51 protein-coding genes and 1 pseudogene (2 of these 52 cut by a window edge) are annotated in these 55,421 nt (G+C 70.8%); 23 read left to right on the forward strand and 29 right to left on the reverse strand.

All coding sequences use genetic code 11. The annotated features are described in order from the left end of the window. Together ABGB12_RS33325 and ABGB12_RS33330 are read left to right on the forward strand one after the other, a co-directional pair. Positions 1–115, forward strand: the final stretch of a protein-coding gene (locus ABGB12_RS33325; RefSeq protein WP_347684234.1) for an oxygenase MpaB family protein. It extends 899 nt beyond the left edge of the window; the window shows 115 of its 1,014 coding nt (coding positions 900–1,014); the start codon falls outside the window, past its left edge; the stop codon is at positions 113–115. Between the two features lie 171 nt (positions 116–286). Beyond that, positions 287–1,891, forward strand: a complete 1,605-nt coding sequence (locus ABGB12_RS33330) for an acyl-CoA synthetase (protein WP_347684236.1) — start codon at positions 287–289, stop codon at positions 1,889–1,891. 57 nt (positions 1,892–1,948) lie between these two features. Here the strand turns inward: ABGB12_RS33330 and ABGB12_RS33335 are convergent, their stop codons facing one another. The 3 genes from ABGB12_RS33335 to ABGB12_RS33345 all read right to left on the reverse strand — a co-directional run bounded on the left by ABGB12_RS33335 (position 1,949) and on the right by ABGB12_RS33345 (position 6,691). Beyond that, the gene (locus ABGB12_RS33335) at positions 1,949–2,758 is read right to left on the reverse strand and encodes an SWIM zinc finger family protein (RefSeq protein WP_347684238.1); all 810 of its coding nucleotides are present in this window, start codon (positions 2,756–2,758) and stop codon (positions 1,949–1,951) included. Beyond that, the gene (locus tag ABGB12_RS33340) at positions 2,755–5,709 is read right to left on the reverse strand and encodes a DEAD/DEAH box helicase (protein ID WP_347684240.1); all 2,955 of its coding nucleotides are present in this window, start codon (positions 5,707–5,709) and stop codon (positions 2,755–2,757) included. The genes ABGB12_RS33335 and ABGB12_RS33340 overlap by 4 nt, the downstream gene beginning before the upstream one ends. A gap of 67 nt (positions 5,710–5,776) precedes the next feature. Next, positions 5,777–6,691, reverse strand: a complete 915-nt coding sequence (locus tag ABGB12_RS33345; protein ID WP_347684242.1) for an SDR family NAD(P)-dependent oxidoreductase — start codon at positions 6,689–6,691, stop codon at positions 5,777–5,779. A gap of 141 nt (positions 6,692–6,832) precedes the next feature. Between ABGB12_RS33345 and ABGB12_RS33350 the strand changes: the two genes are divergently transcribed. Next, positions 6,833–7,744, forward strand: coding sequence for a helix-turn-helix transcriptional regulator (locus tag ABGB12_RS33350; RefSeq protein ID WP_347684244.1), 912 nt, complete (start codon positions 6,833–6,835; stop codon positions 7,742–7,744). Here the strand turns inward: ABGB12_RS33350 and ABGB12_RS33355 are convergent. The 3 genes from ABGB12_RS33355 to ABGB12_RS33365 all read right to left on the reverse strand — a co-directional run bounded on the left by ABGB12_RS33355 (position 7,684) and on the right by ABGB12_RS33365 (position 9,707). Then, the gene (locus ABGB12_RS33355; RefSeq protein ID WP_347684246.1) at positions 7,684–8,574 is read right to left on the reverse strand and encodes a hypothetical protein; all 891 of its coding nucleotides are present in this window, start codon (positions 8,572–8,574) and stop codon (positions 7,684–7,686) included. The two genes, ABGB12_RS33350 and ABGB12_RS33355, sit on opposite strands and share 61 nt — an antisense overlap. Then, positions 8,571–9,065, reverse strand: a complete 495-nt coding sequence (locus ABGB12_RS33360; RefSeq protein ID WP_347684248.1) for a SigE family RNA polymerase sigma factor — start codon at positions 9,063–9,065, stop codon at positions 8,571–8,573. Before ABGB12_RS33360 ends, ABGB12_RS33355 begins: the two co-directional genes overlap by 4 nt. Positions 9,066–9,173: 108 nt before the next feature. Next, positions 9,174–9,707, reverse strand: a complete 534-nt coding sequence (locus ABGB12_RS33365; RefSeq protein ID WP_347684250.1) for an AAA family ATPase — start codon at positions 9,705–9,707, stop codon at positions 9,174–9,176. A gap of 689 nt (positions 9,708–10,396) precedes the next feature. On the opposite strand from ABGB12_RS33365, the pseudogene ABGB12_RS33370 reads away from it, so the two are divergent. The 3 genes and pseudogenes from ABGB12_RS33370 to ABGB12_RS33380 all read left to right on the forward strand — a co-directional run. Then, positions 10,397–10,693, forward strand: a pseudogene (locus ABGB12_RS33370) (IS5/IS1182 family transposase); the annotation flags it as partial. Between the two features lie 162 nt (positions 10,694–10,855). Beyond that, on the forward strand, positions 10,856–11,518 hold the full coding sequence (locus ABGB12_RS33375; RefSeq protein WP_347684252.1) for a 1,4-alpha-glucan branching protein: 663 nt from the start codon (positions 10,856–10,858) through the stop codon (positions 11,516–11,518). Positions 11,519–11,757: 239 nt separating this feature from the next. Beyond that, positions 11,758–15,051, forward strand: coding sequence for a phosphotransferase (locus ABGB12_RS33380; RefSeq protein ID WP_347684254.1), 3,294 nt, complete (start codon positions 11,758–11,760; stop codon positions 15,049–15,051). A gap of 100 nt (positions 15,052–15,151) precedes the next feature. On the opposite strand, the gene ABGB12_RS33385 is transcribed toward ABGB12_RS33380, so the two are convergent. Next, a complete protein-coding gene (locus ABGB12_RS33385) occupies positions 15,152–15,592 on the reverse strand; it encodes a DUF3592 domain-containing protein (RefSeq protein WP_347684256.1) in 441 nt (146 codons plus the stop codon). 223 nt (positions 15,593–15,815) lie between these two features. On the opposite strand from ABGB12_RS33385, the gene ABGB12_RS33390 reads away from it, so the two are divergent. Further along, positions 15,816–16,538 (forward strand): cutinase family protein, encoded by a 723-nt coding sequence (locus ABGB12_RS33390; protein ID WP_347684258.1) that lies wholly within the window; start codon positions 15,816–15,818, stop codon positions 16,536–16,538. 151 nt (positions 16,539–16,689) lie between these two features. Here ABGB12_RS33390 and ABGB12_RS33395 read toward each other — a convergent pair whose 3' ends face one another. After that, a complete protein-coding gene (locus tag ABGB12_RS33395) occupies positions 16,690–17,697 on the reverse strand; it encodes a helix-turn-helix domain-containing protein (protein ID WP_347684260.1) in 1,008 nt (335 codons plus the stop codon). Between the two features lie 344 nt (positions 17,698–18,041). Between ABGB12_RS33395 and ABGB12_RS33400 the strand changes: the two genes are divergently transcribed. Then, entirely contained in the window at positions 18,042–18,728 is a 687-nt protein-coding gene (locus ABGB12_RS33400) for a hypothetical protein (RefSeq protein WP_347684262.1), read from the forward strand. A gap of 85 nt (positions 18,729–18,813) precedes the next feature. Here the strand turns inward: ABGB12_RS33400 and ABGB12_RS33405 are convergent, their stop codons facing one another. Beyond that, positions 18,814–19,314 (reverse strand): hypothetical protein, encoded by a 501-nt coding sequence (locus ABGB12_RS33405; RefSeq protein ID WP_347684263.1) that lies wholly within the window; start codon positions 19,312–19,314, stop codon positions 18,814–18,816. A 470-nt stretch (positions 19,315–19,784) separates the two neighbouring features. After that, positions 19,785–21,230 carry a cytosine permease gene (locus tag ABGB12_RS33410; RefSeq protein ID WP_347684265.1) on the reverse strand — a complete coding sequence of 482 codons (1,446 nt, stop codon included), beginning with the start codon at positions 21,228–21,230 and terminating at the stop codon, positions 19,785–19,787. 103 nt (positions 21,231–21,333) lie between these two features. On the opposite strand from ABGB12_RS33410, the gene ABGB12_RS33415 reads away from it, so the two are divergent. Continuing rightward, on the forward strand, positions 21,334–22,887 hold the full coding sequence (locus ABGB12_RS33415; RefSeq protein ID WP_347684266.1) for a helix-turn-helix domain-containing protein: 1,554 nt from the start codon (positions 21,334–21,336) through the stop codon (positions 22,885–22,887). 14 nt (positions 22,888–22,901) lie between these two features. Here ABGB12_RS33415 and ABGB12_RS33420 read toward each other — a convergent pair whose 3' ends face one another. Genes ABGB12_RS33420 through ABGB12_RS33430 form a run of 3 tightly spaced genes read right to left on the reverse strand, consistent with a single transcriptional unit; the run spans position 22,902 to position 25,544 of the window. Further along, complete coding sequence (locus ABGB12_RS33420; protein WP_347684267.1) at positions 22,902–23,768, reverse strand: polysaccharide deacetylase; 867 nt, start codon at positions 23,766–23,768, stop codon at positions 22,902–22,904. 11 nt (positions 23,769–23,779) lie between these two features. Then, the gene (locus ABGB12_RS33425) at positions 23,780–24,922 is read right to left on the reverse strand and encodes an NADH:flavin oxidoreductase (RefSeq protein WP_347684269.1); all 1,143 of its coding nucleotides are present in this window, start codon (positions 24,920–24,922) and stop codon (positions 23,780–23,782) included. A gap of 13 nt (positions 24,923–24,935) precedes the next feature. Beyond that, positions 24,936–25,544: an urea carboxylase-associated family protein gene (locus tag ABGB12_RS33430; protein WP_347684270.1), complete on the reverse strand. Its 609-nt coding sequence runs from the start codon at positions 25,542–25,544 to the stop codon at positions 24,936–24,938. A 117-nt stretch (positions 25,545–25,661) separates the two neighbouring features. Here ABGB12_RS33430 and ABGB12_RS33435 point away from each other — a divergent pair, with 117 nt between their 5' ends. From ABGB12_RS33435 to sigJ, 3 genes are all read left to right on the forward strand, one after another. Continuing rightward, on the forward strand, positions 25,662–27,005 hold the full coding sequence (locus tag ABGB12_RS33435; protein ID WP_347684272.1) for an amidase family protein: 1,344 nt from the start codon (positions 25,662–25,664) through the stop codon (positions 27,003–27,005). 156 nt (positions 27,006–27,161) lie between these two features. Then, complete coding sequence (locus ABGB12_RS33440; RefSeq protein WP_347684274.1) at positions 27,162–27,509, forward strand: DoxX family protein; 348 nt, start codon at positions 27,162–27,164, stop codon at positions 27,507–27,509. A 32-nt stretch (positions 27,510–27,541) separates the two neighbouring features. Beyond that, positions 27,542–28,426: an RNA polymerase sigma factor SigJ gene (gene sigJ / locus ABGB12_RS33445; RefSeq protein ID WP_347684276.1), complete on the forward strand. Its 885-nt coding sequence runs from the start codon at positions 27,542–27,544 to the stop codon at positions 28,424–28,426. 67 nt (positions 28,427–28,493) lie between these two features. Here the strand turns inward: sigJ and ABGB12_RS33450 are convergent, their stop codons facing one another. Beyond that, complete coding sequence (locus tag ABGB12_RS33450; RefSeq protein ID WP_347684278.1) at positions 28,494–28,964, reverse strand: MarR family transcriptional regulator; 471 nt, start codon at positions 28,962–28,964, stop codon at positions 28,494–28,496. Between the two features lie 125 nt (positions 28,965–29,089). Here ABGB12_RS33450 and ABGB12_RS33455 point away from each other — a divergent pair, with 125 nt between their 5' ends. Continuing rightward, complete coding sequence (locus ABGB12_RS33455) at positions 29,090–30,223, forward strand: SGNH/GDSL hydrolase family protein (protein WP_347684280.1); 1,134 nt, start codon at positions 29,090–29,092, stop codon at positions 30,221–30,223. Positions 30,224–30,332: 109 nt separating this feature from the next. Here the strand turns inward: ABGB12_RS33455 and ABGB12_RS33460 are convergent, their stop codons facing one another. Continuing rightward, positions 30,333–30,929 (reverse strand): TetR/AcrR family transcriptional regulator, encoded by a 597-nt coding sequence (locus ABGB12_RS33460; RefSeq protein WP_347684282.1) that lies wholly within the window; start codon positions 30,927–30,929, stop codon positions 30,333–30,335. Between the two features lie 78 nt (positions 30,930–31,007). Here ABGB12_RS33460 and ABGB12_RS33465 point away from each other — a divergent pair, with 78 nt between their 5' ends. Then, positions 31,008–31,841, forward strand: a complete 834-nt coding sequence (locus tag ABGB12_RS33465) for an NAD(P)H-binding protein (RefSeq protein ID WP_347684284.1) — start codon at positions 31,008–31,010, stop codon at positions 31,839–31,841. Positions 31,842–31,924: 83 nt separating this feature from the next. Here ABGB12_RS33465 and ABGB12_RS33470 read toward each other — a convergent pair whose 3' ends face one another. Further along, positions 31,925–32,218, reverse strand: coding sequence for an erythromycin esterase family protein (locus ABGB12_RS33470; RefSeq protein ID WP_347684286.1), 294 nt, complete (start codon positions 32,216–32,218; stop codon positions 31,925–31,927). A gap of 144 nt (positions 32,219–32,362) precedes the next feature. On the opposite strand from ABGB12_RS33470, the gene ABGB12_RS33475 reads away from it, so the two are divergent. Continuing rightward, a complete protein-coding gene (locus ABGB12_RS33475; RefSeq protein WP_347684288.1) occupies positions 32,363–32,821 on the forward strand; it encodes a VOC family protein in 459 nt (152 codons plus the stop codon). Here ABGB12_RS33475 and ABGB12_RS33480 read toward each other — a convergent pair. The 4 genes from ABGB12_RS33480 to ABGB12_RS33495 all read right to left on the reverse strand — a co-directional run bounded on the left by ABGB12_RS33480 (position 32,808) and on the right by ABGB12_RS33495 (position 37,925). Beyond that, positions 32,808–33,623, reverse strand: coding sequence for an SAM-dependent methyltransferase (locus ABGB12_RS33480; RefSeq protein ID WP_347684290.1), 816 nt, complete (start codon positions 33,621–33,623; stop codon positions 32,808–32,810). The genes ABGB12_RS33475 and ABGB12_RS33480 overlap by 14 nt on opposite strands. A 210-nt stretch (positions 33,624–33,833) precedes the next feature. Continuing rightward, positions 33,834–35,240, reverse strand: a complete 1,407-nt coding sequence (locus ABGB12_RS33485) for an aldehyde dehydrogenase family protein (protein ID WP_347684292.1) — start codon at positions 35,238–35,240, stop codon at positions 33,834–33,836. A 19-nt stretch (positions 35,241–35,259) separates the two neighbouring features. Beyond that, entirely contained in the window at positions 35,260–36,642 is a 1,383-nt protein-coding gene (locus ABGB12_RS33490; protein ID WP_347684294.1) for an FAD-dependent oxidoreductase, read from the reverse strand. Continuing rightward, the gene (locus ABGB12_RS33495) at positions 36,639–37,925 is read right to left on the reverse strand and encodes a nucleotide disphospho-sugar-binding domain-containing protein (protein WP_347684296.1); all 1,287 of its coding nucleotides are present in this window, start codon (positions 37,923–37,925) and stop codon (positions 36,639–36,641) included. Before ABGB12_RS33495 ends, ABGB12_RS33490 begins: the two co-directional genes overlap by 4 nt. Positions 37,926–38,053: 128 nt before the next feature. Between ABGB12_RS33495 and ABGB12_RS33500 the strand changes: the two genes are divergently transcribed. Further along, on the forward strand, positions 38,054–38,710 hold the full coding sequence (locus ABGB12_RS33500; protein ID WP_347684298.1) for a TetR family transcriptional regulator: 657 nt from the start codon (positions 38,054–38,056) through the stop codon (positions 38,708–38,710). A 93-nt stretch (positions 38,711–38,803) separates the two neighbouring features. After that, on the forward strand, positions 38,804–40,441 hold the full coding sequence (locus tag ABGB12_RS33505; RefSeq protein ID WP_347684300.1) for an NAD(P)/FAD-dependent oxidoreductase: 1,638 nt from the start codon (positions 38,804–38,806) through the stop codon (positions 40,439–40,441). A gap of 28 nt (positions 40,442–40,469) precedes the next feature. On the opposite strand, the gene ABGB12_RS33510 is transcribed toward ABGB12_RS33505, so the two are convergent. Both ABGB12_RS33510 and ABGB12_RS33515 read right to left on the reverse strand, forming a co-directional pair. Then, on the reverse strand, positions 40,470–41,405 hold the full coding sequence (locus tag ABGB12_RS33510; RefSeq protein ID WP_347684302.1) for an SIS domain-containing protein: 936 nt from the start codon (positions 41,403–41,405) through the stop codon (positions 40,470–40,472). After that, positions 41,402–42,412 carry a hypothetical protein gene (locus ABGB12_RS33515; RefSeq protein ID WP_347684304.1) on the reverse strand — a complete coding sequence of 337 codons (1,011 nt, stop codon included), beginning with the start codon at positions 42,410–42,412 and terminating at the stop codon, positions 41,402–41,404. The genes ABGB12_RS33510 and ABGB12_RS33515 overlap by 4 nt, the downstream gene beginning before the upstream one ends. A gap of 114 nt (positions 42,413–42,526) precedes the next feature. Here ABGB12_RS33515 and ABGB12_RS33520 point away from each other — a divergent pair, with 114 nt between their 5' ends. From ABGB12_RS33520 to ABGB12_RS33535, 4 genes are read left to right on the forward strand one after another with little or no spacing between them, the layout of a single operon-like run. After that, positions 42,527–43,621, forward strand: coding sequence for a spermidine/putrescine ABC transporter substrate-binding protein (locus ABGB12_RS33520; RefSeq protein ID WP_347684306.1), 1,095 nt, complete (start codon positions 42,527–42,529; stop codon positions 43,619–43,621). Then, positions 43,618–44,487 (forward strand): ABC transporter permease, encoded by an 870-nt coding sequence (locus ABGB12_RS33525; protein WP_347684308.1) that lies wholly within the window; start codon positions 43,618–43,620, stop codon positions 44,485–44,487. Before ABGB12_RS33520 ends, ABGB12_RS33525 begins: the two co-directional genes overlap by 4 nt. Continuing rightward, positions 44,480–45,250, forward strand: a complete 771-nt coding sequence (locus ABGB12_RS33530; RefSeq protein WP_347684310.1) for an ABC transporter permease — start codon at positions 44,480–44,482, stop codon at positions 45,248–45,250. Before ABGB12_RS33525 ends, ABGB12_RS33530 begins: the two co-directional genes overlap by 8 nt. Before the next feature lie 18 nt (positions 45,251–45,268). Beyond that, entirely contained in the window at positions 45,269–46,306 is a 1,038-nt protein-coding gene (locus ABGB12_RS33535) for an ABC transporter ATP-binding protein (protein ID WP_347684312.1), read from the forward strand. Positions 46,307–46,327: 21 nt separating this feature from the next. Here the strand turns inward: ABGB12_RS33535 and ABGB12_RS33540 are convergent, their stop codons facing one another. The 4 genes from ABGB12_RS33540 to ABGB12_RS33555 all read right to left on the reverse strand — a co-directional run bounded on the left by ABGB12_RS33540 (position 46,328) and on the right by ABGB12_RS33555 (position 50,039). Continuing rightward, the gene (locus ABGB12_RS33540) at positions 46,328–47,113 is read right to left on the reverse strand and encodes an ABC transporter permease (RefSeq protein WP_347684314.1); all 786 of its coding nucleotides are present in this window, start codon (positions 47,111–47,113) and stop codon (positions 46,328–46,330) included. Beyond that, on the reverse strand, positions 47,110–48,033 hold the full coding sequence (locus tag ABGB12_RS33545) for an ABC transporter ATP-binding protein (RefSeq protein WP_347684316.1): 924 nt from the start codon (positions 48,031–48,033) through the stop codon (positions 47,110–47,112). The genes ABGB12_RS33540 and ABGB12_RS33545 overlap by 4 nt, the downstream gene beginning before the upstream one ends. Beyond that, a complete protein-coding gene (locus tag ABGB12_RS33550; RefSeq protein ID WP_347684317.1) occupies positions 48,030–48,632 on the reverse strand; it encodes a TetR/AcrR family transcriptional regulator in 603 nt (200 codons plus the stop codon). The genes ABGB12_RS33545 and ABGB12_RS33550 overlap by 4 nt, the downstream gene beginning before the upstream one ends. 78 nt (positions 48,633–48,710) lie before the next feature. Then, positions 48,711–50,039 carry a DUF1254 domain-containing protein gene (locus tag ABGB12_RS33555; RefSeq protein ID WP_347684319.1) on the reverse strand — a complete coding sequence of 443 codons (1,329 nt, stop codon included), beginning with the start codon at positions 50,037–50,039 and terminating at the stop codon, positions 48,711–48,713. A 292-nt stretch (positions 50,040–50,331) separates the two neighbouring features. On the opposite strand from ABGB12_RS33555, the gene ABGB12_RS33560 reads away from it, so the two are divergent. Continuing rightward, a complete protein-coding gene (locus ABGB12_RS33560; protein WP_347684320.1) occupies positions 50,332–51,321 on the forward strand; it encodes a tetratricopeptide repeat protein in 990 nt (329 codons plus the stop codon). Positions 51,322–51,328: 7 nt separating this feature from the next. Here ABGB12_RS33560 and ABGB12_RS33565 read toward each other — a convergent pair whose 3' ends face one another. Then, the gene (locus ABGB12_RS33565) at positions 51,329–52,951 is read right to left on the reverse strand and encodes an AMP-binding protein (RefSeq protein ID WP_347684321.1); all 1,623 of its coding nucleotides are present in this window, start codon (positions 52,949–52,951) and stop codon (positions 51,329–51,331) included. Between the two features lie 106 nt (positions 52,952–53,057). Here ABGB12_RS33565 and ABGB12_RS33570 point away from each other — a divergent pair, with 106 nt between their 5' ends. Continuing rightward, positions 53,058–53,921 carry a LuxR C-terminal-related transcriptional regulator gene (locus tag ABGB12_RS33570; protein ID WP_347684322.1) on the forward strand — a complete coding sequence of 288 codons (864 nt, stop codon included), beginning with the start codon at positions 53,058–53,060 and terminating at the stop codon, positions 53,919–53,921. A 27-nt stretch (positions 53,922–53,948) separates the two neighbouring features. On the opposite strand, the gene ABGB12_RS33575 is transcribed toward ABGB12_RS33570, so the two are convergent. Both ABGB12_RS33575 and ABGB12_RS33580 read right to left on the reverse strand, forming a co-directional pair. After that, positions 53,949–55,319 carry an oxygenase MpaB family protein gene (locus tag ABGB12_RS33575; protein WP_347684324.1) on the reverse strand — a complete coding sequence of 457 codons (1,371 nt, stop codon included), beginning with the start codon at positions 55,317–55,319 and terminating at the stop codon, positions 53,949–53,951. 62 nt (positions 55,320–55,381) lie between these two features. Next, on the reverse strand, positions 55,382–55,421 hold the end of the coding sequence (locus tag ABGB12_RS33580) for a helix-turn-helix domain-containing protein (RefSeq protein WP_347684326.1). It continues 1,127 nt past the right edge of the window; the window shows 40 of its 1,167 coding nt (coding positions 1,128–1,167); its start codon lies off the right edge, out of view; its stop codon occupies positions 55,382–55,384.

Genomic DNA, 55,421 nt, shown 5'->3' on the forward strand with positions numbered 1-55,421 from the left:
GTTCCGCCAGGCCCAGGCCCGCGTCGCCAACGGCACCACCGCCCCGGTCGCCTCCACCGCCCCGACGGCCCCCGACCCGATGCGGACCAGAGAAGAAGCCGAAGCCATGGCCTGATTCCTCCGGCCATGTCGCGGTGGATCCCGGTGAGCGGGACCCCCGCGGCCCCGACACGCGGTCCGGACCACGATGTGACCGATCCCACTTTCCTCTCGCTCCCGGGCAGTGGGATCGGTCGATGAAGCCGTTCTTTCCGGACACCGGTGCCGCGTGACTGAGAGTGAATCCATGACGTTGAACCTCGCCGCCCTCTACGAAGCCGTCACCAGGGTCGTGCCCGACCGCCCCGCGGTCACCTGCGGCACCACGACCCGGACCTACGCCGAGCTGGACCGGCGGGCCAACCGGCTCGCCGCCCACCTGGTGAAGGCCGGCGTCGAGCCGGGCCAGCATGTGGGCGTGTACCTGCTCAACAGCGTCGAGTACGTCGAGGTGATGCTCGCCTGCTTCAAGGCGCGGGCGGTGCCGATCAACATCAACTATCGCTACGTCGAGAACGAACTGCTCTACCTGTTCGAGAACGCCCAGCTGCACGCGGTCGTGGTCGAGGCGGCGTACGCGCCCAGGGTCGCGGCCGTGGGCGATCGCACCACCCACCTGCGTCATGTGCTCACCGTCGGCGACGAGACCGAGCAGGTGACCTGGCCCGAACGGTTGACCGCCGTGCGGTATGAGGAAGCGCTGGCGGAGTGGCCGGGGGACCGCGGACCCCGCACGGACCTGTCCGAAGACGACAAATTCGTGCTGTACACGGGCGGCACCACCGGGATGCCGAAGGGCGTGGTGTGGCGGCACGAGGACTTCTTCTACGCCGCCCTGCTCGGCGGGAACCCGTACGGCGAGCCCCACACCTCCGTCGAGGAGGTGGTCGAGGCGGTCCGGGCCGGGATGCCCCTGACCTACCTCATCTCGATGCCCCTCATGCACGGCGCGGCGAGCTACACGCTGTTCATAGGACTGTTCGGCGGCGCCCACGTGGTGCTCCTGCGCACCTTCGACGCGGTGGAGGCGCTGCGCGAGATCGAAAGGCACCATGTCCAGGTCGTCGGCCTGGTCGGCGACGCGCAGGCCCGTCCGCTGGCGGACGCGCTGCGCACCCACGGGGACGAGTTCGATCTCTCTTCGCTGTTCGTCGTCGGCTCCGGTGGCGCGATCCTCTCGCCCTCCACCCAGGAGGCGCTCAAGGAGCGGCTTCCGAACATCATGGTCCGCAACAACTTCGGCGCGTCGGAGTCCGGTGCCGACGGGGTCATCGTCCTCGGCGAGGACGGCCTCATGCGGTTGCAGCCGTCCCCTGCGGTGCGGGTGGTCGACGACAACCGCGAGGACGTGGTGCCCGGCAGCGGGCAGATGGGCTACCTGGCCCGCAGAGGGCACGTGCCGGTCGCCTACTTCAACGACCCGGAGAAGACACGGGAGACGTTCCCGGTGATCGACGGCGTGCGCTGGGCGGTGCTGGGCGACCTGGCCGAGGTCGAGGCCGACGGCACCATCGTGGTGCACGGCCGCGGCTCGGGATGCATCAACTCCGGCGGCGAGAAGATCTTCCCCGAGGAGGTCGAGCAGACGATCATGGGGCATCCCGCCGTCATGGACGTGCTCGTCGCCGGCGTGCCCGACGAGCGGTTCGGCCACCGGGCCGGCGCCGTGGTGCAGCTGCGCCCCGGGCACGAAGGGCTCGACCCCGAGGAGCTGCGCCTGCACTGCCGTTCGGCGCTCGCCGGATACAAGGTGCCGGCGACGATCGAGTTCGTGGAGCACGTCCAGCGTTCGCCCAGCGGCAAGGCCGACTACCGGTGGGCCAAGCGCGTCCTGGCTCCCGAGGCGAGCTGAGTGAACGCGGGCAGGGCCGTCCCCGCGGGGGACGGCCCTCCTGCCGCCGCGTGAGGGCTAGGCAGGATCGGCTTCGGCGAGCGTTTCGTAGCTCGGGGCGAGGAGGTCGGTGAGGCGCGTGCCCCGGATCCGGAGGGGCTGGTCGCCGAGGAGTCTCAGCATGAGGCCGGACGGCCCGGGCTCGCGGTCCGGGTGTTCCCGTAGGCGGGTGAGGCTGACGCCGGTGGTCCAGAACGTCTCGAAGGAGTCCTCGAGGGGCTGGTCGGTGACGTCGAAGAGGGCGGTGGCGGGTCTGTCCGCGGGGGCGTTCGCGCGCAGGGCCGACAGGAGCCGTTCGCGGGTCCGGCCGTTCCAGGCCAGGACGAGGAACGGATCGTCGTCGAAGGCCTCGGCCAGGAGGTAGAGGGTCGCGGCGACGTGTTTGCAGGGGTCGCCCCAGTCGGGGCAGGAGCACACGAAATCGATGTCGGACCTGGTGGTGGGGAACAACGGGGTGTCGTGGTCGTCGAAGAGCTCCTCGATCTCCGGGGGCATCTCGCCGGCGAGCAGCTTCGCGCGGAAGATCGCCTGGCCGGCGAGGGCCTCCTCGATCTCGGCCCAGGTGTCCTCGGGGATCGGGTGGATGGTGACGCTCACCTTGTAGGGGCGGGAACGTGAGCCCTGGACCAGGGAGGTGACCTTGTAGGGGAGGATCTGGAGGTCGCGTACCTGCCCTTTGCGGGCGTAGGTGCGGCCGCGGGCCAGCCGTCCGCTGTCGGCGATCTCCTCCATGACGTCGATGAACCGGCGCGACCACCACCGTTCGCCGATCGACCCGCGGGATTTCCTGGCCTTCAGCCCGCCTTCGACGCGGGGGGAGGGGCTCATGCCGGCGCCGCCGACAGCTCGAAGATCTCGCGGAGCTCACCGGTGGACAGTTCGGTCAGCCATTCCTCGCCGGTGCCGATGATGCGTTCCGAGAGCGCCCTCTTGCGTTCGATCATCGTGTCGATCTTCTCCTCCAGGGTGCCCGTGCAGACGAACTTGCGGACCTGCACGTTCTTGGACTGGCCGATGCGGAACGCGCGGTCGGTGGCCTGGTTCTCCACGGCGGGGTTCCACCACCGGTCGAAGTGGATGACGTGGTTGGCCTCGGTGAGGTTGAGGCCGGTACCGGCTGCTTTGAGGGACAACAGGAAGACGGAGGGTTCCGGATCGGTGGAGAACCGTTCGACGAGGGCCTCGCGTTCGGCGCGGCGGGTGCCGCCGTGCAGCCAGAGCACGGGCCGTCCCAGGCGGGCCTGCAGGTAGGGCTGGAGCTGGGTGCCGAACTCGGCGTACTGGGTGAAGACCAGTGCTTTGTCTCCTTCGTCCAGCAGTTCGGCCAGGAGTTCCTCGAGCCGGGTGAGCTTGCCCGAGCGTCCGGCCAGGCGGGAGTTGTCCTTGAGCAGGTGGGCGGGATGGTTGCAGGCCTGCTTCAGCCTGGTCATGGCGGCCAGCACCAGGCCGCGCCGCTCGATTCCCTCGCTGGCCTCGATCCGGGCCAGCATGTCCTCGACGACGGCCTGGTAGAGGGAGGCCTGCTCGGGCGTCAGCGGGCAGTAGACATTCATCTCCATCTTGTCGGGAAGATCCGAGATGATCGTCTTGTCAGTTTTAAGGCGGCGGAGTACGAACGGCCGGGTGGCGCGCTTCAGCGCGGCGGCCGCGTCCGGGTCGCCGTCCCGTTCGATCGGGACCGCGAAACGGCGCCTGAAGTCGGCCCGTGTGCCGAGCAGGCCCGGCGAGGCGAACTCCATCAGCGACCAGAGCTCGCCGAGGTGGTTCTCGACCGGTGTCCCGGTGAGCGCGATCCTGGCGTCGGCCGGGATCGACCGGACCGCCTTCGCCTGCCGGGTCTGCGAGTTCTTGATCGTCTGGGCTTCGTCGCACAGGACGCGGGCCCAGGTCGTCCCGGCCAGGAGCTCCTGGTCGCGCAACGCCGTCCCGTAGGTGGTGATGACCAGGTCGGCGTCCGGAACGGAGTCCTTGTCGCGTTCGGCGCCGTGATGGACGTGGACGCGCAGGCCGGGGGCGAACCTGGCGGCCTCCCGCTGCCAGTTGCCGACCAGCGTCATCGGGCAGATCACCAGGTTCGGCCTGATCTCAGGCCGGGCCAGCATCAGGGCCAGCGCCTGGGCGGTCTTGCCCAGACCCATGTCGTCGGCGAGGATCGCGCCGAGCCCCAGACCGCCCAGGAAGTCCAGCCAGGCCAGGCCCCGTTCCTGGTAGGGGCGCAGGACCCCGTGGAACCCGTCCGGCGTCGGGAGCGGTGCGAGCCTGCGCTCGGCCTCTCCGGACAGCAGGTCGCCGAGCCGCCCGTCCGCGTCGACCTCCAGCAGCGGCAGGTCCGCGACGCCACCGGCCACCACCTCCTGGACGACCTGGGCGGCGGCCATCCGCCCGGTGACGTCCCCGGATTTCAGGAACTTCAGGGCGGCCGCCAGCTGACGGTCGTCGAGCTCGACCCAGGTGCCGCGCAGCCGGACCAGCGGGATCTTCCGCCGGGCCAGTTCGGCGAGCTCCTCGGCCTCGATCACGGTGTCGCCGACGGCCAGGTCCCAGCGGAAGTCCACCAGGTCGTCCAGGCCGAAACCGGAGGCGACGGCGGCGCCGCCGGACGAGGCGGCGCTCCGGGTCGTCAGCTTGAGGCCGAGAGAGGACCGGCCCGCCCACGCCGGCAGCCGCACCCCGAAACCCGCGGCCCGCAACAGCGGGGCGGCCTCGCTGAGGAACCGGTAGGCGCCCTCGGTGTCCAGCTCCAGACCGGTCGGCCTGGCCTCGCGGAGCGCGGCGTCGAGCTCGGGGAACAGCCTGGCGGCGCGGCCGAGACCGGCCAGGAGCAGGTCGTCGGCATGGCCGGGCAGCCCGGAGTCTCCCGCCCAGATCTCCTCGGCGGGGACGAGCAGGCTGAGGTCGGAGGAGGACTGCACCGCGAAGTCGATCCACCACCGCTCGCCCTCCTCGGGCTCGGTCAGCCACAGGCAGAGCCGGTACTCGCCTTCGGCCTGGTGGGCGACGGCGAACCAGTCCCGCAGGACCGCCGCCAACTCGTCGACCTCGGCCGTCGGCCCGTCCGGAACCCGCGCGTCACCGCCCCGCAGAGCGGTCAGCCAGCGTTCGGCGAAGGACACCCGGGCCCGGCCACCGCGCGCGAGCGGAAACGGAACGGTCGACGACCGCCGGACGGCCGCGTCGGTGAGCGACGCCATCGCGTCGATCAGCGCGTGCGTCGACCGGCTGCCGTCGGCCCTGCACACCGGCGGCATCGCGGCCGCCAGCTCCTTGAACCTGTGGGCGTCCGCGCCCGCCAGCACCGGACGCCAGCGCGCCGCGTACCCGTCGTGCTCGGACACCAGGGTGGGCAGCACCCGCCCCCGCCGCAGCAGCCCGATGACATCACCCAACACCACCCCGAAGTACTCCAGACCGGTGCCCAACAGGACCTCTTCGGACGGCTGGGCCCGCTCCAGCAGCTCGAGCGCGGCGTCGGCCGGGAACCACAACGCCGGAACCCGCCAGTCCGACAATCTGGGCTTGCCGATCACGCCGCCCAGCTCGGGCGAGGCGGCCGGGCCGCGCGCCCCACTGGGCAGGCTGAGCACCAGTTCGGCCTGCGCCGCCTTCGCGGCCGACCCGCAGACCTCGGGACCCAGCTCCGCCAGAACCCCGCCGAGATCGCACACCGCGAACGGATGCGCACGCACCTTCGCCCGCGATGTGGTCACGCGCGCGGCCTCGGAGTCCTCCGCCCAGATGTACAGCCCGGCATCCCGCCAGAGCCCGTGAACAGCGAACACCCAGGGATTCCCTTCAACGCGGTGAGGCCACCAAATCTATCCGCGCCGCCGCCCGGGCCAGGCCATGTCATGTGGATCGGTAGGCCGCGGTGAACCGTTCGACGGCGTCCCAGAGTTCGTGTTCACGTTGCGGGTCGTATGACTCCTCCGACGACCTGACCACGTCGCCGCGGTCGACGTAGGACCCGTTCGGTGCTTTGGCCGTGCCGAGGACGACGTCGGCGAGGTACCGGCCCGCGGCGCCGCGGCTGGTCGCGAAGGGCGTGAGGGCCAGCACGGGCAGGACGTACCGCATCGCGAACCGGGAGACGGGGCCGGCGTCGCGGGCGAGGCCGGTGCCGGGGACGAACGCCGGGTTGTAGGAGACGGCGTCGATCCCCTCCGGCAGGCGGCGCGCGTACTCGTGCACGAGGTGGATGGCGGCCAGTTTGCTCGTCGAGTACGCGGTGCGCCCGCCGGCCGTGGTGTCCGACCCGGGGAAGGCGCCCGTGCGGGCGAGGATCTCCGGGGACTGCCAACGCGGGCCGGGCATCATGCCCAGGTTGTGCTTGAAGTCGCCGAAATGGGTGTCGCTGGTGGTGATGACGATCCGTGAAGGAGGGGTGAAACGGTCCTGGAGGAGACGGACCAACATATGGTTGGCGAGCACATTGACCGTGAAGGTCGCCTCGAACCCGTCGGGCCCCTCGGTGAGCGCGTTCGCGTACTGCACGCCCGCGTTGCCCACGAAGCCGCGCAGCGGCGGCAGGTCACCCCGGTCGAGGCGGTCCCGGATCTCGGCGGCGGCCGCCCGGACGCTCGCGAGCGAGCCCAGGTCCGCCGCGACGTGCGAGACGCCCGCGCCGAGCTCACCCGACAGCCGCGAGATGGCGGACTCCCGGGCGACGACGAGGAGATGCACGTCCGGCTGTTTCAGGATGTGTTCCGCGGCGACACGGCCGATCCCGCGGCTCGCGCCCGTCATCACGATGGTGGAGCGCATGGCAGATTCCTCCAGCGGTCGAGCGCCCGGAGCGGCGCACCATCACGTTCGCCCCTCCCGCCACCGCAGGCCAGTGCCGTGTCCGTCCCTGGGACCGGCAGTACCCAGGCTCATCCGGCGCCGTGCGGCGAGAATGGCCCCATGGCCGCTTCCCGCTCCGGTTTCGGCGCGCTCCTGCGCGCCTGGCGCGACCGCCTCGCCCCCGCCGACGCCGGCTTCACCGCGACGCCCGGCCGCCGCGCCCCGGGACTGCGCCGCGAAGAGCTCGCGCAGCTGTCCGGGCTTTCCGTCGACTACGTCCTGCGGCTGGAACAGGGACGCGCGACACACCCCTCGGCCCAGGTCGTCGGCGCTCTCGCCCGCGCCCTTCAGCTCTCCCGGACCGAACGCGACCAGCTGTACCGGAGCGCCGGTCTCCTCCCTCCCCAGGACGGGACGGTCAGCACACATGTGCCTCCGGGCGTGCAACGGCTCGCCGCACGGCTCGGCGACTTCCCCATCGGGGTGTTCACCGCAGACTGGACCCTCGTGTGGTGGAACTCCATGTGGAGCGCCCTGTACGGCGACCCGTCCGCCTTCCCCGCGGCCCGGCGGAACCTCGCCCGCGCCCTGTTCGTCGGCGGAGTCGCCTTCCCCGTCCGCTCCGAACGCGGGCACGACGCCTTCGAGGCGTCGATCGTCGCCGACCTCAAAGACGCCGCGTCCCGCTACCCCGCGGACACCCGGCTCGCCCGCCTCGTAAAGGACCTCCGAGAGACGTCCGACGTCTTCGCCCGCCTTTGGGCCACGGAGACGGAATCCGCCCAGCACGCCACCGACCGCAAGACGATCCGGCACCCGGAGATCGGCGACATCCTGCTCGACTGCGACGTCCTCATCGTCCCGGGAGCCGACCTCCGCATGGTCACCTACACGGCGGCCGCCGGAAGCAGCGACGCGGGAAAACTCGACCTCCTCCGCGTCACCGGCACCCCGGCGGCAAACGAAGCGTCTCAGAATGGGTGGGGGCGGCCGGTGTCGAACGACGCCAGCCGGTCGCCGTCGGTGCCGTAGAACGTCACGACGCCCGTCATCCAGGCGCCGTGCAGGGTCTCCTGGCTGATCGGCACCCCGGCGATGAAGAAGCCGTTCCGCAGGACGGCCTCGGCGGTCAAGGTCGTCTCGGTCACCGGGCTCGACGGATGCCGGGCGTGGACGGTGTAGGCGACCGTGATGCGGGTCACTCCACGAGGGACCGGACCGGCCACGTTGTGGTCCCAGCCGTCCAGGAGTTCGGCGTTCGACGCGAGCCCGTTTCCCTGCTGTTGGATGACCTTGAGGCGTCCGTCGGGGCCGGTCCGCCATTCCTGCACGACCTTCCTGCGGCCGGCGAGATCCCGGGAGGTGGGCTTGCCGTCGGGCTTCAGGCGGCAGACCGTGTGCGCCTTCTCCGTTCCGAGCAGCAGGACGCGCATCCCGTCCGCGTACCGCTGCGACGCGAGCAGCCGGAAGTCCTGTGCCCGGTAACCGGGCTTTCCGGACTCGCCGCCCTTTACCCACGGATCCGCTCTGAGGCAGCTCCGTACCGTGGCCAGTTCCTCGGGCGTGTTGCGCGGCATCGCGGGCACGGTCTTCGGCATCTTCGGCGTCGGCAGGCCGTGATTCGCCGGCTCGACCAGGTTCGGCGCGGGCTTCTCGCCCTCCGCGGCGGGCGGCAGGAACGAGGAGGAGCTCACCGCGGCGACGGCGACGAGCGCGACGATCCCGGCGGCCGTCCCACCGATCGTCAAGCGGCGTCGGTGGATCGCGCCGCGCAGGGCGCGGTCGGAGAAATAGTCGGGTGAAGGGGCGGCGGCACGGTCGGCGATCCCGCGCAGGGCTTCCCTCAGCGCCTCGTCGCTCATGCGATCTCCAGGTGTTCGGCCAGTTCGGGTGCGAGTTCGCGGAGCCGGGCCAGCGCCCGGTGGGTCTGGCTGCGGACCGTGCCGACGGAGCAGCCCATGATCGAGGCGACCTCGGATTCGGCGAGGTCCTCGTAGTAGCGCAGGACGAGCACCATGCGGCGGCGCGGCGTCAGCGCCAGCAGGGCCTGTTCGAGGGTCAGACGCAGATCGACGTCAGGGTCGTCCGCGCCTCTGTCCGGCAGCCGTTCGGCCGGATGCTCGCGGCCGTGGCGGCGCCACTTGCCGACCTGCTCGTGGTACATCGCCTTGCGTACATAGGCGTCGGGGTTCTCGCGGACGCCCTTCCACTTGGCCGCCGTTCTGGTCAGGGCGCTCTGCAGCAGGTCCTCCGCCGCGTGCTGGTCGCCGGTCAGGACGTACGCCGTCCTGATCAGACTCCCCGATCTGGCGGCCACGAACCGCGCGAAACTCTCTCGGGCCTCTTGGTTCACCGCACCTCCTCACGTCGCCCTCACAGACGCGAACGTGCGGGAAATCTATGCCGCGAGTTCCGGAATGTTGCCGACCGCAGAGGATCGAGATCCGCCACGGCATCGCCGTCATCCGACGGCTTTGAGGACTTGATCGGCGACGTCCTGCGGTGGCCGACTGGTGGTGTCGACGAGATGAGAGCGGTCCGGCAGCCAGGACATGGCGTCGACATACGCCCCGATCTTGCTCAGGCGCCACTGACGGACGTCCTCCGAGAGGATCGGGTCGTCGGGGAAGTGGACGTGCTGGTCGATGCGTTCGCGCAGGACGCCGGGGTCGCAGGTCAGGGTGATGTGGTGCACGGTGACGCCGTAGCCGTCCAAGAGCCCGAAGACCTCAGTGGCGTATCGCTCGTCGAGCAGGGTCATCGGCACGACGAGCGTCCCTCCGTAGGCCTGCAGGAGGCGGTGGGCGGCGTCGGCGACGAGCGGCCGCCAGATCTCGACGTCCTGGAAGTCGCAGGTGCGATCGGGGAGGAGCCTGCGGACAAGGGCACCGACCTCTTCCGGGTCGTACAGCAGCCCGCCGGGAATCCGCCGCGTCAAGAGCTCGGCGGTGGTGGTCTTGCCGGCGCCGAAGGGCCCGTTCAACCAGATGATCATGTGTCTCCCCGGCCGACCCCGTTCTTCCTACGCCACCGAACCTGGCGACCGCCCCTTCGTCCATGCGGCGTTGACACGGATCGAGGTCGGAATGAGGCTCTGCGCCTCGTCGTACGGTGTGGTCATCCTTTGTTCCTTACCTTGGCGCGCCGCCTCATCGCCGCGAACGTGGACAAGAAGCAGAGGGCCGCTCCCATGCCGAGCGCGGATTCGTTCGGTCCCCGGACGAGGAGATCTGATCTGACGGCCACCACGAGCAGCACGATCTGGGCGGATCCCGCGGCGCGCCAAGGTAACGACCAGCGCCGCGATGGCCAGGGACAGGGGTCTCTCGAAGAATTCCCTGGTCATTGCGGCTATGAGAGTCATCAGGCTGACGGCGAGCACTCCCACGAGAATCGGTCGCGAGACCGCGATGTCGGGCGCGGTCGGTTTCCGTGCGCCGGTCTCCCGCACCCACCAGTCCTGGAGGACGAGGAAGGCGAGCACCCCGGCCGCGACGACGGGCCCTGCGACATGGAAACGAGCTTCCCGATTCTTGATGACTTCCCGAAGGTCCCGTCCCATATCAATCTCCAGCCTGTCCGTCCGGCTTCTTCGACAAGGCGGTACGCAAGAGATGATCACCTTACATGTGAGAAGAACCCCTACTGAATGATTCGCAGAGGACTGGTCGAGGGCGGGGAAGCGACGGCTCGCGCGTGCGGGCGCTCAAGGGCGGCCCAAAACAGGTCGGAGCCCGATCGACCGAGGCCGGGCGGGCTCCGAGCACCACGTCCTGACCGATGGGCACGGCACGCCTCTGGTCGTGTCGCTGACCGGCGGCGACCGCGGGCGACGTCACCCGGCTGCTGCTGACCGACCGGGGCTATGGCCACGACGAATACGGGAGGCTGGTCTGGAAGAAGGGCATCAAACCCGTCATCGCCCGTCGCGGCTCCCCGCACGGCTCCGGGCTGGGCGTTCGGCGTTACGTCGTGCTTCGCCACGCCGCCCGGCCCGTCCGCGCGGACCACCACGAAGAACTGATCGAACTCGCGGGCCTGGCCGTCCTCGGGCCGCCTCGTAGGCCTCGTCCGAAGAACCGGTCTGCCGGTAGATGGCAAGCTGTGAAGGTCGCGTCCGCTCAACGGAAGAGAACGCTCAGCATGGCCGTCATTCACGACACCACTCTCAAACCGACCAAGCTGGAACTGCTCGCCTCCTGGCTGCCCTCCCGGCCGTGGTACTCCGGCGCGAGCGAACCGGAACTGGCCAAGGCCGGCGGCTTCCGGCTGGACGACCCGCAGGGCGAGGTCGGGATCGAGTTCATGGTGGTCACCGACACCTCCGGCACTCACCCGACCACCTACCTGGTGCCGCTCACCTATCGCGGTGCCCCGCTCGACGGGGCGGAACACGCCCTCGTCGGCACCATGGAGCACGGGGTGCTGGGGCGTCGTTGGGCCTATGACGGCTGCCACGACCCGGTGATGGTCGCCCAACTGCAGGCGCTGATCCAGGGCCGGATCCAGGCTCAGGACCAGAACACCAGCGACACCCCGGACAGGGAGGTCACCCGCTCCTACACCGGTGACGGCCTCACCTCCACGGACTTCACCACCACTGCCACCGACGACCGAACGGGCACCGAGTTGCCCGCGCCGTATGGTGCGACCCTCCGCTTGCATCGGGTCCTGCGCCCCGCCCGGGATGACGTGCCCGTCCTGCCGCCTGAAGCGACGGGCCACGTCGCCGGCTCCTGGCGCATGCCGGACGGCACCCGCGCGAGGGGACTGTTCGTCGTCCTGCACTCCGCCCCACGCGCATAAGGACGGAGACCGAAGTCGGAGTCGATGCTCGGGCCGCCCAGAGCAAGGCTGCTGAGAACGCGTGCCTCGGCAGGCGCGCAGGACCACCGTCGTGTCTCCCGAGCGTCCAAGAGTTCGGCCGCAGTTCACCCGTGGACAGAGCCTCAAGCGCACCCGGTATCCACAACGTCAAAGTCTTTCCTCGTTCGGGTGTGGTAGTTGTTTTTCAACGAACTGCCCCCTGCGAACAGGAGTGGTCGATGCCGCCGGAGCCCAGGTTCCGCAGAGTGGCCGCGCTCGGTCGTCCGTTCGTCAACCGCGAGGCCGCGTTGGAGCTCGTCGAGGCCGAGCTGCGGCGGGTCGGGGACGGGCCCCGGGTGCTGAACGTGACCGGAGTCGGAGGGATCGGTAAGTCGCGGCTGCTGCGGGAGATCCGGAACCGGGCGGCGGGGTATCGGATCGCTGAGCTGGACCTTCAGGTTCCGGCGCAGCGGTCGCAGGCCGAAGCGCTGGCCGTGTTGCGGCGGCAGTTCGGCGAGCAAGGGGTGCGGTTCGACCGGTACGACATCGCTTATGCGGTGTTGTGGAGCCGGATGCATCCCCACCTCCAGATCAACCGGGAGGGGATGCCGTTCGCGCAGGAGAGCGAGATCCTCTCATCGGTCCTGGACGCGGCGGTCGGGGTGCCGCTGGCGGGCAGCGCCGTCCAGATGCTCCGGCTGGTGGAGAAAGCACGAACGGGCGCGCACAACCGGAAGCTCCTCGCCCAGGACGAGACGCTCCGGCAGCTCGACGGGCTGCCGGTGTCCGCGCTGACCGACGCCGTCACCTACCTTTTCGCCTCCGACCTGCGGGAGGGCTCGACCGACCGGCCCTACGCCGTCTTCATCGACGCGCATGAGGCGATGCGCGGGGCCGACGACGCCTGGCTGCGAGACCTCGTCGGCCAGCTCGACCGGGGGCTGACCGTGCTGGCCAGCCGGGAAGCCGTCCAGTGGGACGCCGAATGGGAGTCCTGCCTGCGCGAGGTGCAGTTGCGCGGGCTGCCGATGGAGGCCCGACTGCAGCTCCTCGCCGACGGCGGCGTCCAGGACGGCCGGGAACGCGCGTCCATCGCGAAAGCCAGCGCCGGAGTGCCCTTCTACCTGCACCTCGTCGTTGACACCCACCAGGACGGACGTTCCGGAGCGGTGTCGGGAGAGCAGATCCTCGCCCGGTTCCTCGAACACGTCGACCGGTCGGAGATCCGCTACCTGGAACTGCTGTCGGCCACGCGGATCTTCGACTTCGAGGTGTTCCAAGGACTGTGCTCGGCCTTCCAGCTTCCGGCGCACCGGCTGGCCTGGGAACCGCTGATCTCCTACTCCTTCGTCTACCCGGCCGGGGCCGGATTCCTGCAGCTGCACCAACTGATGGGCGCGGCCCTGCGAGCCCGGCTCACCTCCGAGGCCGCCCGCGAGGTCCACCGGGTGCTCCGCAAGATCTGGGACGAACGCGACGTGCCGCGCGAGGCGGCGTTCCACGCCCACGCGGCAGGCGACCTCACCGAAGACGACCTCCTCGCCTATGCCGACCGCATCTCCCGCAGCGGTGCCGCGCGGGACGTCGGCAGCCTCCTCGACGACCTCAAAGACAGCGACGTGCTGGGCGAGGCGATCCGATGCCTGCGGGCCGAACAGGCCGTCCTCGTCGGTGACGCGGCGCTGGCCGTCGAACTCACCCATGAGAACGGCTGGGAACTGTCGAGCCAGGCCGGTTCCCGGCTGGCCGTCGCGGCCGCCCACGGACAGCGCATCGCGGGGAATACAGCCGCCGCTCTCGCCATCTACGGCTCCGTACTGGAACGGGGCGTGCCGTCCTGCTGCCCGGACGCCGGGCTGTGGGCCGCCGATCTGCACATGGCCCAAGGCAGGTTCGTGCAGGCCCGAGCCCTGGCCACCGAACTGCTCGCCACCACCGAGGACGCCGAACGCCGCGGTGACCTGGCGAGGCTGCTGTGCCTGGCCGAACGGTTCGCCTACGACTACCCGACCTCCGCCCGGTGGCTGGCCGAAGCCGAACTCTCCTACACCGGTGCGGGATCTTCGCTCGGTCTCGCCGCGCTCAAGGTCAACCGGGCCGAACTCCTGGCTTGGACGGACCCTGCGGCGGCCGTCGCGTGTGCGGGCGAGGCGATCGAAGCACAACGGGAACTGGGCGCGCTGCACGAACTCGGCAAGGCGTACACCGCTCTGGCGCTGGCCCGGCTGCGTCTCGGCGAACTCCGCGCCGCCGACCACGCCCTCGACCTGGCCGACGCTGTTCTCGACCAGTGCAACTACCGTTCGGGCCGAGCCCGCGCCGAACTCACCCGCGCCTTCGTCGCGGCCCGGCGCGGTCTACCCGTCCAGGCCGCCGCCCATGCCCGCTGGGCGGTCGCCGAACTCGTCGCGGCCGAGGTCTACCCGACGCTCATCCTTCTGGCCGAGCGGCTCCTGCACGTCCTGGACCTGGCCGACCCCGCCGTCACCCGGCATGCCACCGCCGCCCGCGCCGCGCTGGGCGAGGACTTCACCACCCGGACGGCCACCGCCGTCACCACGCTGCTGGGCTTCGACCCGTGCGCCCTGTACGAGGAAGCCGTCGCCCACCCGTCCCCGGCCGCCGGCTTCTACAACCGCAACGTCCGCGTCGGTTCCCTGCTCGTCCGCATCCCCATCGCCGACGCAGACGGTATGGACCTGCGCCTGTGGCCTGAACACGAGATCCTCGCCGCGGTGAGCGCCCATGACATCAGCGCCCCCAAACTGCTGTTCGCCTCCGCGCGGCCCTTCCAGATCCACACCCACGTGGACGGCGTCCTCCTGGACGAAACAGCGCCCAAAGGAACCGCCGTTCCCTCCCACGTTCTCGGCGACGTCACCGAGCTGTTCCGTCTCCTCGCCGACGTCTCGCCCCGGGAACTCCCGCCCACGCCGGACTGGGTCCCCGACGGTGACACCCGCGCCTTCGCCGACCGCCTCTCAGCCGTCACCGCTCGCGTTCACGCCGACTTCCGCGACGACTTCGCCCCGCTCTTCCGGGCGTTGGGCATCCCCCCCGAACCCCTGGCCGCTCTGGACTGGGCGACGCTGACCAGCCGCCCCTTCCGCCTGGTCCACTCCGACGTCCACCGCAAGAACATGATCCTGTCCGGTTCCCGCACCGTCTTCCTGGACTGGGAACTGGCCCTGTGGGGAGACCCCGTCTACGACCTGGCCGTCCACCTCCACAAGATGGCCTACCTGCCATCCGAGCAGGAACGCCTCATCCGCCTGTGGTCCACCGCCATGCCCGGCCACCTGATCACCGGCTGGCGGCACGACCTCTCCCTCTACCTCCGCCACGAACGCATCAAGTCCGCCATCGTCGACACCGTCCGCTACACCCAGCTCTTCCGCGACGGCGTCCCACCCGCCCGAGCCCAGGCCCTCCTCACCAACCTCACCACCAAACTCAACGCCCCCGCCTGGTTCCCGCCGCTCACCCCCCGAACCGTCCACACCCACCTGACCGCCTACCTGTCCACGCACTAGGCGGCAAGACGGCCGCAGGAGGACGACCGTCGATCGTGTGGAAGTGGGCCACCCCGAGCTGGTCGGCGGCTCCAACACCTGGAAGGGCGCTGGGCTCGTGTCAGAAGACGATGACGAGGATGGTGAACACCAGGACGAGGGCGATGGCGCCGCAGGTGACCGAGGCGCCGATGGACGCGTTGTCGTCGCGCTCCCTGACGATCGCGGCGCGGCGGGGATTCTTCGGGTCGTACTTCATGCGGAGCTCGTGCTCCGGGCCGGAGACGGAGCGATTGGTGACGATCTTGGTCTCGACCTCCTCGCCCTCCGCGGTGGTGAACCGGATGTAGGAGGTGTACGAGCCCTGCTCGCCTCCGCTCCAGTCCTCCTTGACCACCTTGCCGGGCTCCGGGGCGAGCACGGCGACGCGGTCCAGGCGCTGGGCGCTCACCGTCCCCCACATCAGGAGGACGGAGACGAGAGCGAAGATCATTGCCGGTATTCCGAGAAGGAACGCGATGCCGACGGCATCGGCGGGATCCATGGCGGCGATCGGGGTCATGGGCCGACGGTAGCCACAGGGCGTCCCGGCGGGGAGGGGTGTTTGTCCGGTCCGCGCCGGGTATCCGGGACCACGGGGGCAGGCGCCCGTCGGCGCCGGACGGGCATTTGTTGCGGCTCTCACAATCACAGTGGCCGGGGTCTTGGCGGACTCCCTATCTACGGCACTGTTCCTCGACGAGAGTGGGCGGCCCAGCCGATGTGAACGTCAGGGAGTCCGCATCATGGTCAGTTCTCGTGTCATTCGTGCAGGCGCCCAAGCTGCGGTGTTCGCCGTGACGTCCGGCGTGGTGAGCGTCTTCGCCCTCGCGGCGCCCGCCGACGCCGCCGACTGCAAGCCGGTCAGCATCATCTCCTCCCGGGGCACCTTCGAACCGCAGAGCGGAAGCTGGCTGCAGAAGCCGATCGGCGACAGGATCGCCGAGGCGCTGCCCGGCCGGACCAAATACACCGAGCTCGTCTATCCGGCCGCGCCGAACTTCGACACGAGTCCCGAGGCCGGGGTCACCGCCCTGGTGAAGCTGCTCAACGACGAGTCTGCGGCCTGCCCCGACCAGCGTTATGTGCTGATCGGCTACTCCCAGGGCGCCCAGGTGACCGGAGACTCCCTCGTTCCTCCCGCCAACCGGCTCGTCGGTAAGAACGCCGGTGAGATATCCGCGGCCGTACCCGGGAAGATCGCCGCCGTGGTCCTTTACGGCGACCCGCGTTTCGTCGCCGGAGAGCCCTACAACGCCGGAACGCCCGAGTCGGGTAAGAACGGCGACAAGCCTCGCACCAAGGGTGAACTGGCGGCCTACGCCGACCGGATGAAGGACTACTGCGCCAAGGGAGACTTCGTCTGCCAGGGCAGCACCGGCAACGCGCTCGCGCACCTGACCTACTTCTTCGACGGGACGAACGACCAGGGCGCCCGGTTCGCCATTCAGCAGGTCCAGGATTCCTGACCGCCCACGAGGAGGAGCCAGGACCGGCGGCTGGTGACGGCCGTGGCCCGCTGGCGGGGCGGTCCAGATCTCCGGGGAGCTCTGAGTTCTCGGCGTCGCGGCGGGCAAGGGGCACCTACGGCAGCCGGGCGGGCCGTCTCGGTCCGGATCGTCAACGCTCACGGGTGGCCGCGGGGTTGGCCAGGAGGAGGCGCAGGCCCAGAGGCGTGATGGTGTGGAGGACGTGGCGGCCGTCGCGGCGGGTGGAGACGAGGCCGGCGGAGCGGAGCGAGGCGGCGTGGACGGAGGCGGTCGGAGCACTGACGCCCAGGCGGCGGGCGAGTTCGGCGGTGGTGCAGCCGGTGGTGATGGAGCGGAGCGCGCGGGCCCGTCCGGCGCCGATGAGCGCGGCCAGCGTGTCCTTGCCGGACGGCGCGGAGACCCGCCGGACGGGGTAGTGCAGCAGGGGCTGGCGGTGGGGGACGGGCACGGGCAGGACCCAGTCCCGCGCGAAGACGCTGGGAGCGAGAACGAAGCCGCGTCCGCCGAGGGACGTCTCCTGGCGGGAAGCCGTCTGGACACCCTTCACGAGGTCGTCCAAGCCTGAGAAGAACAAGGTCCGGTCGGACCAGGCGAGCTGCGGATGCAGCCCGTTCAGCATGGACGCGACGCCGTGGGCGCAGGCGTGTTCGGCACGCTGGTGGATGTCCTGATGCAGGTCCCGTTGGAGTGCCGGCCAGTCGTCGGCGAGGCAGCCATGGAAGAGCGCGTTCGCCGAGTCGACGAGGTGCCGGAGCCGGGAGGTGCTGCCTTCGCCCAGTTCTCTCAGCGCCCGGGGCGGTCGGGCCAGGCCCGCGTACCGGGTGAGGAGCTCCACTCCCGCGACGAGCTGCTCCTCGGGAGTGGAGCGCAGGAGTTCCAGCTCTTCTTCGACGTCGGCGAACGGGCCGCCCTCCGGGAACAGGAAGAACGGCAGGAAGTAGGGGTGGGCGTTGACGGCCTCCAGGATCGGGCGGGCGCGCTCGGGGATGTTCCGGCGGGCGTTCCGCCACCAGCGCTCCCGGGCGGCCGCCCGGGGGAGTCCTCGAGAGGAGCGGACGCCGTCGAAGAGGTTGCGCAGCGCCGAAACCGCGAATCGGGTGTTGCCGAGGTCTTCCGCGTCATAGGCGAGTGTCAACAAGGCGCGTCTCCGAAATCGTGACGATCCTGACAGGCCATGGTCGGCACCGGCCTCGAGGCGAGGCAAGATCTTGTTCGCAACACGTGTGAATTAGCCGTACGACCTAAAAGATAGTCGTGATGGAGGTTGATTACTGACCATTTCCATGGACCCGTGCAACTCTCCATGAACCGGTGAGGAGAGCCCGGGGTCCGGACATGTCCATTGACGCAAGCCGGTCGGCGCCGACGGGAGCGGGGAGGCGCGGTATGGCGGACTCCGGTTCCAGATCCCGGTCCGACGCGGGGGCCTCTTCTCCATCAGCGGCCACCGGATGGGCGAAAGCGGGGACGATCGCGGGGCTGGTGAGCACTCTCCTGGCGGCCGCGACGTTCTTCGTCTCCTACATCGCTTCGAACGGGGATGACAGGAAAGAGGCGGAAGACTCCCGCCTCTCCCTCGACCAGACGCTTCCTTCTGCGTCGTCTTCGGCAGGCTCCACCCCGCCGCAGCCGTCGAGCGCTCCGCAGGCCGCCGAGGAGCCACCGGCGAACGGTTCGCCGACATCGATCGAGAACAGCGCCTATCACGTAATCGACCTCTACGGCGGCCAGAAGGGGTACGGAACCATGATCGGCGCATGGTGGTCCGACAACGACACCACCAGCCAGGAATGGAATCTCCGGAAGAAGGGAGACGGCTACGTCATCGAGGCGGTGCGGGAAAAGGGGGTCCTCGCCTACGACGAAGAGGAAGGCGGTACCACCCTGGCTCCGGAAGGGGGAGCGAACACCGTCTGGCTCTTCAAGAAATCAGCTGATTACCCCGGTTTCTACAGCATTCACAGCAAGGCGAGTGACCACTGCATAACCGACAACGATTTCGAACGGGGCCTCGACCCGCTCATGGGCCGCATGCTGAGCGTTGAATTCTGCGGGGTAAAGCCCTCCGGGGCGCAGTTGTGGTACGTCGGGGATCTGGACGACGACGGATGCCGGGACGGCTCCGCCGGGCTGGACTCCCCGCTGGGACGGGTGTGCGAGGAGCGGTAGCCATCCGGGCGCCGGGCCGAGGCCGACCCGCTCCAGCAGTCCGAGTGGTTCGTCGAAGCAGTCGTGGACGTCGCCCGGCGCGGTACTAATCCTGAAGCCAGACATCATCCCACTCGCCAGGGCCCATGAGCCATGGTGAGCCCGCGCTGGGAACGAGTGGCTCATCGACCAGCAGGTGCACCGTTTTTCCGTCGTAGTACGTGCAGGAGATCCGGTAGAGGCCCACCCAGCGTTCCGGGAAGGACTTGGCGCACTCATCCCTGGGGCTCGTGTCCGCGGACATCACCTCACGCGCGTACTGGTCAAGGCTGGATTTCGACAGCATCATTCGCGACTGGCTGGGCACGGACAGCGTCAGGAAGAGGATGGTGGCCACGATGAGGAGCAAGGGAGCCCAATCGCGCAATGCGGCCCCCTCCGTGAAGGTCGTTCGCACAATGATGACGGGTATCGAAAAAACCGTCGCCAACCCCGCCCAGAAAACGATGATCTCATCGACAGAAATGAGCGCCTCCAACCCCGTCAAGCAGATGCAGAGAATTGCTACCAAGCCGATGAACACCACGCTGGGAGGTTTTCCGACCATATTCGGATGATAGCTGATGAATACCTGCGTGTTAATGGGGCGATCTGATTCCCGGTCCGATGCGGGGTCTCTTCTCTTTGGGGGCTTTCGGATGTGAGGGTCTTCAACGCCCGGGGTTCCGGCGGATGACGGCGGTGCCGTCGTCCAGGTCGATACGGGTGTGCGGCGGAGCCCCCTCGCCCTCCACGTCGCAGCATCAGCGAGGTGCGGCGCTGGTCGAGTTCGTAGTGCTTGGTGGCGTAGAAGAGGGCCTGCGGTTCGTCGATCCCGGTGGCCGAGACAGGCCGCCCCTCTTCCTCGGCGCACCAGGGCGGTCGGAGCCGCCGATGGGCGGCCAGCCCCAGCCGGGCCCGGCCATCCGAACAGCGCGAATCCATCGAAGGCCGCCTCCAGCACAGCGGCGGCGGCCTTCGATGTTCTTGCGGCGACGATGCGCAGCGGTGCCACCGATCGAGGTGTATCGGGTGCCGTCAGGCTCTCTTCAGCTCGTCCGCCGTGCGCGGCGCCTGCCTCCTACCTGCGGCTGCGGTGGAGCGGGCGGTGCGCATGCTCAGCAGCCAGTAGAGCCCGCCGGCCACCAGGCTGCCCGACAGCCACGAGAAGTCGGTGCCGTTCAGGGCCTGGGCGATGGGGCCCTGCGTCGCGGGGATCGTCCCGTACTGCCAGCTCCATGCCGCGATCAGTCCGGCGACCAGGCTGATCATCGCGTTCCGGTCGACCAGGCCGCGGGGGGAGGAGCCGTCGGTGTAGAGGGCGGACACGTCCAGCCGTCCTCCGCGCAGCACGAAGAAGTCGATGAGCACGATGCTCGCCCAGGGAGTGATCCAGATGAGGATCGACACCATCCACTGGTCGAAGGCGTGGGCGAAGCTGTCGGCCCGGATGAACACGGCCAGCACCGCCGAGGAGACCAGCCCCGCGATCAGGGTGATCTTCCACCGGGCCGCGCGGATGCCGACGGAGAGCGCCGCCAGCGAGCAGGAGTAGAGGTTGAGGATGTTGGTGGCCACCGGCCCGTGCATGATCAGCAGCAGGACGGGCACGGCCATCACGCCGAAGGCGCTCGTCACCAGGCTGGACGGGTCCGCGCCGCCGCCCCCGCCGGCCAGGTAGGCGCCGAGCGCGGCCAGCCACACGGTCGGCACGTACACGCCGAGGGCCGTGGACCAGAACACCGCGCGGTCGGACGTTCCGGTCCGGACGAACCTGCTGTAGTCGGCGGAGTAGGGCAGCCAGCTGATTCCCCAGCCTATGCCGATCGCGGTGAGGAGCTGGGTCACGGCGACGAACTTGGAGCCGTCCGCCGCCGCGGTGGCCGACGTCCAGTCGGGATCGACCTGTGTCACGGCGAGTACGGTCATGACCGCCATGAGCAGGACGGTCGCGGGGACCGTGTACTTCTCGAAGGTGCGGATGGCGCGGAAGCCGAAGAGCGCCAGGCCCAGCTGCACGGCCATGATGAGTCCGGCCACCAGGTACTTCAGCCCGGTCCCGCCGTGCACGCCCAGCTGGGCGAGGATCGCCAGCACCAGGTCGAGCACGACCCAGGTGTTGACCCCGACCCACCCCATCGCCAGCAGGCCCTGGACCAGGCCGGGGACGAGCGCGCCGCGCCGGCCGAAGGCCGCCCGGCTGAGCACCATCTGGTTCACTCCGGTGCGGTGCCCCATCACGTTGAACAGGCCGAACACGGCGCAGCCGGCGAGGTTGCCGAGGGCGACCACGGCCACCGTCTCCAGCAGGCTGAGGCCGAGGTGGATCCCGAGGGCGCCGAGGACCCAGTTGATGGGGGCGATGTTGGCACCCGACCAGATCCAGAACTGCTGCCATGGGGTCGAATCGCGTGACGACACGGGTACTGGTTCGATGCCGTGGGCGTCGGAATGCCCGGTCGCTGATCGATCGGTGGTGGTCATGGGTCCCTCCTTGCGTGATCGGAACCACATAAGCACCCGTTCGCCGCGCAAGGGAGTGGATGAACCTCTAGCGATAGACCATGGTCATGTATATGTTCACAGAATGATCACCATTGATGCGCTCGTCGGCAACGCCGCGCTGGGGCTCCGGATCCTCGAGCCCGGTCCGCCCGGCGCTCTGGTGGAGCCGGTGACCTGGGTGCACAACACCGAGCTGCCCGACCCGTCCCCATACATCCGGGAAAAGGAGCTGGTGCTGACCAACGGCCTGTGGGTTGACCAGGTGGCTCCGGCCGAGTTCGTGGCGAACGTCGAACGCGCCGGAGCGGCCGGGATCGTGTTCGGGCTGCGTGCCGAGCGGCCGCGCACGCCGGACGGCCTGGCCGCGGCCTGCAAGGAGGCGGGTCTTCCGCTACTGGAGATCTCCCCGGCGGTCCCGTTCACCGCGATCTCGCACGCGGTCTCCGCGATGTACGCCGACGAACGCCAGCAGGGGCTGATCGGCATGGTGCGCAGGGGCGACGCCCTGGCCACGGCGCTTTCGCGCGGGATGGGCGCCTCGGGAGTGCTGCGCGTGCTCACCCGCGACCGCGAGCTGCCGCTGGCGGTGGTCGACCGGATGGGACGGCTGCTGGCGGCGGACGGGACCGAGCTGGACGCCGCGCAGCTGCAGACCGTGGCGGCGGGGCTGGCCCGGCGGCCACCGGCGCTGGAACTGGACCTGGGATCCGGTCGCGCCGCGCTGTTCCCCGTGGGCGCGGTCGGTGACGTCGACGCGGCGCTCATCTGCCTGCGGCCGCTGGCCGAGCTGAACGCAGCCGAGCGCGACGCGCTGGAACAGGCCGCCAGGTTCCTCAGCCTGGAAGTGGCCAGGCAGCAGGCCGTGCAGGCCATCGAGATGCGCTTCGCCGGCGAGCTGCTGGAGATGGTGCTGTCCGGCGGGCGGCGCGCGTCGGAAGTGGCCGCCCGGCTGCGAGCGTTCGGCGTGGACCCCACGGGGGCTCTGGCGGTGTGCACGACGGCTTTCACCGGGGACGCCGCCACCGTGCACGGCATGGCCGAAGCGGTCGGTGAGTTCTTCGCGGCCGAGGGCGTTCCCGCCGTCGTCGCCGGAGGCACGAACGACGTGGTGGCCGTGCTCGCCTGGCGGGATTCCGAGCACGAGCTGCCCGCGCTGGGAGAACGCCTGGTCGAGAACGTGGCGAAGCGGTTTCCCGGGCGGCGCCCCGTGGCCGGTCTCGGCGGCGTCGCCGCGCACGCGGGCGACCTGCGGCAGCCACTGCTGCAGTCGAGGGAGGCGTGCCGGGTACTCCGCCGAACCCCGGGCGGCCCAGTCGTACGCGGTTTCCGCGAGCTGGGCACGCACCGGCTGCTGCTCGGGCTGGTGGATCCCGACACGCTGAGCGCCTTCTCGCGGGACCTGCTCACTCCGCTCCGCGAGCACGACGCCCGTCGCGGCAGCGACCTGGAGCCGACGCTGCGCGCCTTCCTCGACAACGACGGGCAGTGGGCGGCCACGGCCGCCGCACTGCACGTCCATGTCAACACCCTGCGCAACCGGCTGGCCCGCGTCACCGAGCTGACCGGCAGGGACGTGGGGCGCACCGAGGACCGGGTGGACCTGTTCCTCGCCCTGGCCATCGACGCCATGGGCTGAGCGAGGAGGACGGCTCAGCCGGGGTAGACGTCCGGGTCCACGACCGGGGTGCGCGGCCGACGGGTGAGCAGCCCCGGATCGGCCAGCGCGGCGTCCGCCACGTCACGGCAGCGGGCGAACCGCACGTCCCCGCACCCCAGTGCGTACTCCAGGAGCCCGCGCAGCGCCATCGCCCGGCCCGGACGGCCGGACAGGAACGGGTGCATGCAGAGGTTGAACAGGCACCGGTAGTGACGCATCCCGTCGAGTTCGGCCCGCCACAGCTCCAACGCCTTCCCCGGCGATTCGATGACCGAGCCGATGTCCGGCTCGGGCAGGTACGCGTACTGCTCCCAGTCGTCGAGCGACCAGTGGACGGGCAGCTCGACGATGTCGCCCGACGCCGTGGCGACGCGGTAGGGCCGGTCGTCGCCCATGAGGGAGGAGTCGTAGCGCAGGCCGTACTCGGCGACCAGCTCGGCGGTCTGCCAGCTGGCCGCCCACAGAGCGGCCCGGTGCCCGGCGATCTCGATGCCCTGGTCGGCGAAGACCGCCAGGCCGCGTTCGAAGTCGGCGCGCTCCTCCTCCGGCGTCATCGAGGTGGGCGGCCGGTGGCTGTAGGAATGGTGCGCCACCTCGTGGCCGCGTTCGACGATCGACCACGCCAGCCCCGGCCGGTGCTCGGCCACCCATCCCGGCACGAAGAAGGTGGCAGGGATGCCGAATTCGTCCAGCAGGTCGAGGATGCGCGGCAGCCCGACGTCCGGCCCGTACGCCTGGTGCGACATCGTGCCGGCGTGCTGGGCGTAGCCGCGGCCCCGGGCGAGGATCGGCGTCTCCGCGTCCACGTCGAAGGTCAGCGTGGCGACGGCCGCGGCGCCGCGGTGCCAGCTCTCGCTCATCGGTGCCTTCCTCAGCTTCCGGTGGGGGCCGGACGGCGGGTCGCCGCGGTCTGCCGCCAGCGGCGGGCGTTGGCCAGCGTCGCCATGGGCTGCAGCATCATATGGTCGAATCGTTCCAGTTGCCGGTCCTCGGCCACACGCCGCGGGAAGTCGGGGTCGGCCAGCGCGCCCCGGCCGATGGAGAGCAGGTCGGCGTGGCCGTCCTGCAGCACCTGCGCGGCCTGTGAGAGATCGTGCATGCCGCCGTTGGCGATGACGGGCAGACCGGTCACCAGGCGGGCCAACCCCGTGATCGTCGTCTCGCCGTCCAGGCGCGCGGTCTCGATCCAGTCGCGTCCCTCGCTGGCGATGTGCAGGTAGGTCGCCCCGGCGTCGGCGAGGGCCGCGAAGACGACCCGGGCGTCGTACGCGCCGCCGGGCCAACGGTAGACGAAGTCGTTGACCTTGGTCTGCGACAGCCGTACGCCCACGCAGAACTCCGCGCCGACCTCGGCCCGGATGGCGGCGACCACCTCGGCTGTCAGCCGCACCCGGTTCTCGATCGGGCCGCCGTAGGAGTCGTCGCGCTCGTTGGTGTACGTCGTGAGGAACTGGTCCAGCAGGTAGCCGTTGGCCGCGTGCACCTCGACACCGTCGAATCCGGCATCGCGGGCGCGTACGGCCGAATCGACGAATCCTTGGACGGCGGTGTCGATGTCGCTCTGGTCCATCGCCTTGGGCGTCGGCCACGGCCCGTGCCCGCCGTACTCGGGCATCTTCTCGCCCAGGGGCGGCACGGCCGACGGGCCCGCCGTGTCCTCGCGGTAGTGGCTGCCCTGGGACAGCGCGCCGGCGTGCATGAGTTGCAGCACGATGCGCGCCCCGGCGGCGTGCACCCGCTCGGTGACGCCGAGCCAGGCCGTGGCGTGGGCCTCCGACGCCATGCCCGGCTGGTTGAAGTACCCCTGGCTGTAGACGGTGTCGGTGTAGGTGCCCTCGGTGATCACGAGGCCGAAACCGCCCTCGGCGAATTCGGTGTAGTAGTCGGCCATCTCGGCGGTCGGAGTGCCGTCGGGAGAGGCCGAGACCCTGGTCATCGGGGAGACCGAGAGCCGGTTGGCCAGCGCCAGGCCACCGAGTCGTACGGGCTGGAGTGAGGGATGCGCGGTGGTCATGTCTGTTCCTTTCTCAGTCGGCGGGCAGAAGGTCGATCGCGAGCGGTGTCGGGTCGCCGCCGTTGATGTCCACCAGGTCCTGGGGGCAGGCGGAGACCACGAGCACGCAGTCCATGACGGCTTGGAAGGTGATGGCGTCGCCCGGTCGGGTGGCGGCGGGCAGCCAGCGCAGCTCGTTCCCCTCCACGGGGATGCGCATGAACACGTTGACCGGTTGCGGCGTGACCTGCGCGGCCAAGCCCAGATCGGCGAGGCCGCGGCGCAGGTTCTCGGCGCAGGACGGATGGTCGGGGCCGGCTCCCAGCCTCGCGTAGCGCTCTGGATCGCATGCCGGGATCAGCATGTCGTGCCAGCCCGGCGAGGTGTCGGAGACCAGCGTGAGGATCGGCCGACGGCGGTCGGTGACGAAGTGCTGGCCCGGCGCGGGGAAGAGCCTGTTCGTGGTGGCGCGCGTGTGGGCGGCGCTGAGGTGCTCGCGCATGTCGGCGGTGAAGGCGAAGACGTCGCCGACCTGGCCGCCGTCGAGATCGACGACGCTGACCCGCCGGCCTGCGGCCACCCGCACCCCTCGTCCGGTACGGGCGGGTACGACCATCCGCCCTTCGGCGGTCGTGGTTTCCATGCCGTAAGGCAATCATCGACCGCGCTTCCCCTGCCATGGATATTCATCCATTAATGAGGCTTATGGGTGGAGGAGTGTCCAGGGTTGAATGCGGATGCGTCGTTGTTTCATGGCCCCATGAACGTGTATTCGGTAGAGGACGGGTCGGCGCTCGGCGAACGGTTCAGGGACGGTGCCCTTGACGTCGTCGATGTCATCGAGCAGGCGCTGCGCCACGCCGTCACGCCCGAGGCGGCCGACGTGTTCATCACGCTGACCGGCGAACGGGCGATCCGCGAAGCGGAGGACGCACGCGCCCGGCACGCCGCCGGCCGTCCGCTCGGCCTCCTCGACGGCGTGCCCGTCGCGGTCAAGGACCTGTTCGACGTCGCGGGCACCGTCACCACCGCCGGCTCGCGCACCCGGACGACGGCCGCGCCCGCGACGCGCGACGCGCACGTGGTGCGAAGGCTCGCCGAAGCCGGAATGGTCTGCGTCGGCAAGACGAACCTCAGCGAATTTGCCTTCTCGGGGCTCGGCGTGAACCCGCACTTCGGCACGCCGGCCAACCCCGGCAGCGGCGAGGAGCGCCTCGTCCCCGGCGGCTCCTCCTCCGGGTCCGCCGTCGCCGTGGCGCTCGGCATCGTGCCCATCGCCATGGGCACCGACACCTCCGGCTCGGTGCGGGTACCGGCCGCCTTCTGCGGGGTGACCGGCTTCAAGGCCAGCGAGGACAGATACGGCAAGGCCGGGCTGCTTCCGCTTTCCTCCACCCTGGACAGCATCGGCATCATCGCCAGGTCCGTACGCGACATCATCGCCGCGGACGCGGCCCTGCTGGCCTCCACGCCCGCGCCGGCGGGCGGTCCGTACCGCCTGGTACTCCCGTCCGGGCCGTTGCTGGAGGGCTGCTCCCCGCACGTCAGGCGTCACTTCGAAGCCTCCGTCGCGCACCTGGTCCGCCATGGTGTAGCGGTCGAGGAACGTGACCTGCCCGTCCTCACCGAGGCCCAGGCGCTCATGGACGAGCACGCCACCATCGTCGAGGCCGAGGCCTACCAGCGGTACGGCCGCCTGCTGGAAGGCGGAGACCTCGTCGATCGCGGAGTGCTCCGCCGACTGGCGCGACACGCCGCACGGCACCCCGGCGCCGCCGACCCCGTCCGCCGGGCGATGCGGAACCTCCGCACGGAGCTCCATCGGCAACTGGGCGACGCCCTGCTCGTCTGCCCCACCGTCCGGCACACGCCGCCCCCGCTGGTGCCGCTGCTGACCGACGACGACCGCTACGACGAGACCAACCGCCGGACCCTGCGGACCACCATGCTGCTCAGCTACCTCGGCATGCCCGGCGTCACCCTCCCGATCGGCACGCCCGGTGCGGGCCAGGTCGGCCTTCTCGTCTCCGCCGCCTCCGGCCGGGACCTCGCCGTCCTCGAAACGGCCCACCGAATCGAGGACCTCCTCGAGTCCCTTCAATGAGCAGGCCACGTCACCGGCCCGCCCGCTCTCGGGAATTCGGGGGAGGGCCGGATTTTTTCCTCGGATCTGTCACGTTCGCGGGCCGCGCGGGTTCGTCACAGCGACGCATTCAAGACGCCGGACGGGTCCGGCGTCCTCATCCGAGGAGAACCGCTGATGTCCACCGCTTATGTCGTCGTGACCGTTCTGGGTGCCGTGATGGCCGGGTTCTCGGCCGGCTCCGTCTTCTTCCGCGCCCCGTGGGTCGTGCAGCCGCTGGCCGAGTACGGGGTGCCGCGCTCGTGGTGGAACCTGCTCGGAGCGGCGAAGGCCCTCGGGGCGGTGGGGCTGCTGGCCGGGCCGGCCGTGCCGGCCGTCGGGGTCGCCGCCGGGATCGGGCTGGTGCTGTACTTCACCGGGGCCGTCGTCACCGTGCTGCGGGCCCGCTGGGCTTCGCACGTCCCGTTCCCGCTGATGTACATGGCGCCGGTGGTCGCCTCGCTGGTGCTGGGCGCGGCCGCCTGAACACGTCCGGCACGACCGAGAGAAGACGACGAGTGGACGAGCGGGAGTGGCTGACCGGGCACTTCGAACGGCGGCGGCCTCGGCTGCGGTCGGTGGCCTACCGGATGCTCGGGTCGGTGAGCGAGGCCGAGGACGCGGTGCAGGAGGCGTGGCTGCGGCTCGACGGCGCGGACGCCGGCGAGGTCGAGAACCTCGACGCGTGGCTGACCACAGTGGTGGCGCGGACCTGCCTGAACATGCTGCGCACCCGTCGCAACCGGCGTGAGGACCCGGCCGACGCGCACATGCCCGACCCGCTCGTCGCCCCCGAGGACGCCGCCCACCCCGAGCGGGAGGCGGTGCTGGCCGACTCCGTCGGGCTCGCGCTGCTGGTGGTGCTCGACACGCTCACCCCCGCGGAGCGGCTGGCCTTCGTGCTGCACGACATGTTCGCCGTCCCCTTCGACGAGATCGGCCCGATGATCGAGCGGTCCCCGGCCACGGCCAGGCAGCTGGCCAGCCGGGCCCGCCGCCGCGTGCGCGGCCGGGCTCCGATGCCCGACCCGGACGTGGGCCGCCAGCGCGCCGTCGTCGACGCGTTCTTCGCCGCCGCCCGGGACGGCGACTTCGACGGCCTCGTCGCCGTGCTCCACCCCGACGTCGTGCTCCGCTCCGACGGCGGCACCGCCCGCGCCCGCCACACCACCGTGCTCACCGGTGCCCGGACAGTGGCGTCCCAGGCCATCACGTTCGGCCGCCTCTCCCCGTTCGCCCGTCCGGCCCTCGTCAACGGCTCGGCCGGTGTCGTCGTCACCGCGAAGGACCGCCCCCTGTCCGTCATGGGTTTCACCGTCGTCGACGGCAGGATCGCCGCCATCGACGTCATCGCCGACCCCGACCGCCTCGCCCGCCTCGACCTGGCCGCCCTCGACGGCTGACCCGCCGTCTGGCGGCCCCTCGGCACGTGGGCCGGGGGCGCGCCGACCGGAGCCGAAAGCCCGGCGGTCAGTCGGAGGCGTGTGCGGCGGCCTCGGGGAAGACGGCGTCGCGGACGACGCGGAGGGCCTCGGTGAGGGAGGCGAGCTGGTCGGGGGTGAGGAGGGCGGTGAACCAGCGGTCGACGACGGCCAGGTAGTCGGGGAGGGCCTGGGCGAGGCGTTCGGCGCCCTCCGGGGTGAGGACCGCGTAGGTGGTGCGGCGGTCGTCGGGGGAGGATTCCCGGACGGCCAGGCCGGAGCGGGCCAGGCGGTCGACCAGGCGGGTGATGCCGCTGGTGGACAGGGACATCTGGGTCGCGAGGTCGCTCATGCGCAGGCGGCGGCCGGGCGAGCGGCTCAGCCGGATCAGGGCGTGGAGGTCGAGGCCGGACAGGCCGTGCTCCTTCATGACGGACTGCAGCTTGGCCAGCAGCCCGTCGTTGGCCTCGAAGAGCAGGCCCGACGCGGTGAGCCGGTAGTCGGCGAAGAGGTCTTCCACGGTGTCCAGCCTACCCGGAACGATTGACTCGGGGACGATTGACGCGAGGATAGTTGACTTGAGGAATGTTTCACAGGCATGCTTGCGGCGTCAGCATTCCTCACGTCAATTGATCTGGAGCAGAGATGACTGAGCGGTGGGTGGCGGGTTTCCGCAGCGCGGTGATCAGCCCGTACGAGCAGATCCAGCTCAGCGTGCCGCGCGGTTTCGCGGGGCAGACGGTGCGGCAGCCGCTGCGTTTGGCCGGCGGAGGCGAGCGGCTGCGGGTACGGCTGACCAACCGGTACGGACGGAAGCCGCTGGTGATCGGGGCCGCGCGGCTCGCGGCGCGCAAAGCGGACGATGAGATCGTGCCGGAGACCGACATCGGCCTGCGCTTCTCGGGCGCGGCGGAAGTGACGATCCCGGCGGGAGGCGAGGCGGTCAGCGACCCCGTCGAGTCGGTTGCGACAGCGGGCGCCGAGCTGGCGCTGAGCCTGTACCTGCCGGACGAGACCGGCCTGGCCACGTACTCGCACATGCCGATGGAGACGGCCTTCGTCGCGGACGGCGACCTGGCCTCCGCGGCGGGGCTGCCGCACGCCGAACGCGTCGAGGCGAGGTTCTACGTGAGCGGTGTGGACGTCCTCGCGTCCGAGGGCACCGCGATCGCCGTCGCGTTCGGGGACTCGTGGTTCGAAGGCGTCGGGACCACCCCCGACACCCACCGTCGTTCCGTCGACCTCCTCAACGCGCGGCTCGACCGCGGCTGGGTCGTCAACCAGGGGATCTCCGGGAACCGGCTGCTGACCGACGAGATCGGCGAGCACGCGCTGGCCCGTTTCGAGCGGGACGTGCTGTCGGTGCCGGGCGCGACCCACGTACTGGTGCACTTCGGCATCAACGATCTGGGCCTTCCGGGCATGGCGGGCCTGCCGCCCGCGACGGCCGAGGACCTCATCGAAGGCTTCACCGAACTCGCCCGCCGCGCCCGCGCCGCGGACCTGAAGATCCTCGCAGCCACCATCGGCCCGTACGCGGGTGCCGTCTATCCGGGGATCAGCACTCCCGAAGGGCTCCAGGCACGGCGGCAGGTGAACGACTGGATCCGCACCGGCGGGGCGTTCGACGCGATCTTCGACGTGGCACGAGCGGTCGAGAACCCCGAAGACCCCGACTTCATCCGCCCCGATTACGACGGCGGCGACGGCATGCACCTCAACGATGCCGGCGCCCGCGCCATGGCGGACGCCGTCGACCTCCGGCATCTCGCTCTCTGAGGGGAAAGCGCCGCCAGAGGGGACAGGCGGAGTTCGAAGCCCGCGCATGAAAAGAGCAGGGGCGGTGCGGAGGGCCGCCTCGGCCTGGCCGACGGGTGCGGCGCCGGTCTCAGGCGGTTTCGAGGGAGTCGAGCCAGGCGAGCAGGCGGGCGCCCTCGCGGTCCATGATCCGTGGATCGCGCAGGGCGTTGGCCAGCAGTGACATGCCCTGGTAGGCGCCCACCAGCGTCAGGGCGAGGCCGTCGGGTTCGGGTCGGCCCAGCTCGCGGAACTGGCGCTCGACCCACTCGAGCAGCAGCCGGATGACCCTGCCCGCCTCGAGGTCCAGGCCGCCCTCGTCGCGTTTGTCGAGCTCGACGGCGAGCGTGCCGGTCGGGCAGCCGTAACGGGCGGCGAGATCGCGCCGGCTCACCCAGGCCGCGATCAGGCCCTTCAGCCGTTCGCGCGGGTCGGGGAGCAGGTCCAGGCCGTCGGTGAGCAGTTTCAGCTGCCGGGAGTGCTCCGCCAGCGCGGCGGCGACGAGCTCGTCCTTGGTCTTGAAGTAGTAGTACACGTTGCCCGTCGGGACGTCGGCCGCGTGCGCGATGTCGGCGATGGTGGTGCGCTCGACCCCCTGCCTGTGCACGACCTCGGCGGCGGCCGCCATGAGCCGCTGCCGTTTGGCGTCGGCGGCCAGGGCCCGGGCCGACGTTTTCGAGTCAGTCACCTGACTGACTATAGAGCCCCGTCTCGTGTTACGGTCTTTCCAAGTGAGTCAGCCGACTAACTAACTTGGAGTGTCTTCATGATCGTTGTCACCGGTGCCACCGGGAACGTCGGCCGTACCCTGGTCCGCGCTCTCGCCGAACAGGGCCATGGGGTGACCGCCGTCTCCCGCGGCATCGCCCCGTCCGACGTCCCGCACGGCGTCCGCACGGTCACCGCGGACCTCGCACAGCCGGCCGTCGGCCTGCCCTCCGCGGCGGACGCGGTCTTCCTGCTGGTCGGCGGAGACCTGATGATGGCCGGAGACCCCGCTCAGGTCGTCGCCCCGTTCGCCGACGCGGGCAGGATCGTCCTGCTCTCCTCCCAGGGCGTGGCCACCCGCCCGGACTCCATGTCACACGGCCGGGCCTTCGCCGCCTTCGAACAGGCCGTCATGGAATCCGGCACCGAGTGGACCATCCTGCGTCCCGGAGGCTTCGCCTCCAACTCCTACGCCTGGGCGCCTTCCATCAAGGCCGCCCGTACGGCCGCCGCCCCCTTCGGCGAGGTAGGCCTCCCGGTCATCGACCCCGACGACATCGCCGCCGTGGCCGCCATCACCCTCACTCGGCCCGGCCACGCGAAAGCGATCTACGAACTGACCGGCCCCGCCCCGACCACCCCGCGCCAGCGTGCCGCCGCCATCGGCGACGCCATCGGGGCGCCCGTCACCTTCATCGACCAGACCCGGGAGGAGGCCCGCGCCCAGATGCTCACCTTCATGCCGACCCCGGTGGCCGACACCACCCTCGACATCCTCGGCACCCCGACCGTCCGCGAACAGACCGTCAGCCCCGACGCCGAAAAGATTCTCGGCCGGGCCCCCGGCACCTTCGCCGACTGGGCCCGGCGCAACGCCGAGGCCTTCCGCTGATGCCGTAGAACCCGCAAGACGGCCAGCGCGAGCGAACGGGTCGGCACCGGCACCGCCGGCCCGTTCGAGGGTTCACCGCACCGTCAATCGAGCGGGCGGGCCGGTGTCACGTGGCGGTAGTGGGCGATGACGTCGAACCACTCGGCGGGCGATCCGCCGGTCATGTGGTGTGCGGCGTCGTTGTCCGGGTCGTAGACGAGGCCGATGGCACGGAACTTGGCCGTCCGGCCGAGCAGTTCGGCGACCGCGGGCGGTCGCTCCGCGTGGAGGTCGAGGAAGTAGTCGCCAAGGCCGTCCGCGCTGAGAGCAGATTCGAAGAGCTCGTGTGCGCCGCGGGTTCCGCCGTGGTCAGCGGATAGGACGTCTTTTTGATCCACTCGAGCGTCGTCGTGCGTTCTGCCGCGGTGAAAGCCATGGGACGAGCATCGAACATCAAGTGCGCTTGAAGTCAAGCCGTCGGACTACCCCAAAGAGCGGGCCGGGTGTTGAATCGGGTGAGATGGTGGAGCGGGGCAGAGGCCATGACGAACGGGGTGCGGGCGATGACGGCGACCGAGTCCTCCGACCGGGGATATGGACCTGTCCACGAGACCGGGATCGGTTACGGGCTGCACCACGTCCAGCTCGCGATTCCGCCCGGCAGCGAACCGCGGTGCCGCGAGTTCTACGTCGGTGTCCTGGGCATGGTCGAGCTGGCGAAGCCGCCGGTGCTGGCCGCCCGCGGCGGGTTGTGGGTCAGGGCCGACGACCTTGAGCTTCATCTGGGGGTCGAGAGCGACTTCCGGCCCGCGCTCAAAGCCCACCCGGGCATCCGGGTCACCGACGTCGACGCCTTGGCCGAGCGACTCACCCGCGCGGGAGTCGAGGTCACATGGGACGACGCCTTCCCCGGTCACCGTCGCCTGTACGTCTTCGACATCGTGGGCAATCGGCTGGAGTTCCTGCAGCGCGACGGCTCCCCGGGGATCAGGAGGTCTTGAGGGCGACGCCGCTCCACAGCCACCAGCGGGGGCGGTCGACCTGCTGGTCGGGGCGCCACTGGTGGACCGGGACGATTCCGGGGTCGAGGAGTTCCAGGCCGGTGAAGTACTCGGCGATCTGCTCCTTGCCGCGCAGGTTCATGTTGACGCCGCCGGCGGCCCAGGTGTGCTTGACGTGTTCGGAGTAGTCGGAGGGCGTGCCGTCGGCGGTCATGTGGGACAGGGCCAGGGCGCTGCCCGCGGGCAGCGGCTCCATGAAACGCCGTACGAGTCCGCGGGGGTCGGCCTCCTCGGGGACGAAGTGCAGGATCGCCGCGAGGACCACCAGGACCGGACGGGACAGGTCCAGGGTCTCGGCGGCCTCCTCCAGGATCTTCTCGACCTCGCGCAGGTCCGCCCCGAGGTAGGTGGTCGTGCCCTCGGGGGAACTGGTCAGCAGGGACCGGCCGTGCACCTGGACGATCGGGTCGTTGTCGACGTAGACGATCCGGGACTCCGGTGCGACCCCCTGCGCGACTTCGTGCACGTTCGGCGAGGTCGGGAGCCCCGAGCCGATGTCCAGGAACTGCCGGATGCCGTGCGACTGCGCCAGGTGCCGCACCGCCCTGGTCAGGAAGCCGCGGTTGTCGAGGCAGCTCTGCCGGGTCTCGGGGATCGCGGCGATCATCGCGTCGCCGACCCTCCGGTCGGCCTCGTAGTTGTCCTTGCCCCTCAGCCAGTAGTCGTAGACGCGGGCGGGGTGCGCCGTGTCGGTGTTCAGCTTGATCGCGGCCCGAGGGGCGCTGGACTCGGAGGACGGCATCGAGGCGCTCTTTCGTCAGGGAGGTGCTGCACGCGCACAGGGAGCAGGCACGCCGAAAAGAGACTCCCCGTGAACGCACTGATCATTAAGCATGATGACCTATTTCCACGGATGATGAGGGCAAATCAGCCCAAAACGGAGTGAGGGTCAATGCCTCGCCGGCCGCCCGTCCCCGGAGCCGGTGGCCCGGGTCCCGTCCCCTGCGGGAGGTCAGGCGGGGCGGAAGGAGTCGCGGGACTGGGGGGCCGCGTGCTTGACCATGATGTGGCGGGTGACGGAGTAGTCGGAAAGGGACTCCTGGCTCATGTCCTTGCCGAAACCGCTGCCCTTGACGCCGCCGTGCGGGGCCTCCGAGGCGATCGGCAGATGGTCGTTGATCCAGGTCACGCCGACGTCCAGGCGGTGGGAGACGCGCAGGGCGCGGGAGACGTCCGTGCTCCAGATCGAGGACGCCAGACCGTACGGGGAGTCGTTGGCCAGCCGGACGGCCTCGTCCTCGCCGTCACAGGGCAGGACGACCAGGACGGGGCCGAAGACCTCGCCCTGGACGAGTTCGCCGTCCTGTGACGCGCCGACGACGAGCGTCGGTGAGTAGAAGAAGCCGGGGCCGTCCAGGGGCTCTCCGCCGCACAGGACGGAGGCACCCGAACCGGCGGCGCGGGTGACGAAGCCGTGCACCCGGTCGCGGTGCGCGGCCGAGACGAGCGGGCCGATGTGGGTGTCCTTCGACCATGGATCGCCGGGGACGACGGCCTCGAGCGCGGCGCGCAGTGCGTCCACGGTCGCGTCGTAGACGCTCCGGTCGGCGTAGACGCGGGTGGCGGCGGTGCAGTCCTGACCGGTGTTGTAGGTGGTGCCCATCGCCACGCCGGCGGCCATCTGCTCCAGGTCGGCGTCGGGGAAGACCAGGGCGGGGGCCTTGCCGCCCAACTCCAGGTGAACCCGTTTGAGCCCGCCGACCGCGCCGCTCATCACCGCCCGTCCCGTCTGGGTGGAGCCGGTGACGCTGACCATGTCGACGCCCGGGTCGGTGACGAGCGCCTCGCCGACGGCCGCGTCTCCGGTGACGGCCTGGACGAGGCCGTGCGGGGCGCCTGCCTCGGCGATCAGCTCCGCGAGGCGGAGCGTGGTGCGCGGGGTCTGCGGCGCGGGCTTGATGACCACGGCGTTGCCCGCGGCGACGGCCGGGCCGATCTTCCAGACGGCCATGACGAGCGGGAAGTTCCACGGCGCGATCGAGGCGACCACGCCGACCGGGCGGCGGACCAGCAGCGAGGTGTAGCCCTCGCTGAGCACGCCCGCGCCCGTCCCGTCGAGGGAGCGGGCCGCGCCCGCGAAGAAACGCAGGTTGTCGGCGGCGAAGGGCAGTTCGCCGTCGCAGAAGACGGCGACGGGCTTGCCGGTCTCCTCCACTTCCAGCCGCGTCAACTCCTCGGCGTGGGACTCGAGAAGGTCGGCGAGTCGCAGCAGCACGCGGGCGCGTTCACCGGGCGTCCGTTCACGCCACTCCTCCTGGGCCCGACGGGCACGGGCGATGATCGCGGGCAGTTCCGCCAACGGCGTGTCGGGGACCTCGTCGAAGGCCGCGCCGGTCGCGGGGTTGATGAGGGTGCGCATGAGGTCTCCTAGCGGGGGGTCAAGAGTCGAATCCGACGCCGAAGCGGTCGAGCAGCCGCAGCCAGGGCCCGCGCCGCCCCTCCCGCTCGTCGGCGTCGATCAGGGCGCGGCGGGTGAGCTCGACGACGGGCCAGCGCAGCGGCTCCGGCGGGAACGGGATGGGCGGGCGGCGGACCATGGACAGCCGGGTCGCGGGGGTGTCGCGCCGGGCCAGCAGGTCCAGCGCGACCCGCGCGCCGAACCGCGAGGCCGCGACGCCCAGCCCCGTGTAGCCGATCGCGTAGCCGATCCGGCCGCCCATGGCGGTGCCGAACGTGGCGGTGAACCGGCTCGTCGAGTCGATCGCCCCGCCCCAGCGGTGGGTGAACCCCACCCCTTCGAGCTGCGGGAACGTCTCGAAGAAGTGCCGTGCCAGTAGTCGGTGCGAGGAGTCCCGGCGGGAGAGCGCCTCGTCGACGCGCCCGCCGAAGTGGTAGATCGCGTCGTAGCCGCCCCACAGGATCCGGTCGTCACAGGTCAGCCGGTAGTAGTGGAACTGGTTGCCCGCGTCGGTGATCCCCTGGCGTTCGGCCCAGCCGAGCGAGGCCAGCCGCTCGGCCGAGAGGGGCTCGGTGACCAGGGCGTAGTCCCACACCGGCAGGATGAACGGCCGCAGCCGCCGCAGCGGCGCCGGGTAGGCGTTGGTGCCCAGCAGGACCTGCCCGGCCTGGATCGTTCCGAACGGCGTCCGGGCGGCGACGCCGCTCCCGGTGCGGGTCAGGCCCGTGACCGGGGTGTCCTCGGCCAGCCGGACGCCCAGCCGCGCGGCGATCTCGGCGAGCCCGAAGACGAGCTTTCCGGGATCGACGACGCCGCCGGTGTTGCGGACGCGCAGACCGCCCAGGTAGGTGGGGGAGGCCACGTCGGAGCGCATCTCCTCGGCGTCCAGCCAGGTCACGTCGTCGCCCTGCTCCCGGTGGAGCTTCTCCAGGGCGCGCAGCTCGGCGACGTGGTGCGGGGCGACGGCGACCGTCGTCTTGCCGTTGAGCCGCAGGTCGGCGTCGATCCCGTGCCGTTCCAGGGTGTCCGCGAGGTCCGCGAGGTTCTCCCGGCCCAGACGCACGAGGGTCTCCAGCTCCCCGGGCCATCGGGACGCGCCGTGAGAGAGTCCGTGGGTGAGGGAGTCGGACACGAACCCGCCGTTGCGCCCGCTGCCGCCGAAGCCGATGTGTTCGGCCTCGACGAGCAGGACGTCGGCGCGCGGGTTCTCCTCCTTGGCGATGATCGCCGCCCACAGTCCGGTGTAGCCGCCGCCGACGATGAGCAGGTCGGCCTGGGTGTCGCCGGTGAGGGCGGGGTGGGGGCCGGGACGGCCGGGGCGGTCGGTCCAGAACGGGACGGTCCTGGCTTCGGAGAGGATCATCCGAGACCGGCGGCGCGTTCGATGGCGTCGGCGGCCCGGGTCAGGCCGTCGCGCTCCCGGATGCGTGCCCCCGCCTCGGCCAGCCGGGCCCGCAGGCCGGTGTCGCCGAGCAGCCGCTCGATGGCCCCGTGCATCTGCTCGTCGCTGTAGCCGTAGGTGTCCAGCCGGACGCCGAGCCCGAGCTCGTCGACGCGCTGGGCGTTGTCGTACTGGTCCCAGAAGAGCGGCAGCAGGATCATCGGCTTGCCGAAGTGCAGGCTCTCGGTGGTGGTGTTGTTGCCGCCGTGGGTGATCACGAGGTCGACCAGAGGGATGATCTGGGTCTGCGGGAGGAACTCCGCGCCCCACATGTTGTCGGCCAGTTCGATCTCCTCGTGCAGCGGGCCCTGGGAGATGATGTAGCGGTGCGGGGTCTTCGCCAGGCAGTCGATGGTCCTGCGCATGAGCTCCACGTCCGCCGAGCCCAGCGAGCCGAGCGAGAAGTAGATGAGCGAGCCTTCGCCTCCGGTGAGCGAGGCGGGGAGTTCGAACGGCTCGTCGGTGGTGCGAACGCAGGAGTCGAGGCGTACCCAGGAGTCGTCCAGTGGCCGCTCGGCGGTGTAATCGGCGATCTCCGGGTAGACGTAGAGGTTCACCACGCCGTCGTGAACGAACTCCAGGTCGGGAAGGGGCGGCGCGCCCTGCTCGACGACCCAGGCGTTGAACTCCTCCCACATCGCTCGATGGGTGCGGTCGTACTCGGCCCGGAACTCCGCCCAGCCGCTCTGGTCGGCGATGGGGTAGCCGGAGAAGGCGGGCGGGATGCCGGGGCCCTTGACCTCCAGCGGGTTGCACGAGACGACGCGGACGAACGGCACGCCCGCGGTGACCAGTGCGGGGAAGGTCAGCACGTTGTCCTCGACGATGACGTCGGGCCTGACCCGCTCGATGATCTCCTTGAGCCGCCCCTCGCAGTAGCGGGCGCCGGTGATCAGTTCCTCCCAGACCGGCTTGATCCAGGTGTCGAGCTGCTCGATGGTCGGTTTGCGGAACTCCGGCGCGGTGTCGCGGATGAAGTCCTTCCAGAACTGCCCCGCGTCCTGCTCCTCTTCGCTGGGCGGGGCGAGGTCGACCAGATCCTCATCGAAGCCCAGGGGGGCGAGCTTGCCCTTCCACGAGGCCTCGGCGGCGAAGACGACGCGGTGCCCGCGGCGGCGCAGCACGTCGCCGACGCCGACGCAGTTGTTGGTGGGCCCGTAGGCGCTCTCCGGCATGAACAGGATCGTCAGCTTCTGGTCGGCCACGGCGGCTCCCGGCGCGAGGGGGATAATGAGTTGAAGCCTGATTCAAATAGCATCAGGGGTACGGCGTCAACACCTTAGAGCCCGGACAATGAGCCGGGCGGGAATCCCGAGAGCGTGAAGAGGGGGCCATGGCCACCAGAAAACCCAGGTCCGAGCGGCGGCAGGACCTCATCGAGGCGGCGCGGCGCGCGATGGTCCAGCACGGTTCGGACTCGGTGCTGCTCAGTCAGGTCGCCGAGGAGGCCGGGCTGACCTCGGGCGCGGTGCTCTACCACTACCCCGAGCTCAGCGACCTGCTGCTGGAGGCGCACCACGCCGGCATGGAGCGCTTCTACGACCTGCGGATGAAGAAGATCGCGGGGATCGCGGACCCGGTGGAGAAGCTCATCGTGACGATCCGCTCCGGCCTGCCCGAGGGCCCCGACGACGCCGACGTCCGGCTGCTGTGCGAACTCGGCGGCTCGGCCGGGCGCAACCGCGTCTACGCCACCCTGCTGACCACGCTGTACGACCGGCAGGTCTCGATGTACCAGATGATCCTGGAGACCGGGCGGGTCCAGGGCGTCTTCGAGCTGGCCGGGGACTCGCAGGCGATCTCCCGCAACCTCGTGGCGCTGGAGGACGCCTACGGGTACCGGATCGTCGCCCGGCACCCGCTGATCGGCACGGAGGAGGCCGCCGAGCTCATCCTGGAGTACGCGCGGCAGGCCACCGGCAACCCGCTGCGGCCCGGGCCCAAGCCCGCGCGCAGGACCAGATCGCGTAACCCTGCCCCGGGGTCCTAGTGGTCAAACGCCGCAACCTGTAGGGGGTTCGCCCTCCCGCATGACACCTTGCGGGCTAGGCGATTATGTTGAAGGGATCTTCAATTGGGGGCCATGAGAAACCAGACCCCCATCACGGCGAGGATCCGCCGGATCCTCGCCGCGCACGCCGAGGCCGACCGCACCGGCGTGCCCGTCTCCGAAGTCCTGGCGGCACAGCCCGCCCGGCCCGCCCGCCGGGACGTGCTGCGCGCCGCGGCCGCCCTCGGCGCGGGCGCCGCCGCCCTGTCGCTGCCCGCGCGCCCGGCCCGCGCCGCCGCAGCCGCCCAGCCCCGCATCGCCATCGTCGGCGCGGGACTGGCCGGAGTACGCGCCGCGCACTGGCTCTACCGCGTCAAGGGCCTCACCTCCACCATCTACGAGGCCTCCAACCGCGCCGGCGGACGCTGCTACTCCCTGCGCGGCCTCTTCGGCACCTCCAACGATCTGGTCGTCGAGCACGGCGGCGCGTTCATCAACACCGAGCACAACCTCACCCGCAACCTGGCCACCACGCTGGGCCTGAACCTGCGGGTGGTCAACGGCGGCAACGACCCCGCCGGCCCGGATACCTACTGGATGGACGGTGCCAGGTACTCCTACGACGCGGCCAACGCCGACTGGGGGGTGGTCCAGCGCAAGTTCAAGGACGCCCTGGCCGCCGCGCCCTGGTGCCAGACCTTCGACGACCACACCGCCGCCGGCGTCGCGCTCGACTCCATGAGCGTCGACGAGTGGCTCGACGCCAACATCCCCGGCGGCCTGTCCAGCCGCTTCGCCCGGCTCATGCAGAGCAATGCCGTCGTCGAGTACGGCATGGACCCGGGCGACCAGTCCGCGCTCAACCTGATCTACCTGCTGGGCTGGAACTCCGCCGGCTCCCTCGACCCGTTGACCGGAGGCGACGAGAAGTACGTCATCGACGGCGGCAACGACCAGCTCATCAGCGCCATGCTGGCCGAGCTGCCCGCCGGGACCGTCAACTACGGCCGCCGTCTGACCGCGGTGAGCCAGAGCGGGACCACCGCCACGCTCACCTTCGACAACGGGGGCAGCTCCGTGGACGTCGTCGCCGACCAGGTCATCCTGGCGCTGCCGTTCACCACGCTGCGCGACTGCGACCTGACGGGCGCGGGCCTGTCCGCGCTCAAGCTCCGCGCCATCCAGGAGATGAACCTGGGCAGCAACGGCAAGATCCACGTGGGCCTGAGCAACCGGCCGTGGGTGTCCCAGGGCTACGGCGGCACGACGTACTCCGCGCCCGGCGGCTGGGTGTGCGCCTGGGACGACACCGCGAACTCCGGCCGCACCGACGGGGTCATGTGCCAGTTCCCCGGCGGTACGGCCACCACCGGAGCCTGGACCGGCGCGGCCTTCGGCACGGCGCCCGCCTCCCAGGTGACCTCGTTCCTCAACCAGGTCGACCAGGTCTTCCCCGGCACGGCCGCCGCCTACGACGGCCGCTCCTACCGGAGCGCCTGGCACCTCAACCCTTGGTCGAAGGGCTCCTACACCTGCCCGCAGCCGGGCCAGTACACCTCGCTGTTCGGGGTGGAGGCCCGCACCGAGGGTGTGCTCCACTTCGCTGGGGAGCACACCTCGGTGGAGTACTTCGGCTTCCTGAACGGCGCGGTCGAGTCCGGTGAGCGCGCCGCCAAGGAGATCGCCGGAGTGACCAAGGGCAACGGCAAGCGGACGGGCCGCTGGGCCTGAGACCGCCCGGTCGCCGCCGCCCGGACGGCTAGCGCCACCAGGCGGCGGCGACCAGTTCGGCGACGAGGGTCTCGGTGAGCAGTGCGACGTCCGGGTCGTCGTCGCCGGGGTAGCGGACCGAGGCCGCGGCGCCGGGCACGTCCGCGCCGACGGACACCACGGTCGAGCCCCGCTGCGTGATCCACTCCATGGCCTGGGCGTCGTAGCGGGAGCCGGGGAACAGCAGTGCCCGGTAGTCCAGGGTCTTGGTCAGGTACACGTCCACGTGCGCCCAGTCGCCGGTCTCGCACGCGTCGGCGGGGCGCCGGGGGCCTTCGCGCACCATGAGGGCCGACTGCTCGGCCGAGGAGATCCGCTGCGCGGGCGCGATCGCGTACAGCCCGTGCGGGCCGTCCAAGAGGGGCAGTACCTGCTCCATCCAGCGGCCTTCGAGCAGGTCGGCGCTGGCCTCGGCGGTGCGCTCCACCAGGCCCGGCAGGTCGGTGCGCGTCCCGGTGAGCCGGGCTTCGAGCGCGAGAAGGAGGACGAGGGTGTGCTGGAACGTCCGGCAGGCGACGCCGCCCTTCTCGGGCCCGGCCAGCATCGGCACGACCCAGTCGGCGCCTTCGGTGACGGGAGAATCCGGCACGTTGGTCAGCGCCAGGAAGGGGCCGTCGACCTCGGCGAGCGCGTCCAGGGTCTCGCGGCTGCCGCCGGTGGCCGAGATCGCCACGAACAGGGTGCCCGGACGGGACGGGGGCGGCGGGGCCGAGGCGTACTCGGCGACGGCGTCGATCCCGGCCGCGCGCAGCCGCCGGGCGGCCACTCGGGCGGCGAAACGGGAGCTGCCCATGCCCAGGAAGACGACGCGCCGGATGTCCGAGGGCAGGCCGTCGAACGGGTCGCCTTCCCGCAGGGACGCCGCGAGGGCGGCCAGGGCCTCGGGTTTGGCGAGCAGGTCGGCGTGGAAGAGCTCGGGATTCACGGTTCTCCTCGGTACCAGGAGCGCAGGACGCCCAGGGGGGCGTAGCGCCAGCGGGGAAGGAAGCGGGCGGCGTAGATCAGCTCGCGGCACTCCTGCTCGATCGCGAAGGGGCGCACGAGCTCCTCGGCGAACAGCTCGGAGCGGCCCAGCGCGGCCAGCCGGGCGCGGTAGGCGTCCAGGAACGCCGCGAGCTCGGCCTCCAGCCAGGCGGAGACATCCGTGTCACGGCGTTCGAAGGCGATCTGGGCGACGTGTTCCAGGCTGGTCAGGAGCTGGGCGACGTCCCGTGCGGCGGGCTGGCGGGAGTGGGCCCCGGCCAGGGTCGGGTTGCCGTCGAAGTCGATGACGGCGTACCCGCCGCGCCACTTGAGGATCTGGCCGACGTGCAGGTCGCCGTGGACGTCGATCGCCGGCACGCGCGCCGGGTCGCGCAGGACGTCCAGGCCGTCCCGCAGCGTCCCGGCCCGTCCGTGCAGCCAGGGGTCGTCGGTCAGGGCGAGCGCCTCGTCGAGGGCGTCGGCCGCGCGGGCGTGCCAGCCGGACGGGTCGGCGGGGGAGACGGGCTCGGGCAGCAGGGCGGAGGGCGTGGCGAGCGCGGCGTGCAGGCCGGCGGCCAGGCCGCCGAGCAGCGCGCCCACGGGCTCCCCGGCGACCGCCGCCTCGACGCACCAGTCCCAGCCGTCGCGGGCCTCGGGGAGGTAGGCGGTGATCAGCGCGACCGCGCGGCCCCGGGCGTCGAACGCCGCCGCGTACGGCGCGGCGGTGTCGCCGAAACCGACCGCCGCCAGGTGCGCGAGCAGCTCGAAGGACCGGTGCGGGGGCGGCAGCGGCGGGGTGAACCACTTGACGACCAGCCGCTCGGAGACGACCACGGACCGGTGGGTCTGGTCGACGAGGATGGGCCGCTCCTGGAGGCCGTCGAGCCCCGGCAGCGGGGCGAAGGCGCGTATCGCCAGGTCGGGGGGTGCGCCCAGCCGTGCCAGGAGCGCGCCTGCTTCTGAAGCCAAATTCAAATCCGTAACAAGAAATAAACGTCATCCGGGCATTTAGAGTCTTGTTCATATTGAGTCCAGATGCAACACTCGCAACCCATCCGATGCCCCCGACCGGAAGGCAGCCCCATGCTCCGCGTGTCCGCCGCGACGCTCACCGCGGTCCTCGCCCTCTCCCTCGCCGCGTGCGGCGGCTCCTCCTCCGGCGACGGCACGGCCGAGCCCGACCGGCTCGACCCCTCGGCGGACCTGAGCAAGCAGACCCTCACCGTCTCCAACTGGGACGGCTACATGCCCGAAGACCTGCCCGAGAAGTTCAAGGCGAAGGCGGGCCCGGCCGTCACCGTCACCAAGCACGCCACCAACGAGGAGATCATCGCCAAGCTGACCGCGGGCGGCGACAGCGGCATCGACGTCGCCTTCGTCTCCGGCCAGTTCGCGCAGGCCCTCGGCGAGCAGGGACTGCTCGAGCCCGTCCACGCCGAGCTGGTCCCGAACCTGAAGAACCTCTACCCGGAGGCGACGAAGCTCGCCTACGACCCGGGCAACAAGATCTCCGTCCCCTACACCTGGGGCACCACCGGCCTGTGCTACCGCAGCGACCTGACCGGCTACGACCCCGACAGCTGGAAGGACCTGCTGGAGCCCAGGCCGCAGCTGCGCAAGAAGGTCACCATGCTGGGCACCGAGCGCTGGCTGATGCTCCCCGCCCAGAAACTGCTCGGCTACTCGGCCAACACCCGGGACGAGGGCGAGATGCAGAAGGTGAAGGAGACCCTCCTCAAGGCCAAGCCGAACCTGCTCGCCTACGACGACACCACGTTCGGCGACCGCCTGAAGTCCGGCGAGGCCGCGCTGGTCGAGGCCTGGGACGGCTGGTGCCCGACCGACACGAAGAACGTGAAGTTCGTGGTGCCCAAGGAGGGCGGCGACCTCTGGGTCGACACGATGGTGATCCTCAAGACCTCCGAGAACAAGGAGGCCGCCCACGCGTTCATCAACTACATCCTCGACCCCGAGGTGCACCGCTGGGCCGCCGAGAACATCATCTACAACGTGCCGAACCAGCCGGCCATGGCCGCCCTGGACCCGGCCCTGGTCAAGAGCCACCCGACCCTCGGCACGACCCCGGCCGAACTGGCGAAGGGCGAGGGCCTCGTCGACCTCGGCGACGCCGCCTCCACCTACACCCGCATCGCCACCGAGGTCGCGGCCCAGAAATGACCTCGCTGCGGCGTTCGGCCCGGATCGAGCGGCTCGTGCTGCTCGGTCCTGGGCTGGCCTATCTGCTGGTGTTCCTGGTCATCCCGCTGGCGCTGGTGGTCGGTTACTCGGTCTTCCAGCGGGGCAGGTTCGGCGGGATCGTCTACGAGGCGACCGGGGAGAACTTCACCCGGGCCGCCGACCCGATCTACCTGAACGTCCTGCTGGACTCCCTCCGGATCGCCGCGCTCACCACCGTGCTGGCGCTGCTGCTCGGCTACCCGACGGCGTACGTGATCGCACGGCTGCCGCGCCGCTGGAAGACCCTGGCGCTGGTCGCGGTGGTGCTGCCGTTCTGGACGAACTTCCTCATCCGCGCCTACGCCTGGATCGTCCTGCTGAACTCCCAGGGCCCGGTCAACGCGCTGCTGATCGACCTCGGCCTGGTGGACGAGCCGATCGGTCTCCTCTACACCGAGGGCGCCATCGTCACCGGGCTGCTCTACGCCTACCTGCCGCTGATGGTCCTGCCGCTGTACGCGTCGATCGAGCGGCTCGACCCGCAGCTCACGGAGGCCTCGGCGAACCTCGGCGCGCGCCCGGCCCGCACGTTCTGGTCGGTGACGCTGCCGCTCACCCTGCCGGGAGTGCTCACCGGCGCGGTGTTCGTGTTCGTGCCGAGCCTGGCCAACTTCGTCATCCCCGAACTGCTCGGCGGCGGCAAGACGATCATGGTCGGCAATCTGGTGCGGGACCAGTTCCTCAAGGCACGCGACTGGCCGTTCGGCTCGGTGCTGGCGCTCACGATGGTCGCGATGCTCGTCCTGCTGCTCATGGCCCAGGCCTGGGCGGCTCGCCGCTTCTCCGGGGAGGGGGAACATGCGTGACCGTCTCGTCCAAGCCCCGTTCTGGCTGACGTACCTGTTCCTGTACACGCCGATCGCGGTCATCGTCGTCATGTCCTTCAACGCGGGCGACTCCCCGTACTCGTGGGACGGGTTCAGCACGTCCTGGTACGGCGAGCTGGCCGGGAACGAGACGATCCGGCAGGGCCTGGCCAACACGCTGATCGTCGCGACGGGCTCGACCGCGCTGGCGACGGTGCTGGGCACCCTGCTGGCGGTGGGCCTGGCCCGGCACACCCGCTCCCGGCTGCTGTCCGCAGTCTCCGCCCTGCCCGCGATCATGCCCGACCTGGTGCTGGCGATCGGGCTGCTGGCGTTCTACTCGGCCGTCCAGGCCACCCTCGGCCTGCACTCGGTGCTCGCCGCGCACACCGTCTTCGGGATGGCGTTCGTCTCCACCGTCGTGCGGACCCGGCTCTCGCACGCCGACTCCTCGCTGGAGGAGGCCTCCCGCGACCTGGGCGCGACCCCGCTGACGACCTTCCTGCGCATCACCCTGCCGACCCTCGCCCCGGGCATCGCCGCCGGAGCGCTGCTGGCCTTCACCCTGTCGGTGGACGAGTTCGTGATCGCGTTCTTCACCGCCGGTCCCCGGGACCCCACGCTGCCGATCGTCATCTACTCGATGGTTCGCTTCGGCGTCACCCCGGAGATCAACGCGCTGGCGACGGTGCTGCTGGCCGTCAGCTTCACCGCGGTCCTCGCCGTCCAGCGCTTGACCCGCCTCACCGACAGCCTCGGCTGACTCGTACAAGGAGCCCAGATGACCCTCGTCAGCGTCGAAGGGGTGACCCGGCGCTTCGGCGACGTGACCGCGCTCGACGACCTCAGCCTGGAGGTCCGGCAGGGGGAGTTCTTCGCCCTGCTCGGCCCGAGCGGCTGCGGCAAGACCACTCTGCTGCGCGTGCTCGCCGGCTTCGACCTCCCCGACTCCGGGGCGGTCACGCTCGAAGGCGAAGACCTGCTGCGGCTTCCCGCGCACCGCCGTCCGGTCAACCTGATGTTCCAGTCCTACGCGCTCTTCCCGCACATGACGGTGGAGAAGAACATCGCCTACGGCCTGGAGCGCGAAGGCCTGCCCAGGGCCGAGATCCGGCAGCGGGTGGGCGAGGTCCTGGAGACCATCGGCCTGACGTCCGCCGCGCGGCGCCGCCCCGCCCAGCTCTCCGGAGGCCAGCGCCAGCGGGTCGCGCTGGCCCGCGCGATCGTCAAGCGGCCCCGTCTGCTCCTGCTGGACGAGCCGCTGTCGGCCCTGGACAAGAAGGTCCGCGCCGAGATGCAGCTGGAGCTCAAGCGGCTCCAGCACGAGGCGGGCATCACCTTCCTGGTCGTGACGCACGACCAGGAGGAGGCCATGTCCCTGGCCGACCGGATCGCCGTCCTCAACCACGGCAAGGTCGAGCAGATCGACACGCCCGTCGCCCTCTACCAGCGTCCCCGGACCCGGTTCGTCGCCGATTTCGTCGGGGCCAACAACCTCTTCACCGGCACCCTGCGCGAAAACGGGGTCGAGATCCCCGGACTGGGCCTGCTGCCCTGCAAAGCCCCCTCCGAGCCGAGCGCGGACCGGCCGGTCGACCTGGCCGTCCGGCCGGAGAACGTCCGCCTGGCCCCGGGTCCCCTGCGCGGCACCGTCCTCGATGTCAGCTTCTACGGCGGTACGTCCCGCGTCGCCGTCGGCGTCGAGGGCCGGGAGGAGCCCGTCCTGGTCAACGTCTCCGGCGCCGTGACCGTCCTGACCGGCGGCCACGTGGAACTGGCCTGGGACCCCGAGGACGCGGTGCTCATCCCCGGAGGATGAGGCCGGGCCGGGGTGCGGAGTTCAATTACCGGCGTGGCCGCTCTGCCACCACCTCGTGGTGCCGAGGACGCCGGCCGCGGCGGTGAGGAAGACGACGGCGAGGGCGGCCGGGCCGAGGGCGGTGCCGGGTGCGAGGCCCGCGGCGACGGCGGGGACCGACCAGGGGAAGAGGTCGCCGTGGCCGAGGGTCGCGGCGACCTGGGCGAGGACGAGGGCGCCGACGGTGGCGGCGAGCGCGGCGAGGTGGCTTCGCGCCGCGCAGACGACGAGAGCCGCCGGGGTGGTGACGAGGAGCATGAGGGCCGCGGCCGCCGCGGTGCGGGCCAGGCCGTCGCGCAGCAGGGCGGCGCTCGCGCCGGGCAGGTCGAGGGCGAGCCCGACGAGCAGGACGACGGCGGCCAGCCAGAGGGTGACCGCGGCGCACCACACGGCGGTGACGGTGAACTTGGCGAGGACGATAGTGCGGCGGGGGACGGGGAGGGCGAGGAGGTAGCGGAGGGTGCCCGAGGTGAACTCCTGGCCGAAGACCCAGACGGCGATGAAGGCGTAGACGAACAGGCCGCCGACGGCGACGATCTGGGCGAGGAAGCCGAGGAGGCCCGCCCAGTCGGCGGTGAGCCCGGAGAGCTGGGCCTTCTGGTCGAGCAGGCCCATGCGGCGTGCCTGCTCGGGGTCGGAGAGGACGAACATGAACAGGCCTGCGACGCCGCCCGCCGCGGCCATGACCAGGAACGTGAGCAGCGGCATCTTCGAACGGCGCGCCTTGAGGAGCTCGGCGGCCAGCGCGGCGCGGTAACCGGTCGTCATCGGTGGTCTCCTGTGAGGCTCAGGAAGTGCTCTTCCAGGTCTTCGGTCTCGACGGCCAGATGGGTGGGGGGTGCTCCGGCGGCGACGAGGCGGCGGACGACCTGGTCGGGGTGCTGGACGGCCTCCGCCGCGGTGGCGACGAGCCGGGAGCTGTCCGCACGGGTGGGGATGCCGTGGTCTTCGAGCGCGGCGGCGGCGCCACGGGTCAGTTCCGGGGTGCGGAAGCCCAGGACGAGCCGCCGGCGCAGCGCGGTCCGCAGCCGGTCGGCGGACAGCTCCTCGATGAGGCGCCCGGCGTGGATGATGCCGACGCGGTCGGAAAGGCGGACGACCTCGCTGATCAGGTGGGAGGACATGAAGACGGTGACGCCGTCGTCGGCGAGGGAGCGCAGGAGGTCGCGGACATCGGCGACGCCCGCCGGGTCGAGTCCGTTGACGGGCTCGTCGAGGACGACCAGGCGGGGGCGGTGCACGAGGGCGAGCGCGAGGCCGAGCCGCTGCCGGTTGCCCAGGGAGAGCGCGTCCGCCCGCACGTCGGCGTACCTGCGCAGGTCCAGCCGGTCCACCACCTCTTCCACGGCGCTCTGCGGCAGGCGGCGATAGCGGGCGGCGGTCCGCAGGTGGTCCAGGACGGTCAGCCCCGGGTAGAGGCCGGGGCCTTCCACCAGATATCCGACCCGCGCCCACAGAGCCGACGGCGTCCGCCCGCCGCGGACGGGCGTTCCGAGCAGGCTCACCTCCCCGGACGTCGGGGTGAGGAGCCCGAGCAGGGCGCGGATCAGGGTCGTCTTCCCGGCGCCGTTGCGGCCGAGGAAGCCGTAGACCTGGCCGGGTTCGACCGTGAGGTCGACGTCGTCGACGGCGGTCATGGCGCCGAAGCGGTGCGTCAGCCCGCGTGTCCGGATTGCGGTGTTCGTCATGGCGTCTCCTGCCGGTCGAGGGGGATCGGGCGCAGTGCGCCCTTGAGCCAGGCGGCCATCGCGTCGACGGGCCCGGCTCCGATGTCGGCGCGGTGCCATCCGGTGAAGACCAGGGAGCGCGTGAGCCCGAGCAGCGCGTCCTCGGTCAGGTCGAGGGTCATCCCGGCTTCGCGGAGAGCGGCGAAGATCCGGGCGATGGTTCGGTCGTCGCGCTCCATCAGGTCCTTCTGCTCGGCGGGGGTGAGGGAGCCGACGACGCGCAGTCCTTCCTCGGACATGAGGACGGCGAGGAAGGGCGCGCGTTCGACGGCGTGCACCGCGCCGTCGACCAGGACGTCGATCACGCGGGCCGGGTCGGCGCGGACGGCTTCTTCGATCCGGGCGTGCTCGGCGCGCTCGTGCTCGGCCAGCAGCTCTAGGAGCAGGGCTTCCTTGCTGTCGAAGAACCGGTAGAAAGCGCCTTTCGAGATGGCGGCGGCGCGGGCGAGCCCCTCGACGGTGGTCCCGCGCAGACCGCCCCGCGCGAAGGACTCCCGCCCGGCGAGCAGGAGTCGTTCCCTGATCCGTTCGGACTCTTCCGTGGTGAAGGCTCTCGGCATGCCTCCACAGTACGTCCTTTTGACTGGATTGGGCAATATGGTCATAGCTTGGCGCGACCCGGGAAGCGAGCGGCTGGATCAGGCCTTCCGGACGGGTGGCGGGGTCCAGGAGCCGTCGAGCAGGGGCTGCTCGGGCCAGTAGAGGCGCATGACGATGTTGAACGCGCCGGTGGGCGCGGGCAGCCAGTTGTTCTGGCGGTCCGGCGCGGGCCGGTCGTGCTGGATGAGGATGTCGAGGGAGCCGTCGGGGTTGAGGCTCAGTTCGTCGCGGTCGCCGATGATGTAGCGGTGGAGGGGGTTGTCGACGAAGGACAGCTTGTCGTTGTACATCGACAGGGACCAGAAGCCGCGGACGGGCGGCAGCTTCCCGGCGTCGAAGTGCAGGACGTAGTGGTCCTGGCCGGTGAACGCCTGGCCGTCGGCGTCGGAACCGGCGCGGAAGTAGAGCGCGTCGGCGGCGAGGTTGCCGCCGCCGCCGAGGAACGAGATCAGCGCACGGGTGGTGTAGTCGGTCCCGAAGGCGCCGAGATTCCGGTAGGTCTTCCAGCCGGCGATCCTCTCGTCCTCGGCGACCCGGTCGCGGAGCACGGACAGGCCGCCGGCGGGGGCGGCGTGGATCGCGTTGATGACCTCGGGCCGCTCTAGCCCCGCCCGGCCGCCGCCGGGGGCGACGCCCAGTGCGGAGAAGCGTTCGAGGGCGGGGGCGTCGGCGGGATGAGGCGGGTCGGCGACCATGAGCTCGTTGAGCCGGGCGAAGAAGGACGTCCCGTCCATGGCGGCGATCTCGTCGACCGGCTGGATGTTCCCGGCCTCGGAGCCCGTGGGGGAGGCGGCGGTCCGGGCGGGAGGAGTGTAGTCCTTCGGGTCTCCCGTCCACGCCGACAGCGGGGTCAGATACATCCGGTCCTGCAGGGCGTGGACGGCGGGATGGTCCTTGCTTCCGGCGGTGTTGACGCGGCCGACGATCCAGACCATCGAGGTGGGGGACTTCAGTTCGGCGACGTCGCCGGGGAGCGTGCCCGTCCAGCCGGGGCCGGTGACGGCGAAGTGGCCGCCGCCCTGGCCGGTGGTGCGGGAGCCGGGGGAGGCGAAGACGTCGCTCCAGCCGTCCACCATCTGCATCACCCAGTAGCGGTCGCCCATCTCCGGCACGGACAGGATCGTGGGCTCCTCGCCGACCTCCAGCCAGGCCATGGAGTACAGGACATCGGCGTTGGGCGTGACGAGCTCGGTGTAGGTGTGGTCGGGAGCGGTCCGATGGTGGATGAACCGGCCGGCCGGAGCCGTCGGGTTCCCCGGCAGGGCCGGACCGGTCATCCGCTGCTTCGTGACGTCCTGGAAGATCAGCGGGTAGCCGAACAACCAGGCGTCCACGGCGGTCCTGGTCAGATCAGTCGCCTCAGGCATGCTTCCCCCAGAATCGTCCTGCTCCTGGTCCTGCCCGTGGAGCCGAGGCCCGAAGTCCAAAGGACGTCAAAGATCTGCAGGCGGCTCTGTTCGGTGACCTGGACGGCCGCACGGCGGAGAACGGAGAACGGAAAAAGGTGAAAAAGGAAATCGACGGGGTGGAGTCCGAGGTCAGCGATATGTCCTATTTGTCTAGATACATATAAATATGGGTTTCTCTGGGAGGTGGAGGGACACGTCAGTAGCGATGGGCACCGGTCGTCACGGCGGCCTGGGCTGAAGGGGGAGGCTCGTGGAATCGCAGCACGCGCATCCGGACCCGGTGGAGACGCGGCGTACGGCGGTCGCGCTGGGGGACCAGGCGAACCGGCTGGTGGAGGAAGGGAAGCTGGAGGAGGCGCTGCCGGTCTCGGAGAAGGCGGTGGACCTCCGCAGAGAACTCGTCGAGCAGGATCACGACTCCAACATCCTCGAACTGGCGGCCTCCCTGCACAACCACGCGGTGCTGCTGGCGGAGACCGGCCACCGGGACGAGGCGCTGCCGGTGTCGGAGGAGGCGATCGCGCTCTGCCGCGAGCTCATCGGGGTCGACCGGGACACCTACCTTCCCGACCTGGCGATGTCGCTGACCAACCAGGTGCTCTGGTTGGCGGAGGACGGACGGGACGAGGAGGCGCTGTCCGTCTCCCACGAAGTGATCGCGCTCTACCGCGAACTCGTCCAGACCGATCGGGACACCTACCTTCCCGACCTGATGATCTCGCTGATCAACCATTCGGTGCGGCTCGCGGAGGCCGGACGGCGCGACGAGGCCCTCGCCGCCTCGGAGGAGGCCCTGCTCTTCTCCCGGGAACTGGTGGCACGCGACCGCGAGACCTACCTCCCGTACCTGGCGATGTCACTGAACAACCAGGGTCAGGTGCTCGCCGAGCTGGGCCGGGAGGCCGACGCGCTCTTCGTCTCGGAGGAGGCCGTCAACACCTACCGGGAACTCATCCGGGCCGACCGCGCCGCCTACCTGCCGAGCTTCATCCGCAGCCTGGCGGCGGCGGGTTACGCCAGGGCCATCGGCGGCCAGATCAGCGAGGCCGTCCAGCCCCTGCTCGAAGGGCTCTCCCGCACCGAGGAGCTGCCCGACCACGTCCGCGAGGAGCTCGTCCCGGCCTTCGTCGGGATCCTCCGCGAGGCCTACGCCGAGGACCCCGACGCCTTCACCGTCCGGTACACCCGGTTCACCGGCGAGGATCCCCCGGACTGGATCCGGGAGCCCGGCCGACCGTGAGTGCCGCTCACCGTTCGGCGGTGCGTCGGCGGCGGAGGACGAAGCGCTGGACCTTGCCGCTGGGGGTCTTGGGCAGCTCGTCGATGAAGTGGACGGCGCGCGGGTAGGCGTGGGCGGCGAACTTGGTCTTGACGAGCAGCTGCAGCTCTTCGATGAGGGCGTCGTTCCGCGAGGCGTCCGGCCGCAGGACGACGTAGGCCTCGAGGACCTCGCCGCGCAGCTGGTCGGGGGCGCCGATGACGGCGGCCTCGACGACGCTCTCGTGCTGGACGAGGACGCTCTCGACGTCGAAGGGGCCGATGCGGTAGCCGGACATGATGATGACGTCGTCGTCGCGGGAGGAGAAGCGGAAGAAGCCGTTCTCGTCCTTGGTGCCGGCGTCGCCGGTGAGGTACCAGCGGCCGTCGGGGGTGAAGCGTTCGGCGGTCTTCTCGGGGGCGTCGTCGTAGCCGGAGAACCACATCAGGGGGCTTTCCGGGACGCTGAGGGCGACCCTTCCGAGCACGCCGGCGGGGGCGGGCTCGTCCCGGTCGTCGTGGAGGACCTCCGCGGTCCAGCCGGGCAGCGCCCTGCCCATCGAGCCGGGAGGGACCTCCTCGCGGACGGCGTCGGCCCATCCGTCCGCGATCACCATGCCGTGCTCGGTCTGCCCGTAGTGGTCGCGGACGGTGGTGCCGAGCGTCCGGCGGGACCAGGCGGTGACCTCGGGGGTGAGCGGCTCGCCCGCCGAGGAGGCGCACCGCAGCCGGATCCCCTCCGGGACGGGGGAGGAGGAGGCCCGCAGGCTGCGGTAGACGGTCGGGGCCGCCGCGAAGTTGGTGACGCCGAAGGTCTCGAAGACCTTCCAGGTCAATTCGGGGCTGAAACCGGCATGGAGCAGGATGTTGCGCCGTCCGGCCGCCAGCGGGGCGAGGATGCCGTAGTACAGGCCGTAGGCCCAGCCCGGGTCCGCGGCGTTCCAGAACACGTCGTCCTCCTGGACGTCGAGCCCGTATTCCAGGTAGGCCTGGAACGACGCCAGCGCCTTGACCGGGACGGGGACGCCCTTCGGCGTGCCGGTGGTGCCGGAGGTGAACAGCTTGACGAGCGGCGCCTCCCCGCCGAGGGCGGCCGCCCGCGCGGCCGGCTCCTCACCCGTGTAGGGCTCGAGCAGCGCGTCGAAGGAGAGTTCGTCGCCGGTCTCGCCTCCGGCGACCACCGTCGCCCAGGCCCGCTCGGCGGGCATGTCCTCGCCGGGCGCCAGCTTGGCGACCTGCCCCGCGTCGGCGATCACGACCTTGGTGGCGCTCGCGTCCAGCCTCATCGCGATGGCGGAGGGGGCGAAAGCGGTGAACAGCGGCACGTGGATCGCTCCGCGCCTCCAGATGCCCAGCAGCGCGACGGCGAGTTCGGCGGATTTGCCCATGAGGGTGGCGACGGCGTCGCCCGGCTCGACGCCCAGCCCGGCCAGGGCCGCCGCGAAGCGGGCCGAGTCGCGGCGCAGCCGCCCGTAGGTGAGGTCCTCGGAGGACAGGTCGCCGTCGATGACGGTGAAGGCCACCGCGTCGGCGGGGTGCCGGTCGCACAGCAGTTCGGCCGCGCAGGCCTCGGGGGATCCGTAGAGGGCGAGCAGCTCCTCGATGCGATTCATGAAAAACCCTCACTTTCTCCACGGTGGACCCTTTGGCGGGTTTCCTCCCTCGGCCTATCCTGCGAGGTGCATCACACTCGGACTACCCCCGGAAAGGGGTGACGCCATGCCCGCCGAGCCGGACGGCCTGCTGCGCCCCGACGACGCCGACGCCTACCGGCAGGCCCTCCGCCTGCTGCGAGCCCGTTCCGGCCTGCCCATCGCCTTCGGCGGCCGGGTCCTGGACGGCGTCCTGACCCTCACGGAGTTCCTCGGCGTCCGCACGTCCGGGCTGCGCGGCCTGGCGGTCAGGCCCGGCGCGGGCCTGGGCGGCAAGGTCGTCGCCGGGGCGAGAGCCGCCAGCGTGTCCGACTACGGCTCGGCCCGCTCGATCACCCACGACTACGACGCCCCCGTCCTGGGAGAGGGCATCGGCTCCGTCGTCGCCGCCCCCGTGATCGTCGGCGGCGCCGTCCGGGGCGTCCTGTACGGGGCGGTCCGCGGCCCCGCGCCCCTGGGCGACCGCGCCAAGGACGTGTTCACCGGCGTCGCCCGGAGCCTGGCCGGGGAACTGGCCGTCAGAGACGAGGTCGACCGCCGCCTGCGGCTCCAGGCGACGGCCCCGCCGCCCACGGCGGACCCGTCCGCCGCCGAGGAGATCCGCGACCTGCACGCCGAACTGAGGCTGATCGCCCAGAACCTGGAGGACGCCTCCCTGCGCGCCCGCGTCCAGGACGCCTGCCGCCGCCTGGCCGACCTGGCCGCCCCGCCCGCCCACAGGGAGCCTCCGCCGATCACCCCCCTGTCCCCGCGGGAGCTGGACGTCCTGTCCCAGGTGGCCCTGGGCTGCAGCAACGCCGAGGCGGCCGCCCGGCTGTCCCTCCTGCCCGAGACCGTCAAGGCCTACCTGCGCAGCGCCATGCGCAAACTCGACGCCCGCACCCGCTACGAGGCGGTCGCCTCCGCCCGCCGCCGCGGCCTCCTTCCCTGACCCGGCCCGCACCGCTCGCCTTCGGGCTCATGCCGGGGAGGGCTCTCCGGACGAGGTGGGGGAGGGCACGCTGGTGTCGTGGTGGTCGTAGGGGGTGCCGGTGACCCCGGCGCGGCGGGCGCGTGCGGCCACCGACGCCACGGCCCGCCTCTGCCAGACGTCGCCGTCCTTCGTGCGGCGCTCGAAACGGTTCCGGGCGCCGGGAAGGCGGTCGCCGATCCTGCGCAGCAGCACGTTGAAGCGGGTCGCGACCTCCGCGAGGCTCTGCCAGGGCTGGAGCCGCACCTCCGCCAGGGGGGAGTCCCGGAGCAGCGCCCGTACCAGGGGCTCGCCGGCGAGAGCGGAGACCAGCCCGAACACCGGCCCCAGCGCCTCGATCTGGAGCCGCCGCAGCACGGGGTTGCGGCTGAGGAGGCGTTTGCAGACGGCGTTGACCGTGATCGAGGTCCAGGGGGTCGGCCCGCCCGCGGTGAGGATCATGTGGTGGGCCAGCTGCATCCCCTCGACGGCGCCGCGGGGGACGAGCTCGTCGGTGACGCCCATCAGGTGGGCGATGTAGGCCCAGTACAGCATGACGTCGTCCAGGTCGGCGGGGGAGATCCGCCTGCCGCGGGAGTGGTCGAAGAGCACGGGCATCAGCCCGAAGGTGACCGCGGCGCCCATCGTCATGGCGTTGGAGATGGGGTTGCCGTGCCGGGCGAAGTGCTCGTCCCCCCAGGCGCGGCGCAGGGCGAGCCGCGCCTGGGCGTGCATGAGCCGCACCCGGACGATGCTCTTGAAGACGGGGGAGTGCCGGTCCACGCCCCCGGGGCGGGTGACGTCGTGGAACCAGGTCGCCGTCTCCAGCTCCCGCCGCCGGAAGTCGGCGAGGAAACGGCGGGTCTGGCCGGTGGCCGAGGAGACCTCGGCCCCGACGAACGTGCCCATGGCGTCGCTGAACAGCATGGTCAGCTTGCCCGACAGCGAGGAGTCGATCCACAGCCGGCGGCCCCGCTCCCAGCTGCGGGCGTCGAACCATTCCGGCGGTTCGTCCAGATGGCGGAACAGCTCGACGAGTTCGGCCGGAGGGTCGGCCACCGCGTCGATCCCCTGGTCGAGGGCCTGGTCCAGCATGCGGCGGCCCCGGGACATGCCGATCCTGCCGAAGGCCGCCACGACGGCGTCCATGAGCTCGTCGCCCTGCCACCGGTGGTCGTCGAAGAGCCGGGTCAGCGGGGTGCGCCGGGGCACGGCGTTCACCCGGATCCAAGGGGAGAACATCTCGTGGTGCGGTCTGGTCAGCCACAACGGCGACGCCGCGGCGGCCTCGGGTCCGGGACGCAGCCGCATTCCGGGCCGGTGGTAGTAGTCGAAGGGGTGCCGGTCGGCGGCCGCGGGGGAGGGCGTGGCCGTGGGCATGGGTGGGCTCCAAAGGGATTCAAAGGGAAAGGGCGGGCGTAGGTGGGCTCGGCCGGTTCGGGTCAGGTCTGCCAGATCCCGTGTCCGTCCGGTGAGCTCATC

It is taken from the genome of Actinocorallia sp. B10E7 (assembly GCF_039871655.1).
GTDB lineage: Bacteria > Actinomycetota > Actinomycetes > Streptosporangiales > Streptosporangiaceae > Actinocorallia.

What these genes read in the sequence shown, in the direction of transcription:
- ABGB12_RS33485 (WP_347684292.1), bottom strand. Translation starts at nt 35,240, where the DNA reads ATGCGCACCCTCATCAACCCCGCGACCGGCGCGGCCTTCGACGAGGTC.
- ABGB12_RS33455 (WP_347684280.1), top strand. Translation starts at nt 29,090, where the DNA reads ATGACTGAGCGGTGGGTGGCGGGTTTCCGCAGCGCGGTGATCAGCCCG.
- ABGB12_RS33550 (WP_347684317.1), bottom strand. Translation starts at nt 48,632, where the DNA reads ATGCCGAGAGCCTTCACCACGGAAGAGTCCGAACGGATCAGGGAACGA.
- ABGB12_RS33365 (WP_347684250.1), bottom strand. Translation starts at nt 9,707, where the DNA reads ATGATCATCTGGTTGAACGGGCCCTTCGGCGCCGGCAAGACCACCACC.
- ABGB12_RS33480 (WP_347684290.1), bottom strand. Translation starts at nt 33,623, where the DNA reads ATGCCGTCCTCCGAGTCCAGCGCCCCTCGGGCCGCGATCAAGCTGAAC.
- ABGB12_RS33430 (WP_347684270.1), bottom strand. Translation starts at nt 25,544, where the DNA reads ATGGAAACCACGACCGCCGAAGGGCGGATGGTCGTACCCGCCCGTACC.
- ABGB12_RS33405 (WP_347684263.1), bottom strand. Translation starts at nt 19,314, where the DNA reads ATGGTCGGAAAACCTCCCAGCGTGGTGTTCATCGGCTTGGTAGCAATT.
- ABGB12_RS33535 (WP_347684312.1), top strand. Translation starts at nt 45,269, where the DNA reads ATGACCCTCGTCAGCGTCGAAGGGGTGACCCGGCGCTTCGGCGACGTG.
- ABGB12_RS33570 (WP_347684322.1), top strand. Translation starts at nt 53,058, where the DNA reads ATGCCCGCCGAGCCGGACGGCCTGCTGCGCCCCGACGACGCCGACGCC.
- ABGB12_RS33335 (WP_347684238.1), bottom strand. Translation starts at nt 2,758, where the DNA reads ATGAGCCCCTCCCCCCGCGTCGAAGGCGGGCTGAAGGCCAGGAAATCC.
- ABGB12_RS33440 (WP_347684274.1), top strand. Translation starts at nt 27,162, where the DNA reads ATGTCCACCGCTTATGTCGTCGTGACCGTTCTGGGTGCCGTGATGGCC.
- ABGB12_RS33375 (WP_347684252.1), top strand. Translation starts at nt 10,856, where the DNA reads ATGGCCGTCATTCACGACACCACTCTCAAACCGACCAAGCTGGAACTG.
- ABGB12_RS33385 (WP_347684256.1), bottom strand. Translation starts at nt 15,592, where the DNA reads ATGACCCCGATCGCCGCCATGGATCCCGCCGATGCCGTCGGCATCGCG.
- ABGB12_RS33330 (WP_347684236.1), top strand. Translation starts at nt 287, where the DNA reads ATGACGTTGAACCTCGCCGCCCTCTACGAAGCCGTCACCAGGGTCGTG.
- ABGB12_RS33490 (WP_347684294.1), bottom strand. Translation starts at nt 36,642, where the DNA reads ATGATCCTCTCCGAAGCCAGGACCGTCCCGTTCTGGACCGACCGCCCC.
- ABGB12_RS33530 (WP_347684310.1), top strand. Translation starts at nt 44,480, where the DNA reads ATGCGTGACCGTCTCGTCCAAGCCCCGTTCTGGCTGACGTACCTGTTC.
- ABGB12_RS33520 (WP_347684306.1), top strand. Translation starts at nt 42,527, where the DNA reads ATGCTCCGCGTGTCCGCCGCGACGCTCACCGCGGTCCTCGCCCTCTCC.
- ABGB12_RS33505 (WP_347684300.1), top strand. Translation starts at nt 38,804, where the DNA reads ATGAGAAACCAGACCCCCATCACGGCGAGGATCCGCCGGATCCTCGCC.
- ABGB12_RS33555 (WP_347684319.1), bottom strand. Translation starts at nt 50,039, where the DNA reads ATGCCTGAGGCGACTGATCTGACCAGGACCGCCGTGGACGCCTGGTTG.
- ABGB12_RS33545 (WP_347684316.1), bottom strand. Translation starts at nt 48,033, where the DNA reads ATGACGAACACCGCAATCCGGACACGCGGGCTGACGCACCGCTTCGGC.
- ABGB12_RS33525 (WP_347684308.1), top strand. Translation starts at nt 43,618, where the DNA reads ATGACCTCGCTGCGGCGTTCGGCCCGGATCGAGCGGCTCGTGCTGCTC.
- ABGB12_RS33575 (WP_347684324.1), bottom strand. Translation starts at nt 55,319, where the DNA reads ATGCCCACGGCCACGCCCTCCCCCGCGGCCGCCGACCGGCACCCCTTC.
- ABGB12_RS33500 (WP_347684298.1), top strand. Translation starts at nt 38,054, where the DNA reads ATGGCCACCAGAAAACCCAGGTCCGAGCGGCGGCAGGACCTCATCGAG.
- ABGB12_RS33565 (WP_347684321.1), bottom strand. Translation starts at nt 52,951, where the DNA reads ATGAATCGCATCGAGGAGCTGCTCGCCCTCTACGGATCCCCCGAGGCC.
- ABGB12_RS33390 (WP_347684258.1), top strand. Translation starts at nt 15,816, where the DNA reads ATGGTCAGTTCTCGTGTCATTCGTGCAGGCGCCCAAGCTGCGGTGTTC.
- ABGB12_RS33345 (WP_347684242.1), bottom strand. Translation starts at nt 6,691, where the DNA reads ATGCGCTCCACCATCGTGATGACGGGCGCGAGCCGCGGGATCGGCCGT.
- ABGB12_RS33380 (WP_347684254.1), top strand. Translation starts at nt 11,758, where the DNA reads ATGCCGCCGGAGCCCAGGTTCCGCAGAGTGGCCGCGCTCGGTCGTCCG.
- ABGB12_RS33475 (WP_347684288.1), top strand. Translation starts at nt 32,363, where the DNA reads ATGACGAACGGGGTGCGGGCGATGACGGCGACCGAGTCCTCCGACCGG.
- ABGB12_RS33435 (WP_347684272.1), top strand. Translation starts at nt 25,662, where the DNA reads ATGAACGTGTATTCGGTAGAGGACGGGTCGGCGCTCGGCGAACGGTTC.
- ABGB12_RS33355 (WP_347684246.1), bottom strand. Translation starts at nt 8,574, where the DNA reads ATGAGCGACGAGGCGCTGAGGGAAGCCCTGCGCGGGATCGCCGACCGT.
- ABGB12_RS33465 (WP_347684284.1), top strand. Translation starts at nt 31,008, where the DNA reads ATGATCGTTGTCACCGGTGCCACCGGGAACGTCGGCCGTACCCTGGTC.
- ABGB12_RS33420 (WP_347684267.1), bottom strand. Translation starts at nt 23,768, where the DNA reads ATGAGCGAGAGCTGGCACCGCGGCGCCGCGGCCGTCGCCACGCTGACC.
- ABGB12_RS33415 (WP_347684266.1), top strand. Translation starts at nt 21,334, where the DNA reads ATGATCACCATTGATGCGCTCGTCGGCAACGCCGCGCTGGGGCTCCGG.
- ABGB12_RS33425 (WP_347684269.1), bottom strand. Translation starts at nt 24,922, where the DNA reads ATGACCACCGCGCATCCCTCACTCCAGCCCGTACGACTCGGTGGCCTG.
- ABGB12_RS33540 (WP_347684314.1), bottom strand. Translation starts at nt 47,113, where the DNA reads ATGACGACCGGTTACCGCGCCGCGCTGGCCGCCGAGCTCCTCAAGGCG.
- ABGB12_RS33410 (WP_347684265.1), bottom strand. Translation starts at nt 21,230, where the DNA reads ATGACCACCACCGATCGATCAGCGACCGGGCATTCCGACGCCCACGGC.
- ABGB12_RS33350 (WP_347684244.1), top strand. Translation starts at nt 6,833, where the DNA reads ATGGCCGCTTCCCGCTCCGGTTTCGGCGCGCTCCTGCGCGCCTGGCGC.